At 41.5% G+C, this 56,861-nt stretch carries 61 protein-coding genes and 6 tRNA genes (2 of these 67 cut by a window edge); 32 read left to right on the plus strand and 35 right to left on the minus strand.

The window, feature by feature from the left end:
• The 15 genes from ftsH to nuoL all read right to left on the minus strand — a co-directional run.
• Positions 1–417, minus strand: partial view of an ATP-dependent zinc metalloprotease FtsH gene (ftsH, locus tag L6773_RS06860; RefSeq protein ID WP_237853129.1) — the 5' portion only. The gene continues 1,683 nt to the left of window position 1, outside the view; only the first 417 of its 2,100 coding nucleotides appear in the window; its start codon is at positions 415–417; its stop codon lies beyond the left edge, outside the window.
• A gap of 127 nt (positions 418–544) precedes the next feature.
• On the minus strand, positions 545–1,570 hold the full coding sequence (gene thiL, locus L6773_RS06865) for a thiamine-phosphate kinase (RefSeq protein WP_237853130.1): 1,026 nt from the start codon (positions 1,568–1,570) through the stop codon (positions 545–547).
• Between the two features lie 79 nt (positions 1,571–1,649).
• Positions 1,650–2,096, minus strand: a complete 447-nt coding sequence (locus L6773_RS06870) for an ExbD/TolR family protein (RefSeq protein WP_237853131.1) — start codon at positions 2,094–2,096, stop codon at positions 1,650–1,652.
• 5 nt (positions 2,097–2,101) lie between these two features.
• On the minus strand, positions 2,102–2,647 hold the full coding sequence (locus L6773_RS06875) for an ExbD/TolR family protein (RefSeq protein ID WP_237853132.1): 546 nt from the start codon (positions 2,645–2,647) through the stop codon (positions 2,102–2,104).
• A gap of 14 nt (positions 2,648–2,661) precedes the next feature.
• Entirely contained in the window at positions 2,662–2,931 is a 270-nt protein-coding gene (locus L6773_RS06880) for a hypothetical protein (RefSeq protein WP_237853133.1), read from the minus strand.
• Positions 2,932–2,974: 43 nt separating this feature from the next.
• A complete protein-coding gene (locus L6773_RS06885) occupies positions 2,975–3,685 on the minus strand; it encodes a MotA/TolQ/ExbB proton channel family protein (RefSeq protein ID WP_237853134.1) in 711 nt (236 codons plus the stop codon).
• A 355-nt stretch (positions 3,686–4,040) separates the two neighbouring features.
• Positions 4,041–4,580: an OmpA family protein gene (locus tag L6773_RS06890; RefSeq protein WP_237853135.1), complete on the minus strand. Its 540-nt coding sequence runs from the start codon at positions 4,578–4,580 to the stop codon at positions 4,041–4,043.
• Between the two features lie 195 nt (positions 4,581–4,775).
• Positions 4,776–5,417 (minus strand): protein-disulfide reductase DsbD domain-containing protein, encoded by a 642-nt coding sequence (locus L6773_RS06895; protein WP_237853136.1) that lies wholly within the window; start codon positions 5,415–5,417, stop codon positions 4,776–4,778.
• 24 nt (positions 5,418–5,441) lie between these two features.
• A complete protein-coding gene (gene rplI, locus L6773_RS06900; protein WP_237853137.1) occupies positions 5,442–5,891 on the minus strand; it encodes a 50S ribosomal protein L9 in 450 nt (149 codons plus the stop codon).
• An 11-nt stretch (positions 5,892–5,902) separates the two neighbouring features.
• Positions 5,903–6,154 carry a 30S ribosomal protein S18 gene (gene rpsR, locus L6773_RS06905; RefSeq protein WP_237853138.1) on the minus strand — a complete coding sequence of 84 codons (252 nt, stop codon included), beginning with the start codon at positions 6,152–6,154 and terminating at the stop codon, positions 5,903–5,905.
• Between the two features lie 16 nt (positions 6,155–6,170).
• Positions 6,171–6,551, minus strand: a complete 381-nt coding sequence (rpsF, locus tag L6773_RS06910) for a 30S ribosomal protein S6 (RefSeq protein ID WP_237853139.1) — start codon at positions 6,549–6,551, stop codon at positions 6,171–6,173.
• Between the two features lie 135 nt (positions 6,552–6,686).
• Complete coding sequence (locus L6773_RS06915; RefSeq protein WP_237853140.1) at positions 6,687–8,126, minus strand: NADH-quinone oxidoreductase subunit N; 1,440 nt, start codon at positions 8,124–8,126, stop codon at positions 6,687–6,689.
• A 70-nt stretch (positions 8,127–8,196) separates the two neighbouring features.
• A complete protein-coding gene (locus L6773_RS06920; RefSeq protein WP_237853141.1) occupies positions 8,197–8,481 on the minus strand; it encodes a 4a-hydroxytetrahydrobiopterin dehydratase in 285 nt (94 codons plus the stop codon).
• Between the two features lie 4 nt (positions 8,482–8,485).
• The gene (locus L6773_RS06925; RefSeq protein ID WP_237853142.1) at positions 8,486–10,096 is read right to left on the minus strand and encodes a complex I subunit 4 family protein; all 1,611 of its coding nucleotides are present in this window, start codon (positions 10,094–10,096) and stop codon (positions 8,486–8,488) included.
• A gap of 17 nt (positions 10,097–10,113) precedes the next feature.
• On the minus strand, positions 10,114–12,132 hold the full coding sequence (gene nuoL, locus L6773_RS06930; protein ID WP_237853143.1) for an NADH-quinone oxidoreductase subunit L: 2,019 nt from the start codon (positions 12,130–12,132) through the stop codon (positions 10,114–10,116).
• A 312-nt stretch (positions 12,133–12,444) separates the two neighbouring features.
• On the opposite strand from nuoL, the gene L6773_RS06935 reads away from it, so the two are divergent.
• The 12 genes from L6773_RS06935 (at position 12,445) to L6773_RS06990 (ending at position 21,078) form a co-directional block, all read left to right on the plus strand.
• On the plus strand, positions 12,445–13,002 hold the full coding sequence (locus L6773_RS06935) for a Na+/H+ antiporter subunit E (RefSeq protein WP_237853144.1): 558 nt from the start codon (positions 12,445–12,447) through the stop codon (positions 13,000–13,002).
• A complete protein-coding gene (locus L6773_RS06940) occupies positions 13,002–13,274 on the plus strand; it encodes an MrpF/PhaF family protein (protein ID WP_237853145.1) in 273 nt (90 codons plus the stop codon). Before L6773_RS06935 ends, L6773_RS06940 begins: the two co-directional genes overlap by 1 nt.
• 1 nt (position 13,275) lies before the next feature.
• Positions 13,276–13,602, plus strand: coding sequence for a monovalent cation/H(+) antiporter subunit G (gene mnhG, locus L6773_RS06945; RefSeq protein WP_237853146.1), 327 nt, complete (start codon positions 13,276–13,278; stop codon positions 13,600–13,602).
• The gene (locus L6773_RS06950) at positions 13,599–13,844 is read left to right on the plus strand and encodes a Na(+)/H(+) antiporter subunit B (protein WP_237853147.1); all 246 of its coding nucleotides are present in this window, start codon (positions 13,599–13,601) and stop codon (positions 13,842–13,844) included. Before mnhG ends, L6773_RS06950 begins: the two co-directional genes overlap by 4 nt.
• Positions 13,841–14,146 (plus strand): hydrogen gas-evolving membrane-bound hydrogenase subunit E, encoded by a 306-nt coding sequence (gene mbhE, locus L6773_RS06955; protein WP_237853148.1) that lies wholly within the window; start codon positions 13,841–13,843, stop codon positions 14,144–14,146. The genes L6773_RS06950 and mbhE overlap by 4 nt, the downstream gene beginning before the upstream one ends.
• A complete protein-coding gene (locus tag L6773_RS06960) occupies positions 14,143–14,583 on the plus strand; it encodes an MnhB domain-containing protein (protein ID WP_237853149.1) in 441 nt (146 codons plus the stop codon). The genes mbhE and L6773_RS06960 overlap by 4 nt, the downstream gene beginning before the upstream one ends.
• Entirely contained in the window at positions 14,576–14,947 is a 372-nt protein-coding gene (locus L6773_RS06965; protein ID WP_237853150.1) for a cation:proton antiporter subunit C, read from the plus strand. Before L6773_RS06960 ends, L6773_RS06965 begins: the two co-directional genes overlap by 8 nt.
• Positions 14,940–16,430 (plus strand): complex I subunit 5 family protein, encoded by a 1,491-nt coding sequence (locus L6773_RS06970; protein WP_237853151.1) that lies wholly within the window; start codon positions 14,940–14,942, stop codon positions 16,428–16,430. The genes L6773_RS06965 and L6773_RS06970 overlap by 8 nt, the downstream gene beginning before the upstream one ends.
• A gap of 24 nt (positions 16,431–16,454) precedes the next feature.
• Entirely contained in the window at positions 16,455–17,936 is a 1,482-nt protein-coding gene (locus tag L6773_RS06975) for a monovalent cation/H+ antiporter subunit D family protein (RefSeq protein ID WP_237853152.1), read from the plus strand.
• A 27-nt stretch (positions 17,937–17,963) separates the two neighbouring features.
• On the plus strand, positions 17,964–18,179 hold the full coding sequence (locus L6773_RS06980; protein ID WP_237853153.1) for a hypothetical protein: 216 nt from the start codon (positions 17,964–17,966) through the stop codon (positions 18,177–18,179).
• Positions 18,169–19,887: a Na(+)/H(+) antiporter subunit D gene (locus L6773_RS06985; RefSeq protein ID WP_237853154.1), complete on the plus strand. Its 1,719-nt coding sequence runs from the start codon at positions 18,169–18,171 to the stop codon at positions 19,885–19,887. The genes L6773_RS06980 and L6773_RS06985 overlap by 11 nt, the downstream gene beginning before the upstream one ends.
• A gap of 111 nt (positions 19,888–19,998) precedes the next feature.
• The gene (locus L6773_RS06990; protein WP_237853155.1) at positions 19,999–21,078 is read left to right on the plus strand and encodes a CNNM domain-containing protein; all 1,080 of its coding nucleotides are present in this window, start codon (positions 19,999–20,001) and stop codon (positions 21,076–21,078) included.
• Here L6773_RS06990 and L6773_RS06995 read toward each other — a convergent pair.
• Positions 21,070–21,723, minus strand: a complete 654-nt coding sequence (locus tag L6773_RS06995) for an NAD(P)H-binding protein (RefSeq protein ID WP_237853156.1) — start codon at positions 21,721–21,723, stop codon at positions 21,070–21,072. The genes L6773_RS06990 and L6773_RS06995 overlap by 9 nt on opposite strands.
• Positions 21,720–22,109, minus strand: a complete 390-nt coding sequence (locus L6773_RS07000) for a hypothetical protein (RefSeq protein ID WP_237853157.1) — start codon at positions 22,107–22,109, stop codon at positions 21,720–21,722. The genes L6773_RS06995 and L6773_RS07000 overlap by 4 nt, the downstream gene beginning before the upstream one ends.
• A 170-nt stretch (positions 22,110–22,279) precedes the next feature.
• Between L6773_RS07000 and L6773_RS07005 the strand changes: the two genes are divergently transcribed.
• The 3 genes from L6773_RS07005 to L6773_RS07015 are packed head-to-tail and all read left to right on the plus strand — an operon-like array spanning position 22,280 to position 25,619.
• Positions 22,280–22,798 (plus strand): gluconokinase, encoded by a 519-nt coding sequence (locus tag L6773_RS07005; RefSeq protein ID WP_237853158.1) that lies wholly within the window; start codon positions 22,280–22,282, stop codon positions 22,796–22,798.
• A gap of 16 nt (positions 22,799–22,814) precedes the next feature.
• On the plus strand, positions 22,815–24,242 hold the full coding sequence (gene gnd / locus L6773_RS07010) for a decarboxylating NADP(+)-dependent phosphogluconate dehydrogenase (RefSeq protein ID WP_237853159.1): 1,428 nt from the start codon (positions 22,815–22,817) through the stop codon (positions 24,240–24,242).
• Positions 24,243–24,260: 18 nt separating this feature from the next.
• The gene (locus tag L6773_RS07015; RefSeq protein ID WP_237853160.1) at positions 24,261–25,619 is read left to right on the plus strand and encodes a GntP family permease; all 1,359 of its coding nucleotides are present in this window, start codon (positions 24,261–24,263) and stop codon (positions 25,617–25,619) included.
• 147 nt (positions 25,620–25,766) lie between these two features.
• Here L6773_RS07015 and nuoK read toward each other — a convergent pair whose 3' ends face one another.
• The 3 genes from nuoK to L6773_RS07030 all read right to left on the minus strand — a co-directional run bounded on the left by nuoK (position 25,767) and on the right by L6773_RS07030 (position 27,480).
• The gene (gene nuoK / locus L6773_RS07020; RefSeq protein WP_237853161.1) at positions 25,767–26,069 is read right to left on the minus strand and encodes an NADH-quinone oxidoreductase subunit NuoK; all 303 of its coding nucleotides are present in this window, start codon (positions 26,067–26,069) and stop codon (positions 25,767–25,769) included.
• Complete coding sequence (locus L6773_RS07025; protein ID WP_237853162.1) at positions 26,066–26,587, minus strand: NADH-quinone oxidoreductase subunit J family protein; 522 nt, start codon at positions 26,585–26,587, stop codon at positions 26,066–26,068. Before L6773_RS07025 ends, nuoK begins: the two co-directional genes overlap by 4 nt.
• Before the next feature lie 77 nt (positions 26,588–26,664).
• Positions 26,665–27,480, minus strand: a complete 816-nt coding sequence (locus L6773_RS07030) for an undecaprenyl-diphosphate phosphatase (protein WP_237853163.1) — start codon at positions 27,478–27,480, stop codon at positions 26,665–26,667.
• Positions 27,481–27,649: 169 nt separating this feature from the next.
• Here L6773_RS07030 and L6773_RS07035 point away from each other — a divergent pair, with 169 nt between their 5' ends.
• Both L6773_RS07035 and L6773_RS07040 read left to right on the plus strand, forming a co-directional pair.
• On the plus strand, positions 27,650–28,648 hold the full coding sequence (locus tag L6773_RS07035; protein ID WP_237853164.1) for an AAA family ATPase: 999 nt from the start codon (positions 27,650–27,652) through the stop codon (positions 28,646–28,648).
• A gap of 361 nt (positions 28,649–29,009) precedes the next feature.
• A complete protein-coding gene (locus L6773_RS07040) occupies positions 29,010–29,264 on the plus strand; it encodes a hypothetical protein (RefSeq protein WP_237853165.1) in 255 nt (84 codons plus the stop codon).
• Between the two features lie 83 nt (positions 29,265–29,347).
• On the opposite strand, the gene rpsA is transcribed toward L6773_RS07040, so the two are convergent.
• Entirely contained in the window at positions 29,348–31,321 is a 1,974-nt protein-coding gene (gene rpsA, locus L6773_RS07045) for a 30S ribosomal protein S1 (protein ID WP_237853166.1), read from the minus strand.
• Positions 31,322–31,374: 53 nt separating this feature from the next.
• Complete coding sequence (gene cmk / locus L6773_RS07050) at positions 31,375–32,040, minus strand: (d)CMP kinase (protein ID WP_237853167.1); 666 nt, start codon at positions 32,038–32,040, stop codon at positions 31,375–31,377.
• A 127-nt stretch (positions 32,041–32,167) separates the two neighbouring features.
• On the opposite strand from cmk, the gene rpsT reads away from it, so the two are divergent.
• From rpsT to L6773_RS07065, 3 genes are all read left to right on the plus strand, one after another.
• Positions 32,168–32,422, plus strand: coding sequence for a 30S ribosomal protein S20 (gene rpsT / locus L6773_RS07055; RefSeq protein ID WP_255727718.1), 255 nt, complete (start codon positions 32,168–32,170; stop codon positions 32,420–32,422).
• A 2-nt stretch (positions 32,423–32,424) separates the two neighbouring features.
• Positions 32,425–33,930, plus strand: a complete 1,506-nt coding sequence (gpmI, locus tag L6773_RS07060; protein WP_237853169.1) for a 2,3-bisphosphoglycerate-independent phosphoglycerate mutase — start codon at positions 32,425–32,427, stop codon at positions 33,928–33,930.
• 153 nt (positions 33,931–34,083) lie between these two features.
• Positions 34,084–36,684 carry an ATP-dependent Clp protease ATP-binding subunit gene (locus L6773_RS07065; protein WP_237853170.1) on the plus strand — a complete coding sequence of 867 codons (2,601 nt, stop codon included), beginning with the start codon at positions 34,084–34,086 and terminating at the stop codon, positions 36,682–36,684.
• A gap of 185 nt (positions 36,685–36,869) precedes the next feature.
• Here L6773_RS07065 and L6773_RS07070 read toward each other — a convergent pair whose 3' ends face one another.
• Complete coding sequence (locus L6773_RS07070) at positions 36,870–37,973, minus strand: hypothetical protein (RefSeq protein ID WP_237853171.1); 1,104 nt, start codon at positions 37,971–37,973, stop codon at positions 36,870–36,872.
• Between the two features lie 70 nt (positions 37,974–38,043).
• Between L6773_RS07070 and L6773_RS07075 the strand changes: the two genes are divergently transcribed.
• The 7 genes from L6773_RS07075 to L6773_RS07105 all read left to right on the plus strand — a co-directional run bounded on the left by L6773_RS07075 (position 38,044) and on the right by L6773_RS07105 (position 39,961).
• Positions 38,044–39,015 carry a glycosyltransferase family 2 protein gene (locus tag L6773_RS07075; RefSeq protein WP_237853172.1) on the plus strand — a complete coding sequence of 324 codons (972 nt, stop codon included), beginning with the start codon at positions 38,044–38,046 and terminating at the stop codon, positions 39,013–39,015.
• 100 nt (positions 39,016–39,115) lie between these two features.
• Positions 39,116–39,189, plus strand: a tRNA-Pro gene (locus L6773_RS07080).
• Positions 39,190–39,400: 211 nt separating this feature from the next.
• Positions 39,401–39,474: transfer RNA gene (locus tag L6773_RS07085), tRNA-Arg, on the plus strand.
• Positions 39,475–39,549: 75 nt separating this feature from the next.
• Positions 39,550–39,620, plus strand: a tRNA-Cys gene (locus L6773_RS07090).
• Positions 39,621–39,642: 22 nt separating this feature from the next.
• Positions 39,643–39,715, plus strand: a tRNA-Glu gene (locus L6773_RS07095).
• A gap of 7 nt (positions 39,716–39,722) precedes the next feature.
• A tRNA-His gene (locus L6773_RS07100) sits at positions 39,723–39,799 on the plus strand.
• An 89-nt stretch (positions 39,800–39,888) separates the two neighbouring features.
• A tRNA-Glu gene (locus L6773_RS07105) sits at positions 39,889–39,961 on the plus strand.
• A 94-nt stretch (positions 39,962–40,055) separates the two neighbouring features.
• Here L6773_RS07105 and L6773_RS07110 read toward each other — a convergent pair.
• From L6773_RS07110 to sqr, 3 genes are read right to left on the minus strand one after another with little or no spacing between them, the layout of a single operon-like run.
• A complete protein-coding gene (locus L6773_RS07110; RefSeq protein WP_237853173.1) occupies positions 40,056–40,577 on the minus strand; it encodes a DsrE/DsrF/DrsH-like family protein in 522 nt (173 codons plus the stop codon).
• 15 nt (positions 40,578–40,592) lie between these two features.
• Complete coding sequence (locus tag L6773_RS07115) at positions 40,593–40,910, minus strand: TusE/DsrC/DsvC family sulfur relay protein (RefSeq protein WP_237853174.1); 318 nt, start codon at positions 40,908–40,910, stop codon at positions 40,593–40,595.
• A gap of 20 nt (positions 40,911–40,930) precedes the next feature.
• A complete protein-coding gene (gene sqr, locus L6773_RS07120) occupies positions 40,931–42,199 on the minus strand; it encodes a type III sulfide quinone reductase, selenoprotein subtype (protein WP_237853175.1) in 1,269 nt (422 codons plus the stop codon).
• Between the two features lie 600 nt (positions 42,200–42,799).
• Here sqr and L6773_RS07125 point away from each other — a divergent pair.
• Positions 42,800–44,206: a Gfo/Idh/MocA family protein gene (locus L6773_RS07125; protein WP_237853176.1), complete on the plus strand. Its 1,407-nt coding sequence runs from the start codon at positions 42,800–42,802 to the stop codon at positions 44,204–44,206.
• Positions 44,207–44,278: 72 nt separating this feature from the next.
• Here L6773_RS07125 and L6773_RS07130 read toward each other — a convergent pair whose 3' ends face one another.
• Positions 44,279–44,737 carry a Dabb family protein gene (locus L6773_RS07130; RefSeq protein WP_237853177.1) on the minus strand — a complete coding sequence of 153 codons (459 nt, stop codon included), beginning with the start codon at positions 44,735–44,737 and terminating at the stop codon, positions 44,279–44,281.
• A gap of 143 nt (positions 44,738–44,880) precedes the next feature.
• On the opposite strand from L6773_RS07130, the gene L6773_RS07135 reads away from it, so the two are divergent.
• Complete coding sequence (locus L6773_RS07135) at positions 44,881–45,309, plus strand: VOC family protein (RefSeq protein ID WP_237853178.1); 429 nt, start codon at positions 44,881–44,883, stop codon at positions 45,307–45,309.
• Between the two features lie 194 nt (positions 45,310–45,503).
• On the opposite strand, the gene L6773_RS07140 is transcribed toward L6773_RS07135, so the two are convergent.
• Entirely contained in the window at positions 45,504–47,732 is a 2,229-nt protein-coding gene (locus L6773_RS07140) for a glycoside hydrolase family 3 N-terminal domain-containing protein (protein WP_237853179.1), read from the minus strand.
• Positions 47,733–47,899: 167 nt separating this feature from the next.
• Here L6773_RS07140 and L6773_RS07145 point away from each other — a divergent pair, with 167 nt between their 5' ends.
• Positions 47,900–48,757, plus strand: coding sequence for an esterase/lipase family protein (locus L6773_RS07145; protein WP_237853180.1), 858 nt, complete (start codon positions 47,900–47,902; stop codon positions 48,755–48,757).
• 35 nt (positions 48,758–48,792) lie between these two features.
• Here L6773_RS07145 and surE read toward each other — a convergent pair whose 3' ends face one another.
• The 7 genes from surE to L6773_RS07180 form a co-directional block, all read right to left on the minus strand.
• A complete protein-coding gene (gene surE, locus L6773_RS07150; RefSeq protein ID WP_237853181.1) occupies positions 48,793–49,557 on the minus strand; it encodes a 5'/3'-nucleotidase SurE in 765 nt (254 codons plus the stop codon).
• 232 nt (positions 49,558–49,789) lie between these two features.
• Positions 49,790–50,617 (minus strand): 3-methyl-2-oxobutanoate hydroxymethyltransferase, encoded by an 828-nt coding sequence (panB, locus tag L6773_RS07155; RefSeq protein WP_237853182.1) that lies wholly within the window; start codon positions 50,615–50,617, stop codon positions 49,790–49,792.
• A complete protein-coding gene (gene fabZ / locus L6773_RS07160) occupies positions 50,614–51,051 on the minus strand; it encodes a 3-hydroxyacyl-ACP dehydratase FabZ (protein WP_237853183.1) in 438 nt (145 codons plus the stop codon). The genes panB and fabZ overlap by 4 nt, the downstream gene beginning before the upstream one ends.
• A 146-nt stretch (positions 51,052–51,197) precedes the next feature.
• Entirely contained in the window at positions 51,198–51,893 is a 696-nt protein-coding gene (gene ubiE, locus L6773_RS07165) for a bifunctional demethylmenaquinone methyltransferase/2-methoxy-6-polyprenyl-1,4-benzoquinol methylase UbiE (RefSeq protein WP_237853184.1), read from the minus strand.
• Positions 51,894–51,898: 5 nt separating this feature from the next.
• Complete coding sequence (locus L6773_RS07170) at positions 51,899–52,528, minus strand: histidine phosphatase family protein (RefSeq protein WP_237853185.1); 630 nt, start codon at positions 52,526–52,528, stop codon at positions 51,899–51,901.
• Complete coding sequence (locus L6773_RS07175) at positions 52,528–53,160, minus strand: hypothetical protein (protein ID WP_237853186.1); 633 nt, start codon at positions 53,158–53,160, stop codon at positions 52,528–52,530. The genes L6773_RS07170 and L6773_RS07175 overlap by 1 nt, the downstream gene beginning before the upstream one ends.
• Positions 53,161–53,339: 179 nt before the next feature.
• Entirely contained in the window at positions 53,340–53,897 is a 558-nt protein-coding gene (locus tag L6773_RS07180) for a ComF family protein (protein WP_237853187.1), read from the minus strand.
• Between the two features lie 264 nt (positions 53,898–54,161).
• Here L6773_RS07180 and L6773_RS07185 point away from each other — a divergent pair, with 264 nt between their 5' ends.
• The gene (locus L6773_RS07185) at positions 54,162–55,373 is read left to right on the plus strand and encodes a helix-turn-helix domain-containing protein (protein ID WP_237853188.1); all 1,212 of its coding nucleotides are present in this window, start codon (positions 54,162–54,164) and stop codon (positions 55,371–55,373) included.
• Positions 55,374–55,385: 12 nt separating this feature from the next.
• Positions 55,386–56,861 carry the 5' portion of an NAD-dependent DNA ligase LigA gene (gene ligA, locus L6773_RS07190; RefSeq protein WP_237853189.1) on the plus strand. Its footprint extends 525 nt past the window's final position, so 1,476 of the gene's 2,001 nt are visible here — the first part of the coding sequence; it begins with the start codon at positions 55,386–55,388; its stop codon lies beyond the right edge, outside the window.

Below are 56,861 nucleotides of genomic sequence, written 5' to 3' on the forward strand. Positions count from 1 at the left end.
TTCAATCCGAACATCGTAGACTACGTTATTTTCATCAAGGAGAGATCGAATCTCATCACCTTCAAGCATAGTCGTAGCAAAACTACCGCTTGATCCTTCAGAAGTATTCGTCCAGCTATTATCATCAGGAGTTGGACGTTCTACCAATCCCTCTTCAAAAGCTTTTTCAGAGTAATCTCCCTGGATTTCTACTTGATTCGTGATCGTAATTTCTTTTACATATCCTTCTTCTACATACTCGAGGAATTCGCTGTATTTAATTCTTTCGGAACTATTACCCGGTACGAAATAGAGATTGAATGCTATAAGTACAAGAAATAAAACAACATAAATCCAGATTGGAAAACGCGGGGTTTTCTTATCGTTTTTTTTGTCTTTGTTGGATGATTTTTTTTGCGGAAAATTTGATTTCGCCATTTCTACAATTTAAATATCAAAAGAGCCTTAAATATAACTCTTTTTTAAAACAATTCTTTATTTGAGGAGCAGATTCACTTTTAAAGTCGTTTTATTTAACGAACAATAACAGTATTTATGCGGATTTTTAAAGATCGAATTGAATTGTTCGATCTTCTCCAGTATTAATTCTAAGCTCATTATATTCGTTCGACATCTTTCCAATTACTGAAAAATCTTCAAAATCTGCTTTTAATTTTTCTACTTGCGGTTCTCTGAGCGTAAATAACATTTCATAATCTTCGCCACCGTAAAAAGCATACTTATCCACATCTTCTTTCATTTCATCTGCTACATTACGAGTTTCAAGCGCTATGGGTACAGCCGGAGAATAAATTTCTGCACCCAAACCAGAACTTTTTGCAATTTCTTTTAAATCTGCGATCAATCCCTGAGTAAGGTCGATCAAGCTGGAAGGCTTCACATCCGTTTTCGATAACACATCAGCAAAGTCATTACGGGCTTTAGGCACGAGTTGTCGTTGCACCACAAATTCATAGGGTTCCAGTTCTGGTTGAAATTGTTCGGACTCCTGTTGTTGCCACTCTTTCTTTTCTCGCATCAATATTCTGAGCCCGGCAATAGCTGATCCCAAATCACCGGTCACACAAATGACATCTTCATGATGGGCGCCATTTCTTAAAATAATATTCTCTTTGGGAGATGTACCCAGTACAGTAACAGAAATAGCTAAAATTTGATGAGAAGCTGTTGTGTCTCCGCCCGAGAGTTGAATTTGATAATCAGTACAAGCGCGGTCGATTCCTTTGTATAACTGTTCGATCATTTGAACAGAATATTTGTTTGGAATAGCAAGGCTAACAAGTATCTGAACCGGCTTGCTGTTCATTGCATAAACATCACTTACTGCAGCTGTTACAAGTTTGTAGCCTAAATGGTGAAGAGGCGTATATGTAACATCAAAATGAATCCCTTCCAAGAATATTTCTGAAGAAGCAGCAGTCAAATTACCTTCTTTTTCTTTATAAAGGGACGCATCATCTCCAATTCCTTGTTCAATCTCTTCTCTTTTTTCTCCTGTATAATTTTTGAACTTTTCAATGAGAGAAGAAAAACCCAAATCTTTAATCTGTTGAAAATCGTTTGTATCCATAAAAAAATAAAAAAGGCATGTATCCCTATTCAGGGATAGATGCCTTTAAATGATAAAATTAAATTTAACTATCTGTAATCTAAATCTCGCGCCTTGTTGAGTAGTTGATTCGAAGTGTTCCGGCATGCCTGAGTTCTTGTTGAACATCGGTTACAACCCCAAACTCCGACTCATTATCTACACGTAAAGATACGATTAACCTTGGTTGTTCAACCAGCTTATCATACATGATGTTACGAATTGCCCCCATTTCATCAACAAGAGCATCATCAATTTGAACAGCAGTTTCGCCAACCTGGTTACCGCCCAAACGTTCCGGCCCAATGTAGACGTAACTCACGAGTCGTTTCTGCTCAATCTTTTCAATGTTTTCTGCAGATGCATAATCAACTTGTACCTGCAGTTCCACTTCGCGGAGTACTGTGGTTACCATAAAGAAGATCAAGAGCATAAACACTACGTCGGGCATAGCCGATGTAGGAACAGCTTGACTGGTTTTCGCTTGTTTCTTTTCAAAATGTGCCATAAAGATTAACCCTCGTCAGGTTCTGCAATTGAAATTTTCTTTGGGTACAATTCCTGTATCTCCTCCTGTTCAACTGAATTGTCTTCAAACGATTCGAATGGAACTCCGAAACGCTCCATCGATGCCTGGTTTCTCAATTCGGCATAAGCTCCCATCACCTCATCAAGCATATCAATATATACATTGTAAGGTGTTTGCCGTGTTGTCTTAATTGAGACAATCGCATCATCGGGTGATTCTGATAGATCCGGATCAGCACCATTATTATCGACGAACTCCTTAATTCTGTCTTTAACAATGTTCAATGATGCCGGTTCTTCATCAATAAGCACCATTCCCTGAGCATTCACCAGAATATTAAGAAGGTTTCGTTCTTTCACCGGTGGTGGTTCTGTATTCTCATCGGGAATGGGCGGGAGGATAAGCCCAATGCCTGTATCAACGTCAATCGTTGTTACAACCAGAAAGAAAATCAGAAGCAGAAAGGCAATATCAGCCAGAGAAGACATTGGTATCTCGGCGTCTTCTCTACCTCGCTTTTTCTTTAACATATTGGCCCTACTTTTTAAAAGTTAAGTGTTCCTCGTGTTCCTGTTACTAATATAGATAGCAACATCAGAGATATCATAAATATCATCGTTGCTACACCCGCTTGTACAAATGTTCCCATAATTGCAAAGGAAGCAGCAAAGATAATAACTGGTACTACCATAACGGCAATTCGCTTAAAATCAGAATTGCCGTTTATAATGTTTTTTATTCCGGATATGAATATTGCAATGACTCCTATCACAATAAGACCCATCGCTAAACCTATCGCTATATTGTTAATCATAGAGTTCTCCTCTTAGGTATTCGATTATTTATTGATTGAGGCGTTATTCTTCAGTTTCTTCCCCTTCAGGAACAATCTGTTTGCCTTCTTTAAGGAGTACAATAGAGTCAATAAGAGTGATTGAACTTTCTTCCATATCAGAGATCAGTCGATCAATTTTAGACACACAATAATTGTAACCGATCTGGAGAATAATACCAGCAAGAAGTCCACCGGCTGTCGTTAAAAGTGCCACTTTAATACCACCGGCTACAAGGCTTGGTGAGATATCGGCAGCAGCTTCAATAGCATCAAATGCCTCAATCATACCAACTACCGTTCCAAGGAACCCAAGCAGAGGTGCAATTGCAATAAACAATGATAGCCAAACAAGTCCTCTCTCAAGAAAACTCATTTCAATGGAACCATAAGTTGTAATCGCTTTTTCAGCAGCATCGATACCTTCATCGGCACGCATCAAACCTGCTTGAAAAACAGATGCAACTGGTCCGCGAGTTTTTGCGCACAGCTCTTGTGCAGCCGGGATACCCCCCTCTTGCAGTGCTTGCTGTACTTCGAGTACAAATTTCCTGGTATTTATGTCAGCTAAATTCAATGTAATAATTCGCTCCAGAAAAATAGCCAGTCCGAGTATCAGGGCAATTAATACAGGCCACATGAACTCACCGCCTTCATTAAATTTTTCGACGATTACATTAAAAAAGCCAGCATCAGCCCCAGCTTGTAGAAAAAAGAGAGCTAAAGATGAAGTCATACGTTTACTCCGCGTTATGTTTTGGTTTGAGCTTAATTAGAAGCAAAATGATAGATCATTTGTCACATAAAGTCAAAATATCAAATTCAAGATGACATTTTGTTATTATGGACAGATCTATCATTCAGCAATTTAAATTGTATACTATTGGAATATATTAGTTGAGAGCACTAAGTGCCAAACAGATTATCCAATTTCTAAAGAAAAAATTCTTTATTTACCTATAAAGCAGATTTTTAGACGTTTTCTGTTTTATTTGCAAACGTCTGAAAGAGTTTCAATTCCATAAACACCAAAAACACCCCCTTGCTGAAACAAAAAACGCATCCGTTTGGGATGCGTTTTGAAAGGTTTGTTAACTTGTTGGGTTTATTGGATGCGATTCTGCCCGTCGATTTTTCTCACATCCGGGTGTGTCTGTATCCATCTCCATCTGCGAGCATGGTACAGGAGCTTTTCCTAAACCGCGAGATTCAATTCTGTCTTCCCCGATACCGTTCTGTCGATAAAAATCTACAACGGCAGCAGCCCTTCTTAAGCTAAGTCTCAGGTTATACTGATCTCCACCTACATGATCTGTATAGGCATCTATCCGAACACGTGTAGCAGGATTTTCCCGCAATAACGTGACATTATCTGCAAGTTGCCTTGCAGCCTGATCTGTAATGCTGTAAAGATCAAAGCCAAAATTAATTGTATTTAATTCTTCAACGATTTGTACTTCTTCTTCTTCTTCCGGCTCGTCTGCCATCCAATCGTTGTCATCATCAGTAGATTCTTCAGTTACCGTTGGCTCTGGTTCCGGCTCGGTAACCTCTTCTGCTGTCCGACAAGACATAAGCACAGTCCCAATTGCAAAAAAGAGAAGGAATAGGGTAATTTTATTGATTTTCATAAAGGTTTCGTTTGAATGTTAGCAAGTAAAATTTAAAATCATAAAAGGTGAGATTATTTGCAATAAGAAATCTTAATCCAAAGCAATTATTTTATAAATGGTATCTAAACCGGATATTCTTAAGAAAACTCTCTCGAAATAAATCATCCACGAATACCTTTAAATAACAACTCCGGGCAATTTGTTATCTCTGAATTACTTTTTTGAAGAATCTCTTCTTGCTGCTCGTATCATAAGCCATAAAAGGGATATACTTAGTAGCAGGAATATTATTGAGCCAATAATCAAAATTCTGCTTGCACCCTGCTGACTCGTACTAGTTTCTGTCTGTGCGTCTTGATAAGGTGAGTCTGCCACTCCATCCAGATACAGACTCGTGGTCATCTTCTTCGTTTTTGGGGGCAGGCATGAACGATCGTCACATACCTGGTAATAGACCTCGAGGGTTAATGCCTGATTCCCACGCAGATCTTCCTGAAATGCAATGGGTATGTTAAACTCTGCACTTTCTGAATGCCAACCTAATTCTGTTTCAAAGTTTGGATCATATTCTATTTCAGCCTCAGACTCTGTAACCGTACCAGCAATAACGAAATTTGATGAGCCTGCTGTAAATTGAGTCGGGTAGGGACCGAGATCAGGATGGTTTAAGGTGGAATACAGGTGCCAATTCTCATCAATGGAAGCCTGAACAGTGACTTCGAACACCTCACCTGCCTGCACAGTATCCGGCCGTTCAGACACTGAATATGAAACTGGATCTAAGAGTTGTGCTTGAACAAAAAATGGGGATAACGCAAATAGCGCAATCCCCATAAAAAATATTTGTTTTTTCATTCGGCCAGATTAATTAAACAGTTCTTAAGAATCTGCTTTAACAACCCAGACTTTAACTTGCGGATTCAGGTCTCCCATCAAATCGATTGTAGCTGTGTACTCACCGAGTGTCTTAATATCCTGATCGATAGAGATTTTTTTCCTGTCAATCAAAATATCTCTCTCTTCGAGAGCTTCAGCTATCTGTATATTTGTTACGGTACCGTGAATCCTGTCGTCCTCTCCCACAGTAACTGGGATTGTAACAGATGTATTCTCAAGCTGCTGAGCCAACTCTTTCGCTTTCTCCACGGTAAGTTCTGCTCTTAATTCAGCTTCTCGTTTCATCTGTTCAAAATGCTTTATGGCTCCCTCAGTAGCCATTACTGCTTTAGCTTGAGGAATCAGGTAATTTCGGCCATATCCGGGCTTTACATCTACAAGGTCGCCGGCTGAACCAAGTTTTTCAACGTCTTCTTTTAATATCAGTTTCATGTGTATACCTCTTATCTCATGTTTTCACTTACGTACGGAATCAGCGCTAAAAACCTGGCTCGTTTTACAGCCGTAGAAAGTTGTCGCTGATGTTTTGCACTTGTACCTGTCACACGACGAGGTAAAATTTTACCCTGATCGTTAATAAACCGTTCCAGGATATCGGTTTGCTTGTAATCGATGTACTCAATTCCTGCTTTGGTAAACTTGCAGTCTTTACTTTTTAAATGTCCTTTCTTCGGATGCGATGGATTGTTAATCATTGTCTAATCTCTTTATTTATTCGTCTTCGTCTGATTCTTCTTCTGTCTCTTCGTAGAGAGCGGGTAGCTCACCTTTTTGTGCGAGAGTGTAATGACGCATCATTTTGGCATCATACTTAAGAGTGAGATATCTCATGATATCATCATGAATTCTCATATTTCTCTCAACCACATCAATGGTTTCACCGGGGGCCTTAAAGTACATGTTCACATAGAAACCGGTACTTTTTTTATCTATATCGTAGGCAAGCTTCTTTACTCCCCATTCGTCAACGTCAACGATTTCTCCATCGTTGTCTTCAATCAATTTATTTACATGACTTACTACCTCTGAAAACTTATCCTCATCGAGGACAGGATTCAGGATATACGTCATCTCATAAAAATGCTTTTTCATATATCTTTTTTGTCTTTGGTTGTTTTCCATTATTGGAAACAGTCGCCGTGCGTGCTGCCGACAACAGAGCCTGTAAAGATACGGATTGATCTTTAGTTAAACAATCATACCGAAGCAGAATAATCTTTCGGTCGATCAGACTGTATAATAGGAAGAGATTAGCTCCATCAGGCTTGAGGTAGGAAGAACCGGCTCAACACCGTAGTAAACAGTTAGAACGGCTAATAAAATGAGAGTCCATTTAAAGAGAAATCCGGGTGTTTTGAGGGAATACTCTTTATGAGCTTCTTTGAAATAGAGGTATACCATCACTCTCAAATAGTAGTAGACACTCGCAGCGCTTGCCAGAACACCAATAATGGCAAGTGGTATTAAACCAGCCTGAACTGCGGCTGCAAACACATAATATTTTCCGATAAATCCAACCATCGGTGGGATTCCCGCAAGTGAGAAGAGAAATACCGATAGCATTACACCCATCACAGGAACTTTAAAACCAAGTCCTGCATAACTGTCAATTTCTGTAAAATCCAAACCGTGATTTCGCTCATAGTATGCAATTACTCCAAAAGCACCTGCATTCATAATAGTGTATGCAAAGAGGTAGTACAGTACTCCGGCATATCCCGCCTCATTACCAGCTGCGAGACCAACCATTAAATAACCTGCATGCGCAATGCTTGAGTAAGCGAGCATTCGTTTCACATTATCCTGGGCAAGTGCGATCAGGTTACCCACAATCATTGTGAGAATTGCGACAACCTGGAGAACACTTTGCCAGTCTCCAATTTCTGAGCTTGGCAGCATTCTCGTTAGCACCAATACAAACGCTACAAACGTGGCAGACTTCGCCGCAGTAGCCATAAATGCCGTGATGGTGGTTGGTGTTCCCTGGTATACATCCGGAGTCCACATATGGAAAGGAACAGCTGCAACCTTAAAGAAAAGCCCAACAAACAGTAATCCTGTACCACAGAGGAATAAAAATGTGGGCTGGGCTGCCGCGGCGATCTCAGTCAGGTTTGTTGCTGCAGTGGCTCCGTAAATAAGAGCAATTCCATAAAGAAGAAAGCCGGTTGAGAAAGCTCCGAGCAAGAAATATTTCAGGGCCGATTCAGCTCCAATCTTTTCATTTTTCATCAGACCGGCAAGAACATAGAGACAGATCGACATTGTTTCCAGGCTGATAAACAGTGTGATCAAGTCATTGGAAACGGCAAGTCCTAACATTCCTGTAGTAGAGAATAAGATCATTCCATAGACTTCACCATTATGGAGATCAAGATCACGCAGGTATTCTCTCGAAATGGTTACACAAAAAAGTGCTCCCAATAGAACGACTACTGAGCCAAAAGCCCCAACCCCACCGTAAACAATCATACCGGAAAATGCCGTGCCAGCCTCGCCATAAAGCGATTGAATTGCAAATAACAATGCAACGGCAATACCACCAATGGTAACACTAAACGAAGTGTTTGCTGACTTTTTAAATGCTTCGAGCATGATTGCCGCCAATCCGGCAACTGCTACGATTATGCCCGGTAAAAAGGATTGTAAATCTAAAAGATAATTCATCAACTGTTATTGTTTAATCTAATCGATATAGATCGCCCTCCATCATTTTGGGCGTCTTAAATAAAATTATTTACTGGTAAACCTCTTCGATGGCTTTTGCCAATTTGATGTCTTTTTCGGTCACCTTGCCCCCCGCATCGTGAGTGCTTAAAGTAATTGAAACACTATTATATACGTTTGACCAGTCGGGATGGTGAACGAGTGCTTCAGCTTCAAAACCAACTCTCACCATAAAAGAGATGGCTTCCTTGAAATCAGGAAATGAAAAATCTTTGGTGATCGTATCATCCTCAAAACTCCAACCATCAAGTTGTTCTAATTCTTCTTCAATTTGTTTTTTGCTTAGTGTATCCATCACTTTACTTGTTTGAAGTGAACGATTCTACTTTAGATTCTTCAACATCGTAAATTCTGTTTGTCCAGTTTGGTAAATCACTGGAATCTGCTGTTTCAAGTACGGCAGTACTTTTTTCCTGGGATATCGTAATGTAACTCTCAACCCAGTTTTCGGAATATTTCGTAAAATCGACTGGACGTATTCCAATCCATACCATAAAAATGACAAGAGGAATCAGGAGTCCAATTTCTCTCCCATTCAAGTCTAACAATTTCTTATTCTCTTCATTGGTAATTGGCCCGAACATCACTCGCTGGTACATCCACAACATATATGCAGCCGCAAGAATTACACCGATTGCTGCAAGTACTGCATATACTTTATTGGCATATAACTCTGAGAAAAATGAGCCATTCAAAATCAGGAATTCACCTACAAAACCATTTAAGCCCGGAAGGCCGATGGATGCGAGCGTCGCTATCATGAAAAAAGTTGCGAAAACAGGCATCTGTTTTGCAATCCCGCCAAAATCTGAGATTTGCCGTGTATGAGCCCTGTCGTATATCATTCCTACTATCAGGAAGAGAGCGCCGGTAGACAGTCCGTGGTTAATCATCTGTATAACCGCACCTTGAACAGCTACCGTGTTAAATGCAAAAATTCCAAGTACAACAAAACCAAGGTGACTGACCGATGAGTAGGCAACCAATTTCTTCACATCTTTCTGTACCATTGCCACAAGAGCCCCATAAATAATTCCGATAACTGCAAGTATGGCCATCATCGGAGCGAATTCTGCAAACGCATTCGGAAATACAGGGAGACACACTCTAACCAATCCATAGGTACCCAACTTCAACATGATGGCAGCCAACACCACAGACCCAGCGGTTGGCGCTTCGGTGTGAGCGTAGGGCAACCATGTATGAAAAGGAAAAAGTGGTACTTTAATACAAAATGCCAACGCAAACGCCAGGAACAACCAGGTTTGCTCAACCAATCCTAAAGTAAACTCAGGACTTGAGATAAATCTCCAGTCGGCCGAAAATTCAAAAACTCCGGTTGCTGCACCTGCACTGTAGCCAAGGTAAATGAGTGCAACAAGCATAATAAGTGATCCAACAAGCGTATATATAAAGAACTTGATTGTTGCACGAACTTTATCACTCCCGCCCCAAATTCCAATAAGGAAGTACATTGGAATCAAAGACAGTTCAAAGAAAACGTAAAAGACTACGAGATCAAGAGAAGCAAATACACCGAGTGAGGCTGTCTGTAATATCAACAGCATGGAATAATATCCCATCAAACTCTTTTTGATGGAGTTCCATGATGAGAGAATCACAATAGGCCCCATCAATGTGGTAAGCATAAACAGGAGGAGGCTTAAACCATCCAGGCCTACGAGATATTTCACATCCATTCCCGAAAAAACCGGAGAGCCTTCTGTTACATATTGGGGAATTGCAGAGTTCGCAACATCAAACTGGAATAAAAGCGGCAGCGACAATAAGAACGTGATGCTTGTCACAACAAGGCTGGTCCATTTTACAGCTTCATCATTCCGAAATACCAAGAATGCAAGAATCCCAATCAGCGGGAAATAGATGGTAAGATTTAATAAAAACTCCATAGAATATTGTCAGATGCTTAAAACAGTAATATGGTTAAAACAAGAATCACTCCGAGAATAAGGAACAGCGCATAATTGCTGGCAACGCCGGTTTGGATATATCGCAGTAAACTTCCGGAAATTCGCACAGTTCCGGCGATCGCATTTACAAATCCGTCTACAATTTTCATATCGAAAACAGCTAATACCTTATCCGAAAAATTCACGGTCGGGTGCACAATGGCGCCTTCGTACAGCTCATCGAGGCTGTACTTGTCTTTCCAGACTCGATAAAATGGACCGAATTTAGAAGCAATCCACGCATCGGATTCTTCCTGCTGATCGTTTCCGTACATTTTATAGGCAATATACACTGAAACAGCGGCAACGATAATGGCAAATGTCATTAGCGCCCATTCAGCTGTGCCGGATAACGTTAAAGGAATATCTGCTGCGATGGTATGAAGCCATTCATGCAGCCAGTTTATATGACCATCGCCGCCAAATGTTTTAGAAACAAAATTCGGTAATCCGATAAATCCACCAACTATCGAGAGGCCTGCAAGCGACCACAGGGCAGTCGTCATAGTAGCAGGACTTTCATGGAGATATTCTTCTGAGCCTTCAGTGCCGTTAATCAATTTTGGAAGTTTAAAACTGCCGTGGAAGGTGGTAAATGTGAGCCGGAACATATAGAAAGCAGTCAGAAATGCTGTAATTGTAGCCACGCCCCAAAGAATGAAATACATCGCACCGGCATACTCTCCAAAGCCCATGTTAAACGCATGCATTACAATTTCATCTTTCGAAAAGAACCCGGCAAGTGGTGGTATACCTGCAATTGCAATTGTAGCGATCAAAAACGTTTTATACGTTGATGGCATATATTTTCTAAGCCCGCCCATATTTCGAATATCCTGCGGATCGAAATGCACATCTTTGCCTTTATCATGCAATTTATGCTCTACATGTTCCATTGTATGAATCACTGAACCAGAACCGAGGAAGAGACAAGCTTTGAAAAAGGCGTGTGTTACAACATGAAAGATAGCTGCCGTAAACGCACCAGACCCCAAAGCTAAAAACATGAATCCAAGCTGAGAGACGGTTGAGTAAGCGAGAACTCCTTTAATATCATACTGGGTAATTGCTATTGTGGCAGCTACAATTGCCGTAAGTGCCCCTATAACCGCAACAATCATCATTACTTCAGGACTCATCACAAACATTGGGGACATCCGCGTAATCAAATAAATTCCGGAGGTTACCATTGTTGCAGCGTGAATCAGGGCAGAAACGGGTGTCGGGCCTGCCATTGCATCGGGTAGCCAGACAAAAAGCGGAATCTGCGCACTCTTTCCGGTAGCCCCAATCAGTATCAACAAACCAATCCAAAAAATATCATTCCCGGAGAAAGCCTCAAGGCTGGTAAGTATAACCTCAAAATTAAGGCTTCCAATGGTTTCAAAAATCATAAAGATGGCAATCAGAAAAGCAAAGTCCCCCACCCTATTGTACAGAAAGGCTTTTTTCGCTGCGTCAGACTTACTCATGTCTGTATACCAAAAACCGATCAAAAGGTAAGAACAAAGTCCTACACCCTCCCAACCAAGGAATAACAGAAGTAGATTATCTGCCAAAACCAGGTTAAGCATCGCGAAGATAAAAAGATTCAGGTAGGCAAAGAATTTCCAAAATCCTTCGTCATGCGCCATATACCCAATTGAGTATAGGTGAATCAACGAACCGACACCCGTTACGACCAATGTCATGATCAGGGAAAGCTGATCGACCTGGTAAGCGATATCAACGCTGAAGCTGCCGGTTTCCATCCAGGTAAAAAGATGCGCAAAGGCAGCGGCGGATTCAGAATCGAAATTTAAAAAGAGTGTGAGTGCACAAAGGAATGGAATAAAAACCGCAAGATTGGCAAGTATCCCAATTAAGGTTTTTTTACTGCGGTATGCAGTCGAGGATAGCCCTAAAATTCCATTAATTAAAAAACCGAGTAGCGGTAAACCTATAATTAGACTTACGAGCGCTGTAGGTGATTCCATTTAACAGGTTACTTAGTTTTGGCGCTTATAACAGTAACTGAAATATTTCAGCCACATTTTCAGGTGGCAAAGATACAAAAATCTACTCCAAGTTAAACTCAAAAGAGAGGAAATATCAGCAAATTTTAATTTTTTTTGATGTCTCAGTCTTTCAGTTAATATTGAGAAAATTTTAGCCTCATTTATTAAGCCAAAAAAAATGGGAAATCGGAAAACCAATAAAAGTTGCAAAAATTAATTGCAGGTAATTCTACTTTTTTAATAAGTTAAATCTGTTTCAAAATGACGGGGCCACCTGCTACAAATAAACTGATGTCCAAGTTTTCATTTTTTAGTATCACATTGTCGTTCATCTCGCTAATGCTCTTCTGGATTGCCATGAGCGGTTTTCTCGATGCTATACACCTTACGTTCGGTGTCCTCTCAGTTGGTGGTGTGTTGATGTTAAACTATCAGCTTAAAAAGCACCGTTTCTACACCGATGACATGGATAATCTTGATGAGCTTCGCCTTTTTCGCGCAGCTTATTACTTCTTTTGGCTCATTTATCAAATTATAATTGCCGGTTTTCATGTACTCGGAATTATACTGCGGCCGTCAATGCCCATTGAACCCAGTATCATAAAATTCAGAGTGGATCTTCCGAGCTCACACGCAAAAATGATCCTTGGAAACTCAATCACTCTCACGCCGGGAACTCTCACGATTGACATAGAAGGAGATCTGTTCATCGTACATTCACTCGATGATGCATCTTTCGAAAGTTTAAAAAACGATGAAATGCCTCGACAGGTGTTACAACTTTTTGATAAAGAAGACCGCTCCGTAATCCGTGATTTTGAAATCATTAAAAGTGCGGAGGAAATCTGATGCATACATTTTTTCTTCTGAGCGCTATTGTATTAACCATAATTATTGCTGTACCGCTGGTTCGGGTGTTGAAAGGCCCAACTGTTTTCGACCGGCTCCTTGCAACAAATGCCATCGCAACAAAGACTATTGTACTGATCTGTATTATTGGTTACCTGTACGGTCGCATCGACATGTTTATTGATATCACTCTGGCTTATGCCATTCTTGGCTTTGTGGGGTCATTGGTAATTGCAAAATATGTTATCTCATCAAAAGTAGTTCGAGACTGATATGGCCATTCAAAACATCATTTGCATTATACTGGTTGTGATTGGCATCGTCTTTATGCTGATGGGAAGCATTGGAATATTGCGTCTTCCCGATTTTTACTCCCGCTCTCATGCCACCAGTAAAAGTGATACACTTGGAATTCTTTTTGTGATATCCGGTCTAGTGGTTTATGAAGGCTTTACACTTAGCGGGATCAAACTGATTTTGATTATTCTTTTTATTGCACTGGCAAACCCAATTGGTACCCATGCACTTGCGCGATCTGCCTTGCAACGTGGCCTTAAACCATTTTTTAATGATAGCGCTAAAAAGGGAGGTAAATCATGATTTGGGAGTTAGAACTTATCCTTTACCTCTTTTTAGTAATATCGGGTTTAGTGGCACTTAAAGTCAGAGATCTGTTAGTGGCTGTAGTGATGATGTCTGTATATAGTTTTATCATGGCATTGCTTTTTGTTTCTATGGGTGCCGTTGATGTCGGATTTACCGAAGCCGTCATTGGTGCCGGAGTTACCGGTATCTTATTTGTTGTCGTTGTCTATCAAACCACAAGAAAATCTAAAGATTGAAATACCTTAAAGCTCTCATATTGGTCACTTTTGCTGTGCTATTGATTTATGCAGCTGCAGATCTCCCATTCCGGGGTGATCCCGACAATCGTATGCACGACGAACGAAGTATGACCAATACACCGGTTGCAGGAAATTACTATATCCAGGAAGCTTATCACGATGCACACACACCCAATATTGTTACCGTTGTTTTGGGCGATTACAGAAGCATTGATACGTTTGGTGAACAGGTGGTTATTTATACGGCCGGAATAATTACGCTTCTTGTTCTCAGGAGAACTCGTAGGAGGTCCTCATGAGAAGTCAATTTGATAGCCCCATTATTGTTCTTGGAGCGCGTTTACTTACTCCATACATCATGGTATTTGGGCTCTATGTAATATTCCACGGGCACTACAGTCCCGGAGGAGGTTTCCAGGGGGGTACACTCCTGGCCGCAGCTGTATTGCTGATTCGAGTGGCAACCGGCCGCAGAGTATCTCGCCTTCAGATTCAGGAGTTTGCTACTACTCCACTGGCAGTGATTGGAGTAATCATATACTTTGCAACAGGTTTTGCGGTAATGATTACCGGGGGGTATTTTCTTGATTATGGCCAACTTCCCATTCCCGGAATGGACCCTGTATGGCTTCGATATACAGGCATACTAATCATTGAAGTTGGAATTGGATTGGCAGTTATGGCTATTCTCGTCATGATATTTGACAATATGGTGAAAGGGGAGGATTATGCTTGATTTCTTTTTTGGACATTATGCGTATTGGTTTTCCATCATACTGTTTAGTATAGGTATGTATGGAATGCTCTTTAAAAAAACACTCATCAAAAAGATTATCGGGCTGTCCATATTGCAGTCATCAGTCATCCTGTTTTTTGTTTCTGTGGCTTCAAAAGTGGATGCAACTGTTCCCGTATACGATTATAATATTCCCGTTGAAAATGTGGCGAATTATATGAACCCTCTGCCACACACACTTATGCTTACGGCTATTGTTGTAGGTGTAGCTACATTAGGAGTAGCCTTCACACTTTTAATTGCCATCTACAATCGGTATCAAACATTGGATGAACAGGAACTGATAGAAAGAATCCATGATTGAGACACAAATTCCTGCTCTTATTGCTTTAGCGTTTGTATTGTTTGCTATACTTATACCTGTATTCAGTCTTTGGCGAAGTGAGCTTGCACAGCCGTTAGCAGTGGTTGGATCAGGTTTAGCTGCCACACTATCGCTTTTTGGATTTATTAATTATTTGAACAACGGTGCCATTCGTTACTTTTTTGGGGGGTGGGAACCACCAATTGGCATTGAATTTGTTTACGATGGCTTATCGGCCTTCATGGTTTTGGTGATTAACACCATTGCCCTGCTCGTTCTGATACATTCCAAGCATATCTCGAAAAGAGAGTTCCCGGGCAAAGAGATGCCATACTTTACAATGGCCATGCTGATGATGCTCGGATTCAATGGAATGGTTCTTACGGGAGACCTTTTTAACTTCTATGTATTTCTTGAGATTTCATCTCTTGCCAGTTATGCCCTGATTGCGATTGGTGAAAAACAAGCACCCTTTTCAGCTTTTAGGTATTTGATTATCGGAACTACCGGCGGGACACTATACCTGCTTGGAATAGGATTCTTGTACACCGTTACAGGTACACTCAATTTAATCGATATGTCTGCGATGCTGCCGATGGTCGCCGATAATACCGCAGTTATTGCAGCATTGATTTTAATGATCGTGGGAATTGGCGTGAAAGCCGCCCTTTTCCCAATGCATGGCTGGCTGCCCGATGCTTACACTTACGCCTCTTCCAGCTCTACGGCTCTCATCGCACCTATTGGTACGAAAGTTGCCGCGTACATGCTGTTCCGCATTGTTCTCTATCTCTTTGGGGTTGAACTGATTGATGCCGTTGCGCCACTCACAACCGTTATTGGTGTATTGGCATGTATTGGAATTCTGTATGGTTCAATAATGGCTATTGCCCAAACCGAACTGAAGCGGATGTTGGCTTTTAGTAGTATTTCGCAGATCGGTTATATCATTATGGGACTGAGCCTTGCAAACCCATTTGGATTTGCTGGAGCTTTGCTACACGTTGTTAATCACGCGGCAATGAAAGCCTGTTTATTTTTGGTTTCAGGAAATTTGAGGCTGAAAGAGGGCCATACGAATATCACCCGGTTCGATGATTCATTCAGAAAAAAATACCCCTGGACAATGGCCTCTTTTACAGTTGCAGCTATTTCCATGGTTGGACTGCCACCGCTTGCAGGATTTTTTAGCAAGTGGTACCTGGCACTCGGAACTATTGATAATGAAAACTGGCTCTTTTTAGCCGTTATTCTTGTAAGTTCGCTGCTCAATGCAGTGTACTTCTTCAGAATCCTGGAAAAAGTATACATGAAAAATCCCGATGCAGCTGACAAAGAAACGATTGCCGCTGATGTTAAAAGAAATGAGGTATCAACCAGTATGTTAACACCAACAATTATTTTGGCACTCAGCCTTTTTGTGATCGGTTTTGCTAATGCAGTGATCGTTGGATTTTTGATGAATATTTTTCCAATGCAATAATTTTTAAATGTTAATTAACGATTGATGGACATCTCTATCGTCCCTTTACTGGCAATTTTGGTATCACTGGTGGCTGTGCCATTGATTCTTTTCAGTTCGTCGAAGCCTAATCTTCGTGAGGGTTGGACTATCCTTGCCGGTGTTATAAAATTTGGGCTCGTTCTATCGCTACTCCCAGGTGCCATAGATGGGCAAACGGTAAGTCTGCACTTGTTCGATCTGGCACCCGGTATGCCATTTGAATTGGCTGCCGATCCTATTGGTGTCTTCTTTGCCGTCATCGCATCCGGATTATGGATATTTACTTCCTTCTACTCTATCGGTTATATGCGCGGAGCGGGTGAAAAGAAACAAACCAGGTATTTTGCAAGTTTTGCCATCTGCCTGTCGGCCACGATCGGGATCGCCTTTTCAGCTAATCTGTTGACATTTATCGTATTCTACGAAATGCTCACGCTGGCCACCTATCCTCTTGTTATTCACAAGGAAACCAAAAAAGCGATCAACGCCGGCCGAAAGTACTTGGCATATACTCTTACCGCCGGACTTTTGTTGATTGCAGCCGCCGGACTTACGTACTACTACACCGGTTCTATTGAATTTAATCCCGGCGGAATTTTTGCCGATGCCAATGTACCTCACACTGCAATGTTGATTATATTCATCCTCTTTTTAGGTGGAGTTGGTGTAAAAGCGGGCATCATGCCACTTCATAGCTGGCTTCCTTCTGCTATGGCCGCGCCAACCCCGGTTAGTGCACTTTTGCACGCTGTGGCTGTTGTAAAATCAGGTGTGTTTGCTGTAATTCGTGTTGTTGGATATGTTTTTGGAACCGATGTAATGGCTTCCTATGGATTAAATGATATTCTGATCGTACTTGCAGGCGCAACTATTATTTTGGCTTCGCTACTGGCATTTGCCCAAGACAATTTGAAACGTCGGCTGGCATATTCTACGGTCGGTCATTTATCATACATTGTTTTAGGTGTAGCACTTTTAACACCTCTCGGAATGCAGGGCGGTATTATGCATATCGCTGCACATGCTACCATGAAAATTACTTTATTCTTTTGCGCTGGAGCAATTTATGTGAACCTTCATCGCGAGAATATCAGTAACCTGAACGGCATCGCAAAAGTAATGCCCTGGACAATGGCAGCCTTCACCATCGGCTCGATGGGATTGGCCGGAGTGCCGCCACTCAACGGATTTGTGAGCAAGTGGTTTCTGGCATTGGGGTCTCTTGAAGGTGAAATGGTTTTACCACTTATAATCCTGATTATCAGTGGAATTTTAAATGTGGGTTATTTCTTCCCCATCATTCAAAGAGCTTATTTTAGAAAAGGGGAAGGCTTGGAGAATTATGGTGAGGCTTCACCATTTATGGTGATACCACTATTTGCTACGGCCGTTCTCTCCATATTTTTTGGCATGTTCCCGAACCTCTTTTTTAACTTTTTTGATTTGGCAACATCGATTGCAGGCACGTTATTTACCGGAGGATAAAATGATCAATATTAACTCTATAGCACTATGAAAACCTGGCACTGGGTCGCTCTCGGAATATTGACCGTTATTAGTCTTATTCTGGAGTTTACATTTTTGGCAGATTATGATTCTCACTGGTGGAATAGTATCCCCGGATTCTACATCATTTGGGGCTTTTTAGGCTGTGTAGCTATTATCTATGTATCAAAATGGCTGGGTAAACTTTTCATCTTCAGACCTGAGCAGTACTATGATCGTTGATTTACTCTTCATACCGGCGGTAATTGTTATACTGGGAGCTTTTCTGCTTCCGTTGTTGCCTCAAAAATTACGGGCTACTGCTTTCTTGGTATTCCCGTTAATTGCTTTAGGGATGTTGTGGCAATTGCCGAACGGATATACCCTAACTCTTCCTTTCGGAAACTACGAACTGGTTCCTGTCTACGTTGATTCCCTGAGTAAAATTTTCGGCAGTATCTTTGCAATGATTGCCGTAATCGGCGGGATTTATGCATTTCATATCAAAGATCTAGGACAACAAAGCTCTGCCCTGGTGTATGGCGGTGGAGCTCTTGGCGTTACCTTGGCCGGTGATTTCTTTACATTGATTATTTTTTGGGAACTGATGGCCATCAGCTCAACATATCTTATCTGGGCACGAAAAACAGACGAAACAGACCGTGCAGGAATGCGCTACCTACTCGTGCATATTTTTGGCGGAGGCCTTCTGTTAAGTGGAATTATTTGGCACGTCTCTGAAACTGGTTCAATCTTAATTGAAAATCTCCCGGATGTTTATACTTTTTCATCAGTCTTAATACTACTCGGTGTAGCCCTTAACACGGCCATTCCACCCCTTCATGCCTGGCTGGCGGATGCCTATCCTAAAGCCACTGTAACCGGCGCTGTTTTCATGAGCGCATTTACAACAAAATCTGCCGTATATGTACTGGTACGTGTATTTCCGGGATGGGAAATTTTAATTTGGTTTGGCGTGATAATGGCCCTTTACGGCGTTGTATATGCTGTACTGGCAAACGACATTCGTCAAATCCTAGCATATCACATCATCAGCCAGGTTGGTTATATGGTAACGGGTGTAGGTATCGGAACTGAAATGGCATTGAATGGAACAACAGCGCACGCATTCAGCCACATTCTTTATAAATCTCTCTTGTTCATGGGAGCCGGAGCCGTCCTCTATTCAACAGGAAAAAGCAAACTCACGGAGCTTGGCGGTTTTGCCAGCAAGATGAAAGCCGTAGTATTTCTGTATATGATCGGTGCATTTTCAATTTCAGGATTTCCACTATTCAATGGATTCATCAGTAAATCTATGGTGGTAAGTGCTGCCGGTTACGCACATTTCGAAACCGTTATGCTGCTTTTGATCCTCGCTTCAGTCGGTACATTTTTACATACCGGTCTGAAACTGCCCTATTTTACATGGTTTGGTGAGTCTAAAAGTGAAATTACCGTTGGGCCTGTCCCCTTCAATATGCTTATTGCGATGGGAATAGGAGCCTTTTTCTGTACACTTTTCGGAATCTTTCCGGGACTTCTTTACCAGTATCTCCCCTATCCGGTGGATTACGAACCATACACGATCTATCACCTGGTAGAGATGATACAAATTCTTGTCTTTACTTATATCGGCTTCTGGATTCTCAGAAAAAAACTGGAGGGGGATCCAAAAATTGCATTGGATACAGACTGGTTCTATCGAAAAGCCCGCCCTGTAACTGAGAAAGTTTTCGTTACATATGTTGACAAACTCTACGGTTATGCCGAAAACGCAACTCTTTGGATGGCCGGATTTTTAACAAAACAGTTCAAAAATCCGCTGGTTTGGCTCAACCCTTTTACGGACACTGAACAGGAAGCCGCAAAATACAGCCATGCCGTAGAAGTTGTGATGAGTTTTATTCTGCTTAGTTTTGTGATATTTGCGATCATTTATTTCATTTGAGGATATGCAATCTAACTGAATGGATAACTATATAAAGCTGTTAGATACCAGTCCGGCTTTTAAAAATATCCAATTTTACACCTCACTGCTTTTTATTCTATTTTAGACGGCATGACTCTATTAATATTTTATTTAATTCTGGCGATTGGCGTCTCCTTTTTGTGCTCAATTCTGGAGGCAGTATTGTTGTCCATCACTCCATCATACATAGCCGTTTTGGAAAAGAATGGACATGAATCGGGTGTGATTTTACGTTCGCTAAAAAAAGATATCGACCGGCCACTTTCAGCAATCTTAAGTTTGAACACGATTGCTCACACCATTGGAGCTGCTGGTGTAGGCGCACAGGCACAAGTTGTGTTTGGGAATACCTATGTTACCATCACATCAATCGTATTAACATTGATGATTTTGATCTTTTCTGAAATAATTCCAAAAACCTTAGGCGCAACCTATTGGAAAAAACTTTCCGGGTTCGCTGCTCGAACTACAAAAGGTTTGATTATTGTAACCTATCCCCTTGTACTTCTATCAAAAGGAATTACAAACCTACTCTCAAGCGAGGAAAAACAACCCTCTGTGAGCCGGGAAGAATTTAGTGCTATGGCTGATTTGGGACATGAAGAGGGCATTTTTGAAGAAGAAGAGTCAAATATTTTTAAAAACCTCATTCGCTTTAACTCGCTGCGGGTAAAAGATATTATGACTCCGCGAATTGTGGTTGTAAAGTTTCCCGAAGTAAAAACTATCCAGGAAGTTATGGATTCCAAAGAGGAGCTTCGGGTTTCGCGTATCCCGGTGTATGGTAAAAACGAAGAAGATGTAACCGGCTACATTTTAAAGAACGATCTTTACCTGGCTTACTCCCAGGGCGGGGGCACAAAAACGCTCCAGGACATTAAACGTGAAGTGCTCATTATCCCTGAAAATATTTCCATCAAAACCCTGTTTGAGCGGCTCCTGGAGTCGCAGGAACATATTGCTGTTGTTGTTGATGAGTACGGTGGTTTTTCAGGAGTTGTAACGATGGAGGATGTTGTAGAAACACTACTTGGCATGGAAATCGTTGATGAGATTGACGCTATTGATGACATGCAGAAACTGGCACGCCAGAAATGGAGAGAACGCGCGAAGAGACTTGGTATACCCCTTCCCGGTTCTGTAGAAAGCGAAGAGAAAGACTCAGCCTGAAGTTATCATCGGTGTCCGATTCGAAAATGGCTCGGTTTGTTCAACTTTGTCGAGCATCCAGGTTGCCACGTCTGCTCTTTTTATCGTGTCCAGCAACCCATAGTGGTTTGTTTGCTTGGTTCTTCCCGTCGGTTCACCATTCAGAAGGGTAACCGGACGAACAGACATCCAGTCAAGATCGCTTCTTTCAAAAATGGATTCCATTTCTGCTAGTTCTTGATATGACTTTTTTATGTTGCTATTTGAAATCACCCATTTTATAACCGGATGTACCTGTCTAAAACTCTCCCTTACACCGCCCGCACTAATACCAATGAAGCGATTCACTCCAAACTTGGGCATAAGATCTATCAGAATCTCCGCTGCGCCAGTTGTAAGATCGTCAGGTGAAGTAAGTGAAGACCATGGATTCAATGAATTCTTTCTCTTGATTCCTAATACCGAGAGAACGGCATCAGTACCTTCAAAGCCTCTCTTGAGGATCTCCTCATCCAGCACTGATCCCCTTATCACTTCACAATTTTCGGAAAGTTTAAATGTAGTTTCTTTCCTCGCAATAGCCTTAACCTTATAGTTTCTCTCTTTTGCAAGCTGAACAATCCATTTTCCGCATCCGCCGGATGCACCTAATATCAACAGTTTCATTGATTCCTAATTTGTAGACGAACCCTGTAATCTTTTTTATCTATTTGTTCCGGGTGTTCTGGATAAGGTTTCAAACTGATTAGTTTAATCAAATGATTTGAAATTATGGTATCACGAGGTTCGAGGTATGTGTTTAAATTAATTTCACGATCATCAATTCGAATTTGAACCTTTCCATTCCCGGCCCAAACGCATGTTCCATTTATTGGACAGCGTGAATCCTCAGAAACATCCAAAAATTCAACCAAAGTTTTATCTGGCCCAACGTTTGTCATTTCCCCAAAATTTAGTTCAAACTCTTCCCCGTAATCTTGTACATTTTGAGTTACTGGACTTCGACATGCACTCAATAGTATCAGCAAAACAATTATTTTGAATCTTCTCATAAATAAGTTTCCTGAAGGTGCTAACTATTCATATATAAATACACCTTAGAAATGTGTACTACCTATCTGCTTGGCAGTTCTGATTTTATCGTCATAGTGCAAAGTTTTGTTTTTGGATTCTTACATCCTCAATACGATCTTCTTTATGGAATTTAAAAAACACGTATATAATGATAGTTATTGTTATGGGGGTATCGGGGTGTGGAAAAACAACCATCGGGCGGATGTTAGCGTCCAGGCTGGACCTTCCCTTCTTTGATGCCGATAACTTTCATCCCGAAACCAATGTTGAAAAAATGCGATCGGGCATTCCTCTTACAGATGAGGATCGCAAACCCTGGCTCCAAAATTTGAGTGATTTGATGAGGAAATGGAATAAGGACAATGGTGCCATCCTTGCTTGCTCTGCACTCAAAAAAGCTTACAGGGATCTCCTGACAGAAGGATTTAACGAAGAAGAGGTCATATTCATCTTCCTTAATGGTTCAAAGAAATTGATCTCTGAAAGACTGAATAAACGAGAAGGGCACTATATGCCGGCAGAACTGCTTGACTCACAATTTGAAGCACTGGAAAAGCCGCAAGAGGCTATCTGGATTTCTATTGAGCCTGAACCAGAGAATATCGCCGAAAAAATTATTTCAAAATTACCATTGGATTGTTATCAGCATTCAAAAGAAAAAACTTAAAAAATTAGACCAGTACATGAACAGCTCACAAATTGGCCTCTACGGATTAGGTGTTATGGGACAAAACCTGGCCTTGAACCTGGAGGATAATGGCTTCTCAGTAAGTGTTTTTAACAGAAAAGCACCCGGCGAAGAAACTATCGTTCAAGAATTTATTGAGAACGAGGGCAAGGGGAAGAATTTTTATGGCGCTGAATCCATTAAATCGTTTTTTGAATCACTTAAAACGCCGCGAAAAATCTTAATCATGGTTAAAGCCGGAAAACCGGTTGATCACGTTCTTTCTAATTTTCTCTCGTATCTCGAAAGGGGAGATATTATTATTGATGGTGGCAATTCTCACTACAAAGATACAATGCGCAGGAAGGAGGAACTAAAAAAGATTGGCGTACGATATGTTGGGATGGGCGTTTCGGGTGGAGAACAGGGAGCACGGTTTGGCCCCAGCCTTATGCCGGGCGGCACACCTGGTACATGGCCGGAAATTCAGCCATTTTTTGAAAAAATTGCGGCAAAAGCATTTGACGGATCTCCCTGTTGCAAATGGGTTGGCGAAGACGGAGCCGGTCATTTTGTAAAGATGGTCCACAACGGGATTGAGTACGCGGATATGCAACTAATTTCTGAAGCATACCATATTCTGAAAGAATCACTGGGATTGGAAGCAGTCGAGATCGGTAAGATTTTTGAATCCTGGAATGATAGATCTCTGAACAGCTACCTGATTGAAATCACTTCCAAAATTTTTATGGTCTCTGATGATGACGGACTCCCCCTCGTTGAAAAAATCCTGGATTGTGCGGCACAAAAAGGAACGGGACGATGGACAGCTATTGAAGCGTTTGAAAATAACGTTGCTTTACCCGGAATTTCCCAGGCTGTCATTGCAAGGTTTTTCTCAAATTTAATTGAGATTCGAGATGAGTTTTCTAAGACTCAACGACCCATTCTTAAAGCTTCAGCCAACAAAGAGAAATTGATTGGAAATCTTGAAAAAACTCTGCTGGCCTGCCGATTAGCCGCGTATGCGGAGGGTTTTTTTATGATTTCATCCGTAAGTGATGAATTTGAATGGAATATCAATTACTCTGCGATTGCAAAAATTTGGCAGGGTGGATGTATTATTCGATCCGCACTGCTTAAAGAAATTGAACAGGCATTTCAAAAAGAGCCCGACTTGAAACATCTCATTCTGTTTGATGAGTTTTCTGAACAGTTATCAGATCTTCAGGCATCCTGGAGATCGGTAGTTGGCCATGCTGTATACTCCGGGATTCCTGTTCCCTGCATGTCAGCCTATTTAAGCTTATATGATACACTACGATCCAAATCGCTGCCGGCGAATTTAATCCAGGCACAGCGGGACTTTTTTGGAGCGCACACTTACGAACGCATCGATAAACCCAGGGGACAGTTTTTCCACACCGACTGGGAAAATCAATAAATCAATCACAATAATTTCATGGAAAATTTTCAACTACTAGCTGCCACCATACTTGGGGTTGGACTCCTCTTAGTTTTAGTTACACGTTTTAAGATTAACGCCTTCATCTCTCTGCTTATCGCAAGTATATTTGTTGGCTTAGGAGCCGGAATGCCGGCAGCAGACGTCCTCAGTAGTATGCAGGAGGGAATGGGCGGTACGCTTGGGTTCGTAGCAACTGTGGTGGGGCTTGGTGCTATATTTGGACAGATCCTCGAGCATTCGGGAGGAGCAGAATCGGTGGCCCGAACACTTATTCGAAAATTTGGCCGTGATAAAGCATCCTGGTCGATGGTTATTACAGGTTTTGTTGTTGCGATCCCCGTTTTCCTTGATGTGGGTTTTATCATTTTAGTTCCACTCATCTATGCACTCTCACGTGATACCGGTAAATCATTGCTCTATTACGGCATTCCACTTCTTGCAGGACTTGCCGTCACACATGCGTTCATTCCTCCAACCCCGGGTCCCATCGCCGTAGCAGATATTTTGGGAGCAGATTTGGGATGGGTAATCTTATTCGGTTTTATAGTTGGAATTCCAACTGCCATCATTGCAGGACCCGTATTTGGAAAGTATATAGCGAATAGGATTCACGTTCCGGTTCCGGATTATGTTGAAATGGATGAACATCACGACGATGAAGATGCCGACCTACCCCCTTTCTCCCTTCTTATTCTGATAATATCCGTGCCCCTGATATTAATTTTGGGAAACACCATTACGGAAGCACTTCTGGATCAAGCGGTTATTGAGCCACAATTCTGGACAGAGACACTCATTTTTATCGGTCATCCATTTAGTGCATTAACGGCTGCCGTTCTGATTGCAATGTACTGGTTAGGGGTGCGTCGTGGAACTACTCGTGATACATTATCTGAATTGAGCATGGAGGCAATGAAACCCGCGGGTGTAATCATTTTAATTACTGGAGCCGGTGGAGTCTTCAAACAAGTCCTGATAAACAGCGGCGTAGGTGATATGCTTGCAGGCGGTATGGCCGACCTTGGATTGCCATTGATTGTTTTAGCATGGTTGATTGCAATGGCTGTTCGAGTAACTCAAGGATCGGCTACTGTTGCTATGATAACTGCTGCCGGAATTCTGTCACCAATCCTTGTTTCATTTGATGTAAGCGAACCACATAAAGCCTTAATCGTGTTAGCAATTGCTGCCGGGGCTACAACTTTATCTCATGTAAACGATAGCGGTTTTTGGTTGGTGAACCGATACTTTGGGATGAGTGAAAAAGACACTTTAAAATCCTGGACGGTTATGGAAACAATCATCTCTTTGGTGGGATTCTCTCTTGCTTTTGCACTCAGCTTTTTTGTTTGAAATCTATCTCTTACTCCAAAGCAAAGGCTTTATACTTCTTTTTTCGAAAAAAGCCACAAAAGCACAAAAAACACTAAAATAATTTTGTGCTTTTGTAATTTAGTGGCTTATTGATCTGCAATAACCCCCTTTTGGTAATGAAAATAATTACCAGCGAAGCAGATTCACTTTAGTAATATCTACAGAGAGGTTGTTTCTGAAGATGGCCAAAATAATTGCAAGCCCGATTACAGCTTCGGCTGCAGCCACCGCTAATGAAAAGAATACCAATATCTGTCCGGTTACATCTCCGTGATACGAACTGAATGAGATGAGTGTGAGATTCACTGCGTTGAGCATCAGCTCCACACACATAAAAATTACAATCGCATTTCTTCGAATGAGAACACCAACCAATCCTATTGTAAACAGAACTGCGCTTAGTGCTAAATACCAATCAATCTCAATCATTCTGATGCTCCGTTATTACTTTTTTTATATTGCGCAATCATGAGTGCACCGACAACTGCGGCTGTTAAGAGTATCGCCGTCATTTCAAATGCGAAAAGATAATCTGTGTAAAGTACATCACCTAATGCTTCAACGGTTCCCGCAGTTTCCATTTCCGGTGATATTTCCGGAAGAAGATCGGCAACACCCTCCAGGCTGTACAGTATCAAGCTGAGAGTTACCACTCCAAGAAAAAAAGCAGAAATGTATTTGGCGCGCACTTTACTAAAGAGTGATCTTTCATCGTCCAAATTCAATAGCATGATGACGAAGAGAAAAAGTACCATAATGGCACCTGCATAAACTAAAATCTGAATCAAGGCGAGAAATTGTGCCTGCAACAACAGGTAGATCCCGGCTATTGAAACCATATTGAGCACTAAAAAAAGTGCACTGTTTACAGTGTTTCTGTTGAGAACCATTCCCAGTCCCGACCCAATGGTCAGAACTGCAAGAAAAATAAATATAAATGTATCCATTCTGATCGTTTAATTACACGAGCGTTAAGGTACCCAAATTTAAAAATGCCATCAAGCGAATTGACGCTTTTTCGTAGTTAAAAAAAATAGATGATCCCTGCGATGCCTACAACCCAGCAGTAATATGAAAAATAGTAGAACTTTGCGTTCTTCAAGAGCTTCACTAGATAACTCAGGGCCAGGTAACCGGAAATAAATGAAGTAAAAAAACCAGCCACAAGTGTTATAACTGCTGCCGCTTCAATACCGGTTTCCATTAAGTCCATCATAGCGAGTAACATCGCTCCTGCGAGAACCGGTAAAACCATTAAAAAAGAGAAATTGGCAACCTCCTCACGCTTCATCCCTGTAAACAGTCCTATAGAAATAGTTGAACCCGAACGACTAATACCAGGTATGATGGCAAAAGCCTGAGCAATTCCCATGATTAAACTCCGAATACCATTGACCTTTTCTTCTGGAGACTTAACAAATTTTGTTGAAAACAGAAGTGTGCCGGTTACCAACAGCATGCAGGAGACAAAAAAGGGATTCAAAAAAAGTTCTTCAATTTTATCCTGTAATGTAAAACCTATAATCATTGCAGGGATCATACTGATGAGAATATAATAAGAGAACTTCACATTAGAATTTGTCTTATACATTCCAATTCTCAGTCCATTGGGCGTTAGACTTTTGAACAGATCCCCCAGGATTTCTGCAATCAGTTTTCGATAATAAAGTACGATACTACAAAACGAACCAAAGTGGACAACAATCTCGAAAGTGATGCCAGCCTCCAAGTCTCGTCCAAAGAGTGAACGGGCTAACACAAGATGACCGGAGCTGCTCACGGGAAGAAACTCAGTAATACCTTGTAGTATTCCAAGAAAAATTGCTTGTAATAAATCCATTTAAAAGTCTTTTATAATCGGGGAAACCATCTTTTAAAATTTTTGAAAATTGCGGGTTTGAGAGATCAAAATTTTGCAGCTAACCATTATTATTCGTTCATTATAACCCGCATTTAAGAGTTTGAAAAGATACCAAATTGAACATCAACATCTAACTGAAATTTGATATATGAGCACTTCTGTTGATATGCAGGCACTGGGTGAAAAAATTGAAAAACACAGTGCGTTTATAGATGATATTTATTCCGAGCTGAACAAAGTGATTGTAGGTCAGCGATACATGATTGACCGATTGTTAATTGGGCTTTTGGCTGATGGCCATGTGCTTCTTGAGGGTGTTCCGGGACTTGCAAAAACATTGACAGTCTCTTCCCTTGCTACTGTTATTAATACAAAGTTTCAGCGAATCCAGTTTACTCCAGATCTCTTGCCTGCCGATCTGATCGGTACTCTGATTTATAACCAAAAAGAGATGAAGTTTACGGTTAAAAAGGGTCCGATCTTCTCAAATATAGTTTTAGCTGATGAAATCAACCGTTCGCCCGCAAAAGTTCAAAGTGCTTTACTGGAAGCCATGCAAGAGCGGCAGGTAACTATTGGGGAGGAAACATTTAAGCTGGAAGTACCATTTCTTGTTTTGGCTACTCAGAATCCAGTAGAGCAAGAAGGGACCTACACCCTGCCTGAAGCCCAGGTGGATCGGTTTATGCTAAAACTAAAGATCGGTTACCCCTCCAAAAGCGAAGAACTTGAAATTATGCGAAGGATGGCAAAAACCGGGGAGAAAGAGGAACTTAAACACGTTGTTACACCTGAACATATCCTGAATGCCCGGGAGGTTATCAACGAAATTTATGTGGATGAAAAAGTAGAACGTTATATTGTGGATCTTATCTTCGCAACAAGAGATCCAGATGATTATAATATTACCGAGTTGGAAGATCTGATTTCATTCGGCGCCTCCCCCAGGGCATCTATAAACATGAATCTTGCAGCCAGGGCGCACGCTTTCATGCAACACCGTGCATACGTAACTCCTGAAGATGTTCGAACAGTTACTCTTGATATTTTACGACATAGGATCATACCAACATTTGAAGCTGAAGCAGAAAACATAACCACAGAGGATATCATTAAAAAGATCTTGTCGAACGTTCAGGTTCCTTAAAAAAGTAAAGCACCGGGAGTTATGTTCCCGGTGTAATTTTATTCCGCTTCTCTATCTTATTATTTATCTCTCTCCAGGTAAAAGTACTTCTTCTTCTATCCATTCTTACTCAGTGAATGTGAAGTATTACTATACATTTTTAAAAGCAAAATAAATCAAATTTTAATTTGACATTTGCATTAAATTTATATCAAGAATAGATATACTTTCTCATAAATAAGAGTATATCTTAATATTATTTAGAATTTATTTAGGGTATTAAATTATCTATTATAAATTTAAAGCTTGACTTATGTAGATTTTAAGTATTTATTAATGTTAGTTATAACATGATTAGATCATAACTCATAATTCAATAATTATGAAAATTAACTTTGTACCAAGATCTAAAATCAAAGTATCGAGAAAGAGCAGATCAAAATACCAAGAATTACGAGAAGCTATTGCAAAACTAAAGCCGGAAGGTGACGCTATTCGGGTTGAGTACTCAACTAAAAAAGAGTTAAACTCTATAAGAAATGTGGCCTATACGTACAACAGAGAGACGAATAGCAATGTTAAAAGTACGACGAATGCTTCTAAAGATGCCGTTTTTTTCTTTGTTGAAAAGCAATAAACTGATATTGGGTCTATAAAAAAAGGCCTCCTGTAAAAACAAGAGGCCTTTGAAACTTTGCTAATATTATGAATTAGCAAGAATTAATTTTCGCTGTTTTTCTCTTTCTCAGCAAGTTTATCTGCCAAACCGGAAACTTCACCCAGGGTTGGAGTGCCTGTTTCAATATCCTCTGATTTCTGAGGACTTTTCTTCGATTTTGGCTTTCTTTTCTTCACATCATCTTCGTCCTGAGATAGCTCAATAGTTTTACTAGACTCATCGAACTCAACAACGTAGCCTTCAATTTTATCTCCTTCACTGAAGTTCTCTTTCAAGTCCTCAACGGACTCTTTAAGTTTGCTTCCAGCGAGGAAAGCATCAACGCCAAGATCCATCTTAACAAACATTCCTTTGTCTGTAATTTTGGAAATTTCGCCTTCAACCTTCGAGCCAATTCCATACTCTTCCGCGTATTTCTCCCACGGATTTTCCTGAACTTGCTTGTGGCCAAGTGTGATTCTACGGTTGTCGAAATCGACGGCAAGAATTACCACTTCAATCTCCTGCCCTTTATCAACTACTTCATTCGGGTGCTCAACTTTTTCCGTCCAGCTTAAGTCAGAAACATGGATAAGTCCATCAATTCCGGGTTCAAGCTCAACAAACACACCAAAGTTGGTGAGGTTTCGGACTTCTCCTTTGTGGGAGGAACCGATAGGATACCGATCCAGAAGGTCTTCCCAAGGATCTTTCTCGAGTTGCTTGACGCCGAGAGAAATTTTCTTCTCATCTTCGTTGATATTCAGAACCACACATTCAATGATGTCATCTTTCTGAACCAGTTGAGATGGGTGTTTGATATGCTGTGTCCAACTCATTTCACTGATGTGAATCAAGCCTTCAACGCCTTTCTCAAGCTCAATAAAAGCACCGTAATCGGCAATAGAAACCACTCGTCCCTGAACTCGCATATTTTCAGGATATTTCTCATAGATCTCATCCCATGGATGCGGTTGAAGTTGCTTCAATCCAAGAGATACTCGTTTGGATTCTTCATCAAAGTCGATTACTGCAACGTTCATACGTTGATCGAGTTTCACGATCTCTTCCGGATGCTCAACACGGCCCCATGAAAGATCAGTAATGTGCAACAGTCCGTCCACACCACCAAGATCGATAAATACACCGAAGTCGGTAATATTCTTCACTATACCTTCGAGAACCTGACCGGCTTCAATCGTTTCGAGAATTTCTTGTCGCTGATCTTCAAGATCAGATTCAATCAATGCTCTGTGTGAAACAACTACGTTTTCAGCCTGCATGTTGAGTTTCACAACCTGGAATTCCATGGTTTTACCAACATAGGCGTCGAAGTCGCGAACAGGGCGAACATCAATTTGAGAACCGGGTAGGAAGGCGTCAATTCCAAACACATCCACGACCATACCACCTTTAATACGTCGCTGGATATAACCTTCGATAACTTCGCCGGTTTCATAAGAATTTTCGAGGTTTTCCCAGGCCTGAAGGATATCCGCTTTTTTACGGGAAAGAATCAATTGCCCTTCCCTGTCTTCTACTTTATCGAGGAAAACCTCAACTTCATCGCCGGGTGCCAGGTTTTCAAGTACTTTGTCAGAAAATTCATTAGCCTGTACAATACCCTCAGACTTAAATCCGATATCAACAATTACATACTTCTCATCAACGGATACAACAATTCCGGTTACAATCTCTTTTTCTTCAATTTCACTGAGAGTGTTCTCATACATTCCGGCCAACTCATGAAATTCTTCATCTGTGTAATCTTCTGAAGCAGCCTGGAGTTGATCAAATGTATAGGTCTTTCCATCTACTTCTCCGGTAAAAGTAGGAACTGATTCTTCTATACTCTCTTCTTCTTCCGTTGTCTCTTCTGTTTCTTCTACTTCTTCTGATGCTTCTTCCGTTTCAGCAACGGTTTCTTCAGTTTCTACTGTTTCCTCAACCTCAGCCCCTTCCGTTGAAGTTTCGGTTGCTACAGTAGTATCGACTTCTTCTTGTTGTTCTTTGTTTTTGTTTACGTCTTCTGTCATTTAGTTACCTGTTAAATACTGCTGCAATTCGACTTTCGAAATGCAGGGTTTAATTATTGTTTTAGTTTAATTTTGTCTCTGATGATACCGACCATTTCATCAATTTGTTCTTCAAATGTTTTACCGGTTGTATCAATTAAGATTGCATTTTCATCTTTTTTAAGCGGATCTGCAGCGCGGCTGCTGTCCTGATGATCCCTGTTTTTTAGATTATCCTTTACTTCTTCAAAAGAAATTGAAGGATCATCAGAAATCAACTCACGATAACGACGCTTTGCCCGTTCCTCCAATGATGCAATCATATAAAACTTAAGATCGGCATCCGGAAAAACCGCTGTTCCCAGATCACGTCCGTCCGCTATATAAGCATCACTCATAACAAGCTTTCTCATATATTGATTCACAAACTTCCGTGCCTCTGGTTGGGCTGCCATTTCACTTACATGATTAGCAACTTGCTGGGTTCGAATATCTTTCGTGATATCTTCACCATTCACATTTATAATGAATGTTTGATTTCGATATTCTGCATCCAGCTTTACGCCCGGCAATATTTTAAAGAACTCCGGCAGATCAGGTTTATCGTTCATCAACCAAAGATATGTAAGCGCTCTGTACAGCGCACCCGAATCGAGATATTGGATATCGAGCAATTCGGCTATTTTCTTTGCGGTAGAACTTTTGCCGGATCCGGCCGGCCCATCAATTACAATGATCATATCAGAGAACAGCTAAATTAAATTTTTTCTGCTTAACATTCAATCACTTCTTGTAAGTTGAATTCAGAAGCGTTAATTTTGTGGTTCTGTAAACTATAAAAGTATTATAAAATTTTATTGATTCGTTATGCCACAGCATCAATCAGCAATCAAAAGAATGCGCCAGAACAAAAAGCGCAGAACTCACAATAATGCACGACGTTCTAAAATGAGAACGCTCGTAAAAAAAGTATTAGACGCAAAAGATAAGGAACAAGCGGAAAAACATCTCAAAGAAGCCGTTAGTTTAATCGACAGGCTGGCTGTAAAAAATGTGATTCACCCGAATCGTGCAGCTCGAAAAAAATCGCAACTTACCACGCACGTAAATAACCTGTCGTAACATTGTCGAAAGCTCTGCTTGTTATATTAGATGGTTTCGGTATTGCCGAAAATCCTGAAGTCAGTGCCGTTGATAAGGCAAACAAACCTTATTTTGATTCTCTCATCAAGAAGTATCCGCACGCTCAGCTTTCAGCCAGCGGCGAAGATGTAGGATTACCGGACGGTCAGTTTGGAAATTCCGAAGTAGGACACCTTAATATTGGGGCCGGCCGAATTGTATGGCAGGAACTTTCCAGGATCAATAAATCGATCAGAGAGGGTGACTTTTTCGAAAATGAGATCCTTACTACTGCATTTGGTAAAGCCAAAGAGAGAGAAAAAATCCATTTTATGGGCCTTTTTTCTGATGGCGGTGTCCACAGTAATAACGAGCACCTGTATGCCCTGCTTGAGATGGCCAAGAAGTATGATCTTGAAAATGCCTATGTGCACGCGTTTACCGATGGACGAGACACCTCACCACATGGCGGTGCTGAATATTTAAAGCAGTTTGAGCAAAAGGCAGATGAGATCGGTGTCGGAACAATGGCTTCCGTAGTGGGAAGGTATTACGCTATGGATCGTGATAATCGCTGGGAACGAACTCAAAAAGCTTACGACCTTCTGATTCATGGAAAAGGTACAGAGGTAGATGAAGCTTCTGAAGTGTTTGAGCAGAGCTATGCAAAAGATGTGACCGACGAATTTTTAGAACCGTACCGAATCAATACCGCGAAGAACAGCCGAATTGAAAAAGGTGATGTGGTTGTATTCTTTAATATTCGCGGAGATCGTGCACGACAAATCACAAAAGCATTTTTCCAGGTTGGAGATATTCCTTTTAAAATGGAAAACCTGGATCTTCATTACGTAACTTTTACGGATTACGATGATACATTCAACTCATTTGCCCACGTAGCCTTCCCTCCCACTCGTCTCAAAAATACAATTGGAGAGTTTGTTAGCGCACAGGGATTAAAACAGCTGCGAATAGCAGAAACAGAAAAATATCCACATGTTACTTACTTTTTTAACGGTGGAGAAGAAACTCCTAGTGAGGGTGAAGACCGGGTTATGGTTCCGAGCCCCAAAGTTGCTACTTACGATCTTCAACCTGAAATGAGCGCGCCGGAAGTTGGAGATAAAGTGGTAGAAGGCCTTCAAAAAGATTACAATCTCGTAATTGTAAATTTTGCAAATCCCGATATGGTAGGCCATACCGGAGATATGGACGCAGCTATAAAAGCTGTGGAAACCGTTGACGAGCAACTTAAAAAAGTAACTGAAACTGCCACTAAGAATGGATATGAAGTTTTGGTCATTGCCGATCATGGGAATGCAGACTGTATGGTCCAGCCGGATGGGAGCCCGCACACGGCTCATACGGCTGTTCCTGTACCAGTTGTACTCGTATCCGAAAGAGATATATCACTTGAGAATGGCATATTGGCAGATGTTTCTCCAACACTTCTAAAAATGATGGATCTGGAACAGCCTGATGAGATGACCCGGTCATCTTTGTTTTAAAAAATTCATTTCACTTCTCAGTTTATTTCAAATTCCTTTTTAATTGTTTGCATTTGCATATTCACCATACTACTTTCGTAGGTGAATGAACTAAAAAACTACTTCAATCGTTAAGCTACAAAGTTAGCAACGACAAATCTTTTAGGTCCCGCTATGGAGGGTAATTTTTCAAGTAAAGTTCGTGATGTAATTCAATTCAGCCGAGAAGAAGCTCTGCGGTTAGGCCATGACTATATTGGCACTGAGCATCTTATCTTGGGAATCGTTCGATTGGGCGACGGAGTCGCTATTCGAATACTTAAGAATCTGAATTGCGATCTATTTAAGCTCAAAAAAACTATCGAAGACACAGTTCGAGGTACCGGAGGTACAGTTACTGTAGGGAATATCCCGCTTACCAAACAGGCTGAAAAGGTACTCCGTATTACTTATCTCGAAGCAAAACTTTATAAAAGTGACACAATAGGAACTGAACATCTTCTGTTATCTCTCCTAAGGGATGAAGAAAATATTGCTGCTCAGATATTGCAACAATTTAGTGTGTCGTACGACGCTGTGCGTGAAGAACTTGACATGATCATCTCCGGAAATACCCGAGATACAGATCAAAAAGATACCCGAACAGCAAGTTCTTCTACACCGCCGTCTTCATCTAAAGGTTCACAATCATCCGGCAGCTCCAGAGAAAAGAAAATGGAAAAGTCAAAAACACCAGTACTTGACAATTTTGGCAGAGATCTTACCCAACTCGCTGAGGATGGTAAACTCGATCCGATTATAGGAAGAGAAAAAGAAATCGAGCGTGTGGCGCAGGTTCTGAGCCGCCGCAAGAAGAATAACCCAGTTCTGATTGGAGAACCGGGAGTAGGAAAAACTGCAATAGCCGAAGGCTTGGCATCAAGAATTATTGAACGAAAAGTATCTCGCGTTCTCTACGATAAGCGCGTAATTGCATTGGATCTTGCTGCACTTGTAGCAGGCACGAAGTATCGTGGTCAGTTTGAAGAACGGATGAAAGCGGTAATGGGTGAACTCGAGAAGACCGATAATGTAATTCTATTTATCGATGAGCTGCATACCATTGTCGGAGCCGGCGGTGCAAGTGGTTCACTGGATGCATCGAACATGCTGAAACCGGCCCTCGCAAGAGGCGAAGTTCAGGCCATCGGTGCCACTACATTGAACGAATACCGACAGTTTATAGAAAAAGACGGTGCTCTCGAAAGGCGATTCCAGAAAATTATGGTCGATCCGACAACGATTGAGGAAACGCTTGAAATTCTTACACAAATTAAAGGGAAATACGAAAAACATCACAGTGTTCGGTATAGCGAAGACGCTATTGATGCATGTGTGAAACTTACAGACCGGTACGTAACCGATCACTTCCTTCCCGATAAGGCAATTGATGCGCTGGATGAAGCTGGCGCTCGTGTTCACTTATCAAACATTACCGTTCCGGATCATATTCTTGAACTCGAAGATGAGATCGAAAAAACAAGCCAGGAGAAAAATTCTATGGTCAAAAAGCAGCGGTTTGAAGAAGCTGCACGCCTCCGGGATACCGAGAAGCGATTGATTGAAGAATTAGACCAGGCTCAGAAGGAATGGGAGAAAGAATCAGAACACATTGTTTACGATGTATCCGATGAGGATGTAGCATCTGTTGTTGCCATGATGAGCGGAGTTCCCGTCAACAAGATCAGCCAGAAAGAAGGTCAGAAACTTCTTCACATGAAAGAGGAGCTTGGCAAGAATATTGTTGGTCAGGAGGAAGCGATCAATAAACTCACAAAAGCCATTCAAAGAACGCGAGCCGGATTAAAAGATCCTTCGCGTCCTATTGGGTCATTCATATTCCTCGGGCCTACCGGTGTAGGTAAAACTGAAATGGCGAAAGTACTTGCAAAATACCTGTTTGATAAGGAAGAAGCCCTGATTCGAATTGATATGAGTGAGTACATGGAAAAATTCAGTGTCTCGCGACTTGTTGGTGCGCCTCCGGGATACGTAGGCTATGAAGAAGGTGGAATTCTGACTGAAAAAGTTCGAAGAAAACCATACAGTGTTGTACTTCTCGATGAAATTGAGAAGGCTCACCCGGATGTGTTTAATATTCTCCTGCAGGTTCTGGATGACGGAATCCTGACGGATAGTCTCGGCAGAAAAGTTGATTTCAGGAATACAATTATTATCATGACATCAAATATTGGTGCTCGTGATATCAGAAATATGGGTAAAGGAATCGGTTTCTCAGCAGGTGACGGAGAGTTCGACTATGCTCAGATGAAGTCGACCATTCAAGATGCACTGAAGAAAGTTTTCAACCCCGAGTTTCTGAACAGAATAGATGATGTTCTGACATTCAGACCACTCGAAAGAGATGATATATTCAAGATAATTGATATTCTTTCTGATGAACTCTTCGTGAGAATTCGAAACCTCGGATATGAACTTGAGCTCACAAAAGGGGCCAAGGATTTCATCACCGACAAAGGATTCGATCAAAAATATGGAGCGCGTCCACTAAAACGTGCCATCCAGAAATATGTGGAAGATCCTCTCGCTGAAGAGCTCTTAGGGGTGGATCATCCCGAAGGATCGCTCATCAAAATTAAGATGAATAAATCCCGTGACGGACTCGAATTCGATTGGACTGAACCTGAATCATCAGCTGCTGAAGCAGAAAATGGAGATGACGGAGATCAGGACAATTCAACCTCCGAAGAATCAGAGCAGGAAGCGAAAGCCTGATAAAAGGTACATAAGAATTGATGCAAAGCACGTGGCCGGTGGTCACGTGCTTTTTTTATGGAATCAACTTTTCGAATCTCAGGAGTTAAAGTTCACAAAGTTGTTGAATAAAATAGCTGTTGTGAGAGCTCTGTTTTGTGCTTTATCCAATATTTGGCACGAACAGTATCTGCAAAATTACAATTCTAAAAAACCACATCCACCAGAAGGTTACGATTCAAACCTGATATTGAATAGGAGTTAGAACCCGTTACAGATAAAGCCACGCGATCAATATTCAGGGTGGAAATTGAAAATGGCACATCTTCCCTGGCAATTTCAAGTTCCGATATACTAACAGCCGTAATTTCCGGTTCTTCTATTGTCATACCACTTTGTGAGCCGCCGAGTGCAATAATTGTTTGAGCTTCAGGATCGTAACCGGCAAAAAGAATAGAGCTCCTTGATGAAGCACTTCCGAGTCTGTTGCCACTTAGAATTTCATAAACCTGAACTCTGCCGCTGGAATAGATTGTAAGATGTGTCGAATCTGTATTTAGCGTTGCACCGATCAGATCTTCATCACTTGTTTGTTGAAAAAGTTCATTCCCAAACCTGTCATACACGGTCGCAGTATGTCCACCGGCCCCTGCGGTGACCAGCGTAATAAACCCACCACTCTCACTGATCCGAACATCCCTGATTTCATCTTCTCTGCTATTGAAAAAAAGGTCTGTATCCTGCTCACCGTAAACAATTTGTGCCCTTGAACCAGTCTCTGGCCCATAAGCAATAACCGGGTTGTAAAGTACAATGGTACTTCCAAATGGATTTGATGCCAACTGCGATTCCTGCTCTCCATCCGTACTCCCCGAACTATTTGAAACCTGGTAACTTGTCTCCCCTTTTGCATTCAAAAAAGTAAAGTTAGCCACATTGTCACGAAGCACGATATCTCCATTATCGAATTGATATGTATTAATTGTGTTATCTGATGGGGTAAAAAATTGGAGGGCTCGTTCGATAAAAAGGTCACCTTCTGCATTGTAGCTCATCAGGTTAATCCCATTGCTTCTCTGTAAAAATGAAGCTCTGCGGTTTGATGATGAGAACGACCAAGCTTCAGGATTCGCTATTTGAGCAGATCCTAAAACAAACTGGTTGCCGGAGACAATCACAGTACCATCACCGGCTGAAAATGTATTGTCAGAAAAGGAGCTCTGAGCCGGGTCAGATTCTATCTCTATCGACTGAGAAAAAAGAGATGGTGAATAACTGATGAAAATAAGTACGGTAAAAAGAAACTTCATCGAATGATAGGTTAATGTTGTTATATTCAAATTCACTTAAAGAACGAGAATTTTGTAATGAAATGCATTGATGTTCTACTCCATTATCATACCGGTATACAACCGACCGGATGAAATCTATGAGTTGCTCGAGAGCCTGACCAAACAGACCTACACAAACTTTGAAGTGCTAATTGTAGAAGATGGTTCCGAAAAAACTTCTAAAGATGTTGTTGATGAATTCTCAAACCGGCTCAACATCAGTTACTATTACAAAGATAACAGCGGACAGGGATTCTCGAGAAACTACGGTTTTGAGCGTGCAAATGGTGAATATTATGTGATGTTTGATTCAGACTGTATCATACCGCAGCACTATTTTGAAACTGTAAATGCATTTCTATCACAAAATCCTGTTGATGCCTGGGGCGGTCCGGATCGCGCTCATCCCTCTTTCACTCAACTACAGAAAGCGATTAATTTTAGTATGACCTCCTTTTTTACGACCGGTGGCATCCGTGGATTAAAGAGAAAAATGGGTACATTTCATCCAAGGAGTTTCAATATGGGAATCAGCCGCGAGGTGTATGAAAAGATCGGTGGATATAAAATTACCCGGATGGGAGAAGATCTTGAGTTTAGCATGCGCATCATTAAAAGTGGATTTAAGTCAGCATTGATTGCAGATGCCTATGTATATCACAAACGTCGAACAAGTCTTCGTCAATTTTTTTGGCAGTTACACTTTTTTGGCCGGGCTCGTATAAATATCAGGCGATTTTATCCCGAAGAAGTAAAACTCGTTCACCTCTTCCCCACTTTCTTTTTTATCGGTTTAATTCTTTCGGTAGCGTTCTTAGTACTCAATATTGCAATGCTTAAACAGTTTTATCTCCTCTACATTCTATATGCCATATTACTTTTTGCAAGTGCGTTTATAAAAGAGAAAAGCTTCAAGATTGCATTACTTTCTATCGTAACCGCTTTTACTCAACTCTCTGCGTATTCCATTGGATTCCTTTCAGAATTATCAAAAGATTTATTGAAAAAAACGAAAATTTAACCCGGTTTGAAATTGCAATCAGATTCAAAAACTTTTATCTTATGATTCTTTTGACAATCTGATACAAACAAACCCATTCATTGATTTTTGAATGGAGTTACGGGGAGTGGCGCAGGCCGGTAGCGCATTCGCTTTGGGAGCGAAGGGTCGCAGGTTCAAATCCTGTCTCCCCGACATAATATTTAGTTTTGACATATTGCTTTGAATAGTTTGGGAAATGCCCCAGGCTGGCAACAAATCCCGACAGGCTTGTCGGGAGGGTCGCAGGTTTCCCGACTCCTCGGGATCTCCCCGACTTTTAGGAAGGTTGAATTGTGAATGTTGGATTCATTGCGGGCGCGATTGAAATTCGCCATTCAACACTCAACAATCTTCATTCCAATTAGCGCCCATAGCTCAACTGGATAGAGCAACGGCCTTCTAAGCCGTAGGTTACAGGTTCGACTCCTGTTGGGCGTACGAAGGTTTCTTGATTTGAATGATTGACAATCATTAATTTGTATTTATACGTCATTCAGAGGTGACTTTAACAAAGGCGACATGGCCGAGTGGTTAGGCAGAGGTCTGCAAAACCTCGTACGGCGGTTCGAATCCGCCTGTCGCCTCTTTTTTTATTGGATATATTTTGCCGCGTTCGTCTAGGGGTTTAGGACGCCGCCCTTTCACGGCGGTAACACGGGTTCGAATCCCGTACGCGGTACATTATGGAGCTTGTAGCTCAGTTGGTTAGAGCGCCAGGTTGTGGCCCTGGAGGCCGTGGGTTCAAATCCCATCAGGCTCCCCATTTCAGTGAACATTTCACAGTGATCAGTTATCAGAAGGAACAGTCTTTATCTCTGATAACTGATCACTGTTTTATTGTGAAGCTGTTCTGCCGCGTTCGTCTAGGGGTTTAGGACGCCGCCCTTTCACGGCGGTAACACGGGTTCAAATCCCGTACGCGGTACATAAGAAATCCCGGACCTCTCAAAAAGACCCGGGATTTCTTGTTTTAACAGGTTGATCTGATGAATTTCTGGCTTTTTATGCCATTTAAACTATTATGTGAATATAATTTCAGCACCGGCAGATTTCTCATAGAACTCTCCGACTGTGATTATGCCGTCTACTTGCTCACAGAAATCAGATTCATCTAAATGAAACATGTCTACTGTAGCTTTACATGCATAAATTTCGGCTCCAGTATCGTGTATCATCTCTATAAACTCCCTGACAGGAGGAATATCTAAATTTTCCATTTCCTCTTTCATCTTCTTAGTTGCAAAAGATGACATCCCCGGTAGGCCTCCCAGCATTGTTGGTATATGCATAGCTGGATTCCCAACGGTAGGTACTTTTAGATTATCCATCTTATCATTGATGATTGCTTCGAGGCCAAAAAATGTAAAGAATAGCGTTGCTTCTATTCCCTCCATCCGGGCTCCGTTTCCCATAATCAAACCCGGGTACACACCATCCAAAGATCCTTTTGAGATGATGAGCGATACTTTTTTAATTGGCTCTTTTGATGATTTTATCTCATCCAATCCTTTTGTTTTTTCTTTAGTTACAAATTGTGTCATAGTAATTCCCTCCTTTTAAATACAACCTTTTGGTTTTGGTAATCCGGCAATTTTTGCAGCTTTTTTAGCCGGCCCTTTTGGAAATAACTGGTAAAGTTCTTTCGTAGAAACACCGCTTTCTTTCGTCAATTTTCTGATAGACGGCGCATCCCCCTGCTCGTCAAATTCCTTTTGGATATATTTAATCACTTTCCAATGGCGGTCAGTCAATTCACCTACATCCTCAATATTTGCTAACTCCTGGGCTAGTTCTTCCGACCAATCCTCGCGATTCGCCAGGTGTCCGTCTTGATCAAGTAGAACTGTTTTTTCTTGTTTGGTTTCTGAAGTCATCTTTTTACCTCGATTTTATTTTATAGTTGTAAAGTCTTTGTCTCCTGTTCCTCTTTTTCCGGTACGATCTTTCCTGCCATCGACATTTGCGATTCTAACGGAAGGTCTCTCCCTTTGATTAACATGTTCCAATAAAGCCACTTGAATCCCATTTTCCCGATATGATTCATTTTGGTTTCTTTTAAGAGAGAAAATGGCCCAATGCCAGGTATTGGGAATTTTCCGGGGAGTGGTTCAGTATCGTAGTTAAAGTCTATAAGAAGCCCCTTGCCATCTCCCGATTCGATAAAGCAGTTCGCATGCCCGTCAAACGATGCAGTGAGCGGTTCACCATTAATATGGCTCAAAAGATTTTCGAAAAGCACATCTGATTCAAAATGGGCAACCGATCCCGCTTTTGATGAAGGAAGATTTGTTGCATCACCAATTACAAATATATTCTCCCAGTTTTCTGATTGCAGGGTATGATTATCAGTCGGAATAAAATTCAGTTCATCTCCCATTTCACTCTTCTCAATAGCCTCTATTCCCATATTTGTTGGAATCGTTACTAAAAGATCGAACTCAACTTCTCTTTCATCCCAGGAGATAATTTTCTTCTCTTCATTATCAACCCGCCCAATATTGAATTCTGTAACAAGATTAATATTCTTCTCTTCTAAAAAATTACCTAATTCTCTTGCGGCAATCGGTTTCGTAAATGCGGCATCGAGAGGGGTGACAAATATGATTTCCACCTTGTCTCGCATTCCTTTTTTCTTGAAATAATCATCTGCAAGAAATAGAAATTCTAAAGGAGCTACCGGGCATTTGATCGGCATTTCGGCAATATTCAAGACCAGCTTTCCACCTTCCCAATCATCCAAAAACTCTGCCAATGCCAAAGCTCCTTCAATGGTATAAAAATCAAATATTGATTTCTTCCAGAGCTCATCGGTCATCCCCTCGATTTCGTCAGGTCGTATCTCTGTGCCCGTTGCAATAATCAAATAATCGTAGGAAAGAACATCACCACTCGACAAGTGTACCTTGTTTTCCTCCGGTTTGATCAAATCTATCTCAGAAACGATAACATTCGTGTCCTTAGGAAAGAAATTTTTCTTGGGTTTGATAACATCTTCCTTTGAATAAATTCCGAATGGTATAAACAAAAACCCTGGTTGATAATAGTGTGTTTCGTCTTTATCGACTATGGTGAGTCTAAATTCGTCTGACTTCAGGGCTTTACTGAGCTTGTTGGCCATCATTGTTCCCGAAGTCCCTGCTCCTAATATGAGGATATCTTTCATGATTGTTCCCTCCTGTAGTTGTATAGTGAAGAATCTCTTTTTTCTTTAACCTAATTTAAATTTGATAAAAAATATTTGTTAAAATTTCTATCGTTAAATAGGTCAAATTAATTAATGAAGATGATTCATTTCATCCGTTTGATTGCGCCTAGAATGTTTTTTGTTTGTTTGTTAATGATGCGATAAATATGGTTATAATTGTAATTAAGAGGAAGGGTACTTAATCTGATTGGGTAATAAGGGCATTCCCTACAATAGTAGGGATTTCCCCTAAAAACAGTAGATACTGGTGAGATAATAAAGACGATTAAAAAATTTTGTTATTTATTGGATCCTCTGCCCGTTTGTAGGTGAAGAATTTGTACATAAACTTTTCCGCTTTCGAAAACTGCTCACCCTAAATTGAAATTTCTGAAATTATAATTTATCAAATCTACATATTCGAATAGTTTATTATTGATTTAGTGACTGGTTTTAAATAACCTGTTTTATATATGCTTTGCTCAAAGTCTATATCATAAAAAAATTCGGGAATCTAATTTCTGAGGTCAATTTATCCCGAGAACGAACTATCTATTGATTAATCTAAATGGAGTGAATATGTCTAATATTTCTCGTAAAAATTTTCTGCGAAACAGTGCCCTCGGTTTGGCCGGTTTTGCTATTGCCCCAAAAAGCGGAAAAGCCGCTGAACGATTTGAGGAACTGAAAGACCGTGACTGGAAGAAAAAATTTCAGGCAAATGATCAAATTCAAATTGCTACCATCGGCATGGGGATTATCGCCCATTTTGATACGCCAACTGCTTTAGAGGTGCCCGGTGTAAAAATGGTTGCTGCGGCAGACTGCTATGACTCAAGACTGGTTCGAACAAAAGAAGTGTTTGGCGATGATGTCTTTACCACAAAAGACTATAGAGAGATCCTTGAACGAGATGATGTTGATGCCGTGCTGCTCTGTACACCCGACCACTGGCATGCAAAACACTCCATCGACTTTTTAGGCGCCGGCAAGCATGTGTACTGCGAAAAACCGATGGTACAAAGAATTGATGAAGGACTCGACGTGATCAATGCCGATCAGAATAGTAATGCAGTTTTGCAGGTAGGAAGCCAGTTTACCAGCGACATGATTTTCCAAAAAGCTAAGGAACTTTATGAATCCGGTGCGATCGGGACTTTGAACCAGGTGGTTGCCGTTTACAATCGTAACTCTTCACTTGGGGCATGGCAATATTCTATGCCTGAGGATGCTACACCGGATACAGTTGACTGGGATACATTCCTCGGTGATGCACCTGACCGCCCCTGGGATCCTAAACGATTTTTCAGATGGAGATGCTACGACGATTACGGAACTGGTGTTCCCGGCGATCTTTTTGTACATCTCTTTACCGGTATTCATACGGTTCTCGGTGCCGTTGGCCCCACACATGTTTCCGGTACAGGCGGTCTACGATCCTGGTTTGACGGACGTGAAGCGCCGGATGTAATTAATGGCCAATACCACTACCCTGAAACTGACAATCATCCGGATTTTACGCTGACCCTTCAAAGTAACCTTGCCGATGGCGGAGGAACGGGTACACGATTCCAGTTTATCGGGGATGAAGGTGCTATGGAAATTGCACCCGGAAATTCTGTTAAACTGACTCGAATCCCAAGAAGAGAACCTTCTATGGATGATCTCCAGGGATATAACTCGCTTCTGACATTTTCAGAAGAAGTACAGGAAGAGTTCAAGCAGAACTACAGGGAACAACATGCTGATGAGGTTGAATACCAACCTGAAATGAATCAGACAGAAGAATTCCGAACTCCAGACGGATACGATTCAAGGCTGGACCACTTCGTCAATTTCTTTGATTCCATAAGGAACGGCACCCCTGTATTTGAAGATTCCACTTTTGGATTCAGAGCTGCAGCCCCTGCCCTTTTAACAAATACAAGTTTGAAGGAGCAACGCGTTGTTCGTTGGGATCCAGAGAATATGAGAGTTCCCTCTTAATTAAACCCTATAAACAAAAACCCTGCTCAGCATCAAACCGGGCAGGGTTTTTTTATGTGCAAATATATTGAATTAGTCCATCGCCTGTGTAACTTGCGTATCGTACACTTTTACATCCGCCCAAAGACTTTCGTATTGATCGATGAACTCCATATGGTCAGGGTGTTCGGCATAAACTTCATAATCATCCATCGTTTCAAACCAGGTAAAGATCGAATAGCCAAATGAGTGATCGGTTACCTCTCGATCCGGAGTACCGGCCGGGACTCCCATTTCAGATCTATAGATCTCTTCGATAGAAAGAAGCGCCTCAAGTCCCTCCTCAAATTGCTGTCGTTCTTCTTCTGTTACATCTTCATTCAGATAAAAATAAACCGTGTGTTGCAGCATACCGATAGTGTTTTCTGTGGTTGAGGTTGATATCTCGTTTGATGATTCGCTTTGCATCTCCATTGAATTATCCTGGCTCTGCTGGCATGCAGTTGCAAAAAATGCAAGAGCTAACGTAAGAACAAAAAGAGTCCGTTTCATATCCCTGAATTAGTTAAAGTTTGAGTTTTAGCCTTGGCAATATACATATTGATATCTGTTTTCTCTATTTAGTGATTTATTCCTTGAATTTTCCTACATCTATTTTTATCGATATAATTTCACATCAAAGTTAATGACCTTTTATGCCAACTATCAATCCATACCTCAATTTCCAGGGAAACACCGAAGAAGCATTCATATTCTATCAATCCATATTCGGCGGTGAGTTTATCGGGGGAATTACCCGGTTCAGTGATACCCCTGAAGGCAATAACTTGCCTGAAAATGAACGAGACAAAGTTATGCATATCGCCCTGCCAATCGGCGATCGGAATATGATTATGGGAACAGACGCTCTTGAATCAATGAACCAAACTGTCGAACAAGGAAGTAACTTTTATATTTCTATCCAGGCCGACAGCAAAGAGCAAGCCGATCAATATTTCAACGGCCTTTCTGACGAAGCCGAAATCGAGATGGAGATGCAGAATATGTTTTGGGGTGATTACTTCGGAATGCTAACGGATAAATTCGGTATTAAATGGATGGTTAGTTTTTCTGAAAATAGTTAGTACGAAACATCACCATAGAAACTACAGATATCTACGAATGTCCTGCCGGACAAACAATCATTACCCTTTCAAAACTCATCAGCTCGGGTTTTCTATGATTGGTTTTGCTAACCCCGGACTGTGGACTTTTCTGTCCTTGTCCGAGGCTATTCATATTTCGCCCTTTCACGGCACTTCTATCCTATGATTAATTTCTATTTTTGAAAGATTATATTCTGTTCAAGATCCTCAATCTGAATTTTAAACTCGCCTTCTTCGGTGATCCACTCATTGTCTCTTCCTACAAAAGCGAGATCATCTGCAGTGATTGAGAAACGAACGGTTTGAGTTTCGCCGGGTTCTAAATTAACCTTTTCAAATCCGCGGAGCCGTTTAACAGGTGGTGTGATGCTTGCCACGAGATCACTCACGTAGAGCTGAACCACATCTTTTCCAGCCATTTCACCCGAATTCGTGATATCCACGGAGATCTCCAGTTCATCATCAGCACCAAATGTGGCTTTACTCACTGTCAGATTGCTATAATCGTAACTTGTATAGCTTAAACCAGTACCAAATTCCCACTCAGGGTTAAATCCAAGTGGCCCCACTTCATCCGTGTAGTTATGATCATACGGCACGATATCATTCGAATCGCTTGGGTAGGTAAATGGCAGGTGTCCGCTTGGATTTTGGTCTCCAAACAGAATATCAGCAATGGCTCGCCCTCCTTCATGCGCCGGCAGGTATGCCATCACAATTCCATCCGCTTCAGGAACAATATCATTAATTATTCTCGGCCGTCCTTCAACCATCACCAACACAATAGGCGTTCCGGTTGCCGCTACCTGTTTTACAAGTTCACGCTGAGCTTCCGGTAGATGCATATCAGAAAGATCCCCCGGCATTTCTGTATATGTAGCCTCACCAATCGCTATGACGGCAACATCTGATTCCCGAGCCGCCTGAACTACAACGTCAATATCAATTTCTTCATCGATGGATGTTCCCTCCGCATAATTCACATTGTTTTCTCCGATCTCATCGCGAATAGCATCCAGGATTGTTTTCTTCCCGGGAGTATCATACTGCGGATCATCTCCCTGCCAGGTTCGGCTCCATCCCCCATTCAAATAGATCAATGAATGGGCGGTTGGGCCGGTAACTAACACATTGGCCTCTTTACTTAAAGGAAGAATTTCGGCCTCATTTTTCAAAAGTGTGATCGATTCAACTGCTGTTTGATAACTCGCCTGTTGATGTTCATTTGAAGCGAATTTCGAATAATCAATATCCGGATGATAGGCTTGATCAAACAATCCGAGCAGGAATTTCACTCTCAAAATTCTTTCGACGGATTCATTAATCCGGCTCATCGGTACTTCCCCTTCTTCAACCAGCTCTTTCAGCAATCGGGGAAACTCCAGGTCAAGCGGAACCATGCTCATGTCTACACCGGCATTGATCGCGACTTTGATCGATTCTTTGTAATCTTTTGTGATTTTATGTCGATCGTGCAAATAGATAATATCTGCCCAGTCGCTCACAGCAATTCCTTTAAAACCAAGTTCATCGCGTAATAAACCCGTCAAAATCTCTTCATTTGCGTGAACCGGAATTCCATTCACTTCACCCGAATTGATCATTACCGTATGTACTCCCGCATCAAATACAGCTTCAAATGGGGGTAGAATATGTTCGCGGAGCTGAATGTCAGGAATCCAAGCCACCGTCCGGTCATGCCCGGAAGCCGGAAGACTGTACCCAAGAAAATGTTTGGCCGTTGCGGCTACCCGATACGGACTGCTTACGTCATCTCCCTGGAAACCTTCTACCATGGCCTCTCCCATTTTTGATGCAAGGTGTACATCCTCACCAAATGTCTCCCAAAATCGCGGCCATTCAGGGTTCCTTCCTATATCAAGTACAGGTGAAAAATTCCATGGAATCCATGATGCACGGGTTTCATAAGCAGAAATTCGTGATCCCTCCCGGATCAAATCCGTATTCCAGGTTGCCGCCATCCCGATCTGTTGTGGAAAAAGTGTTGACCCCATTGTATAGTTCGCTCCATGAACGGAATCAATGCCATAAATGACAGGAATTCCGGTCGGTTTTTCGTCGATTGCCATATCTTGGATTTGACGGATCACACTATGCCATTCATCAAGGGTGTAGGCGTGACCTGCTACATTCAAAATGGAACCAACGCGGTAATTTAGCAACACATTTCGCAGGCTCTCTTCATTCAGCTCATCCGGTTCTGCACCCGGTGTTGAAACCATGTCGATAGCCAGTTGCGTCATCTCTCCCACTTTGTCCGTGAGGGTCATTGTTTGCATCACAGAATCAACTTTTTGGGAGATCTGTTCTTCCGTTAACTGGGCCAAACTATCTATAGCAGTCATTCCAATAATTAAAATGGTTAACAGTATTTTTTTCATTGTAAGAGATATTTGTTGATGAGTACTTTTATGATTTTCTTAAAAGCAATTTATTATCAATATAGAAATCAGATGAGAACCATTTAAAAAGAATTTTAACAGGTAAACCAATCTTAAGAGAAGTAGATGTTTCCTTCCAACTCTAAAACCTTTTATCTTAAAATGATATGAAGTGGATTGAGCCGAAGAAATATCTGAAAAAGTTGGAGCTCTCTGAGTTTCCCCAGGCAGATATCATCCAGTTAAAATACCCGGTGTTGTTATGCCATGGCTATGGGGGGTTTTCTACGTTACTCTCTCCCGCCCCAATGCATAAACCTTGCATGAGGCTCCGTAGCTTTGGTATTCATGCATTCGCACCAAACATTGTTCCTTATGGCACGATCTCAACTCGAGCTGAGCAGTGGGTACGAATTATGGGCATACTTCAAGATAAGTACGGATATGAGAAGCTGAATGTAGTTGCGCACAGTATGGGCGGGCTTGATATGCGGTTCGCCATTGCAAAACTTGGTGCAGATGAATCCGTTGCATCCCTGACCACAATTGCCACTCCACACAGGGGCACGAGCCTTGCAGAACTTGTACTCAACTCGCCGGACACCATCCGGGAAAAACTGGCAGAGTTTGTGGACTGGTTTGGCGAGAGTATTTATCCAACAACAAAAAGTGATGCCGTAGCCGCCGTTCAGCAGTTGACGCGGGAATATGTTACTGAGAAGTTTAACCCATCCATTCTTAATACTGATGGTGTTCAATACTTCTCTTACAGTGCTGCGGTTGGCAAAGGAACAGAGCAGCCACTCCATCCAATTTATCGTCTACAAAATCAGCTCATTTTTCAGAATGAAGGCATTAATGATTCATTTGTAACGGATGAGAGTGCAAAATGGGGCAAGCACCTTGGAACGCTTCCAATCAGTCATCTTGAACAGATCGAAATACAAGTTAATAAAGATCGTAAACCCCTGGTTGAAAATTTTTGGCTTGAACTGGCAAAGAATCTGAAGAAGAGTGGATTGTAGTATTTCTTTCAATCAGAACAATGACAAAACAATTCTTAAAACTCGATATCCCTTAAATCATCCAAAAGAGAGTAGGCAGTCAAATCATATTGGATGGGTGTGAGTGAAGCAAATCCCTTTTCGATGGCAGAGATGTCGTTGTTTTCGTCTTCATCGAGGAGCTGGAACTTGCCGGTCATCCAGTAGTAGGAACGGTTGTGAGGATCGATTCTGCCTTCGAACTCTTCCACGTAACGGCTATTGGCCTGCCGAACCCACTTAATGCCTTTCAGGGGTCCTGAGGGTGCATTTAAATTCAATGTCACACCTTTTGGAAGTCCGTGATTCAGAACATATCCAATTACTTTTCTGGCCGCGTCCTTGCAACCACTTAAATCAGCATCTTCATCAAAATCTGTACAGGAAACGGCAATAGATGGATATCCAAGAATAGTTCCCTCCGTGGCGGCACTAACGGTTCCCGAATACAGAATGTTAATCCCCGCATTACTCCCGTGATTGATACCACTCACCACCAAATCCGGTTTCCTCTTTAGAAGTTGGTTATGTGCCAGTTTTACTGAATCGGCCGGAGTTCCGGAAACCGCCTGGCCGTTAAATCGATTGTCAATTCGGAAAGCTCGAGCACGAAGTGGTGTTGAAATCGTAATGGAGTGCCCCACTGCACTTTGTTGACGGTCAGGCGCAATGATCTCTACATCACCAAACTCATCTGCAACATCCGCAAGTGCTTTAATACCGTTCGAAAAGATACCATCATCGTTGCAAACTAAAATCAACGGTTTTTGGTAATCACTCATAAAATCCTAACTGATTTGGGGTATATATCAAATAAAATAGAATGTAAAAGTATGGATTATTGAGACAGGGATACAGGAGAAATTTAGAATACCACACTCACTTAGACATTGTATGTCTTCTTTGTTAATCACGAAAGAATTCATAATTGAAAATTTCAACACATTCTGATTTAACAGCTTTCTCAGACATTCGAAGTCTCTACCGTTAAATCTACTACCCAACTACTCTTCTCTAACTATACTGCTCATCTACGTTCGGAAAATCGCCGCTTTTAACGTCTTTAATGTAGTGGGTTACGGCATCTGTCATCTTGCTGTGAAGATCTTCGTATCGGCGGAGGAAACGCGGTGAGAAATCCTTGTTGAGGCCCAACATGTCATGGATTACCAATACCTGGCCATCACACTGACGACCAGCGCCAATGCCAATTGTTGGAACAGAAACAGAATCAGTCACTTTTTTTGCAAGATCAGCAGGAATCTTTTCTAGAACGATGGAAAAAACGCCCGCTTCCTCAAGAGCTTTTGCATCCTCAAGAAGTTGATCTGCCTCCTGTTCCTCTTTTGCACGAACTTTATACGTGCCGAATTTATAAATACTTTGCGGGGTAAGTCCCAAATGTCCCATAACAGGAATTCCCGCATCTACGATTCTTTGTACGGTCGAACAGATCGACTTGCCACCCTCCAGTTTAACTGCATGTGCACCGGCTTCTTTCATCATTCTTCCGGCACTTATCAGCGCTTCTTTTGCCGTAACCTGGTAACTCATGAAAGGCAGATCAGCAATCACCAATGCCCGTTCCACCCCTCGTACAACGCAGGATGTGTGGTAGATCATGTGATCCATTGTCATTGGTATGGTAGTGTCATGTCCGGCCATCACGTTGCTGGCGGAATCACCTACTAAGATTACTTCAACACCTGCTCCATCGATAATTCCTGCCATTGTATAGTCATACGCGGTGAGCATACTGATCTTCTCCCCGTTCCGCTTCATTTCTACAACGGTCTGTGTCGTAATCTTTTCGGGCCGTTCTGATCTCTTTTGCGTACTCATACTTTATCCCGTGGTACAATCGCGGCGGATGCAACCAGTTCACAAACTTTATTTCCGTCAACGGTAGCCGTGCCCTCCATTGTTGCAAAATTTCTGCGCATGTTCGTCAGTATTACTTCCATTTTTAGCTGATCTCCGGGTACTACCTGTTTCCTGAATTTTGCGTTTTGAATTCCGGTAAATACAATCAGCGACTTATCCGGATCATCCACTTTGTTCTTCAACATAAGAATACAACCACTTTGAGCCATCGCTTCAACTTGCAATACAGCAGGCATGATTGGCCTGCCCGGAAAGTGGCCGTTAAAAAACTCTTCATTAGCAGTAACGTTCTTGATGGTGAGTATCCGTTCCTCTTCAAGTTCAAGGACTCTATCGACGAGTAAAAAGGGATATCGGTGGGGCAGGTAATTTCTTATTTCTTGAATGTCCATGAATTAGTACGTTTAGTGATTTTATACTCCTATCTTTCTTTTTTAGGGAGATAATCAGGTTTGATGTAAGATGTTGGTTTTCCAGGTAAGAAGAAACCTGAACATCATTTCAACTGATAATCTTTTTAAAGCAAGATCTGAATATACTAATTCTCTCCCACCGTACCCACATATATGTAAGATATTCCGCCTGTTAGTTTTACAGCTCTCTTTTCACTGAAAACATCTGCATCGTCCATCAGATTGATGAATTTCTCACCGGCGGGAAATTTAGCGCTTGTTTCGGGCAAGTAGGTATATGCTTCGCGATTTCCACTAATGAATCCGCCTATTGCCGGCATCACATGTTTGCTGTAGATTTCATAAGGAATTCGAACAGCGCCTTTGGGTTGACCAAATTCCAGTACAACAACTCGACCCCCCGGTCTTACAACACGCGCCATCTCCTTCAGGCAAACCAGTGGATCGTCCACATTTCGAATTCCAAACGCAATACTGGCGATGTCGAATGTGTTGTCTTCGTATGGCAGGTCCATTGCATCGGCCACTTCAAAAGTCACCACAAGATTTTCCATATCTGCTTTGGCCGGAGCATGCTCAATCATCTCCTGGCAAAAATCAGTGCCGGTCACCTCACCTTCATGGCCTACAGCTTTTTTGAATTCAATCGCGAGATCGCCTGTTCCCGTAGCGCAATCCAACACCTTATTGCCGGGCTTAGCCCCACTTTCCAGCACTGTTTTCTTTCGCCATGCATTATGCACGCCAAATGAAAGAATACTGTTGATGCGGTCGTAATCGTCCGCAATGTCGGCAAACATGTTTTTTACTTTTTCACTCATAATCGTCAGTCCGTTGTAAGCATTTCAAGATGATCGGTCTTATTCAGGTAAACAGGTTCAAACGAACCATTTTTAAAAATCAGGTGATTTACAGCACCGTTTCCATGTTCAACTTTATGCATATTTTTTAGTCCAATTCCCAGCCACTCCGAAAGTAAAATCCGTATTAAACGACCGTGGATGAATAACATGATTGTCTGAGAATCAGCACCATTGATATACGATCTGGCAGCCGTATCAGCCCTTTGAAATACCTCTTCGGGAGATTCTCCTCCCGGAATTTTGAGTGAAACATCTCCATTCTTCCATCCATTTTGCAAATCATTCAGCTCATCTGAGATCTCCTCCATATAAACTCCTTCAAAGTCCCCGAAGTCCATCTCGTCGAGATCTCTGTTTTTTTGGACAGTGAGGTCGGTCTTTTTTTCATAAGCAGATGCTGTTTGCCACGCTCGTGTTAAGCTGCTGCTTATTATCGATGTCGAATGATAATTTGTAAGATACTCGGCAAGATATTTTGCCTGAGTTCTTCCCAAACCATTCAGCGGCGCATCAATACCCCGCCCCTGTAACAATCCTTTTCGGTTAAATTCTGTCTCGCCATGGCGGGCTACAAATAAATGAATCAGACTCATTACTTCTTTTTGTTGAACTTTAATACTGCTTCCTGAACGTGCTGATCTAACTTTTCAACCTCTTTTGGAGGCATATTTTGGTAAATTGAGTACCTGACTAGAACCATTTTTAAGACTCTGTCATTCAAAGGCAGTTTATCATCTGATTTTTTATCCTGCAACTTGTCCCAACCCCTTCGCAGCAGGCCAACTTTAAACAGGAAAAAGAAAATTATACCAAGCACAACCGCTGTATACATTCCGCTCATGCCCATGTAACTCAGAACAAGCGCTGCCAACAAAAGTTGGAAAAAATCCAAATTAAAAAAGGACAGAAGCGGAGTCATCACAATATTAACAAATGCACTTTTCTTATGATACCAAAGAGCATGAAACCCAAGCGCAATACCTGCCGCTATCCAGGGATTGACAATAAAGGCTAAAACGAAATACAATATTAATGCCAGCGAATCGGCACTGTCAATCCAGGTGACTGCTTTTTTGATAAGGGTTTCAAAGTTATACTTATCAAGTAAACCCGGTACATATTCTTTAATCGTATCGCGGGTGGCATGGAACCAATGTCCTCCGGATGTAACCGTGGAAAAGGGGGTTTCAAGGATATTTTGGGAGTGAGATCGACGTGATTTCATAAGGTCAAAAGATAGGCTCTATTGGACTAAAATGATACTAATCGTATAACTCTCATTTATTAAAAATAATGAAGAGGTATTAAATTAAAATTTATTCACTAATCAACACACTGTGTAGTCATCTCTGAGATTCGTAATGACTCTAAGTTTCTCTGTTTCTTTTATGAGGAATTTATTAATTACGCCCGTGCTACAGTTAAAATTCCGGAAGAAACCTCGTTCACTTCATACAACGTTTTTGCCAACTCAAACGTGGTAGCACCGGTTGTGAAGACATCATCTACTACAACACACTTTCGATTTAGAACTAATTTCGGTTCTTTAACTTGAAAAGCACCTTTTAAATTTTTTGAGCGCTCTTCCAATGTTAAACCTGTTTGGGTTTTGGTCTTCCTGACACGCTTAATGGCTCCCTTCTTTATGATAGTCCACCCGGTGGACCTGCTCACTCCTTCTGCCAACGCTCTTGCCTGGTTGTATCCTCTCTTTCTTCTTTTCTTTACATGCAGTGGAACCGGAATGATGACTGGATTCAAATCGTCTATATATTTCAGCTCTTCTGTGGACTGTTGATGTAAAAAATCTTTTCCCAGCAAATAGCCAAGTTCAATCCCAACACCTCTCATAAAGTGATATTTGAGTTTGTGCAGCAGATCCTGCAGGTAACCGCCTTTGTCGAAAAACCACATTGTATAGATAAATGCCGCTGATTGAGGAAGAATTTCTTTTCTTGCCAAACCAGCACTTTCAAATCTTTTTCCGCGGCACAGGGAACAAATCGAGTTCTCATCACTATTTGTAGATGAACCGCAACACACACAAGTGGGCGGAAAAACAACTTCAGTGTATGTTTTATATATTTTTTTAAATATCTCCATATCTGTATGAACCGAAAACTTGAAAATCCTTACATTCTTTTAAATTTATTGTGTTTTGGTTCTTTATGAATGTGTTACAATTCGTTAGATTTATTAAAAACTATTTGATAAAAAATTGCTTGTATGCCGGCTATAGGTAAAGACCTCTCTAAAATTCGTTCTCATCTTGGCTTGTCGATCCAGGATATTCAGCATGAAACAAAAATTCCAGTCTCCACGCTCAGAAGCATAGAAAATGGCTCTATTTTCGATCATCCTGAAGAAAACCAAACCTACATCAGGAGTTTCGTACGCAGCTACGGGCGAGCCTTGAAGATTGATGACGAGGTGATGATCAATGCACTCGATCAACATGAAATCGGGAACTACAACAACTTACTGTTGGAGAACTACCCGGAGCTCGACCCGGAAATATCGGCAGGTCCGCAGCCTGAAGACGATAAGAAATCTGAGCAGGATCCAGACAAAAAAGAGTCTGACGATGAACCAGAAGAGCAACTTATCGATATACAGGGTTTCGAGAAAGACCATGATGAGGAAAAGACGGAAATAAAACAGATAGAGATTTCAGACGAACCGGTTGATGATTCTCCACAAAAAGAATCTACAACCGATAAGGAAACTCCTTCAACCCATAGTACAAAACCTAAGATCAACGATACGGAAAAATCGGTCAAAAGTGTTGACTGGGCCGACGTTGGCAGAAAATTCAACCAGGAAAAGAAACATACACCAATCTGGATTATTGGCCTGATTATTATCCTGCTTATTGCAGCTTTTGTCAGTTATTTTCTCTATCAAAATGGTTTTCTCAGTTTTGACAGACTGATGCAAAACGATCAGCAGGAACAGGTATCTTCCGGAAATGAAATGTCTCAAAGAAATTTATCACTTGATCTGTCTGATTCACTATCATCATCAGAAACCGGGTCAACGCCTCAACCTGAAACTACAAATGAACAGGAACCGTCTACCGAACTGGATGATGTTCTTGAACTGACTGTGTATGCCGCATACGACGTTTTAGGTCCGGTTCGGGTCTGGAGCGATCTGAAGCCAAGGATGGATCCATACTGGCTGGAACAGGGTACCGCCATGAATTTTGAGTTTGAAGATACTATTCGGGTTCGGGGTTCATACTCCAATCTTCTTTTGTTGAAAGACGGTCATCTTGTTGAGAATGCAGCCCAGGAGTTTTTCTCAGAGGAGGAAGATTATATTGAACTCACTCGAGATTTTTTCAATTCCGATCCAAAATGGTCAACTTCCATAGAGTACCAACTTCCAGAAGGAGTTTCACCACCTGATTCAATCGCTATCCGGCCCACCTTTTAAATCAACTTGAGCATGGACAAGGATTCTGCAAAAAAACGCGCAGAAGAACTTCGGGATCTTCTGCATCGCGCTAATCAAGCTTATTACGAAGAAGCCCGACCTTTTATCAGCGACCGTGAATTCGACGAGGCTTTGGAAGAACTCGATAAGCTTGAGAAAAAATTCGACCTCGTCACTGAAGATTCACCTACGCAACGGGTGGGTGGAGAGCCAACCAGCGATTTCCCAACGGTTGAGCACCCCACAAGAATGCTGAGTCTCGACAATACATACAATGAAGACGAATTGCGGGACTTCGACAGACGCGTACAAGATATCCTCGGACATGATGATTTTACCTATGCATGTGAGTTGAAATTTGACGGTGCATCAATTCGACTACGATATGAAAATGGAGACCTGGTGCTTGGGGCTACCCGAGGTGATGGTGAACGCGGAGATGATATTACTCAAAACATAAAAACCATCCGTGATATTCCTCTCACCGTTAATGGCGATACACCGGCTGTACTCGAAATTCGCGGTGAAGCGTATATGGAGAAGGAAGCATTCGTGCGAATGAATGAGAAGCGAGAAGATGAGGGGCTCCAGCCATTTGCAAACCCAAGAAACTCAACTGCCGGTTCGCTGAAAATGCAGGATTCCAGGGAAGTAGCCCGGCGTCCAATCAAATTTTTCGCATTTGACCTATTGATGGAATCTCCCGATTCGGAACGGACTCATCAAAAAAAGATGGACCTTCTTAAGAAATTTGGATTTGAAGTTTGTGATTATTTTGAGGTCCGAGAATCCATAGATGAGGTTTTTGAACTGATTGATTATTGGGGAGAACTTCGCCATAAACTGCCATACGAAACAGATGGCGTGGTTTTTAAAGTGAATGAAGAAAAATTTTATCAGGAACTTGGATCCACTTCAAAATTTCCGCGTTGGGCTATCGCTTATAAATTTGAGGCTGAACAAGCTACTACCGTTATTGACTCCATCACATTACAGGTTGGGCGTTTAGGCAAAATTACGCCTGTAGCCGAATTGCAGGCCGTTTTACTTGCCGGAACCACGGTTAAACGGGCCTCTCTTCATAATGAGGATGAGATTCAGAGAAAAGATATTCGACCGGGCGACACTGTAATTGTTGAAAAAGCCGGAGAGATTATTCCACAAGTAGTAAGCGTTGTGAACCCTGATGCAGAAGGCCGAAGTGAGCCGTTTAAAATGCCGGAAAACTGCCCTGCATGTGGCGAAGAGTTGGTAAAATTGGATGATGAAGTGGCCTGGAGATGTATCAATCCTCAGTGTCCGCCACAAGTACGCGAACGGGTCACACATTTTGCATCTCGTGATGCGATGGATATAGACGGGCTTGGTGAAGCGGTTGTAGAACTTCTGATTGAACATGATTTGATCAAAACCTATGCTGACCTTTACGATCTCAGCAAAGAACAGATAATTCCATTGGAGCGAATGGGTGAAAAAAGTGCTCAAAAC

The sequence above is a fragment of the Rhodohalobacter sulfatireducens genome (genome assembly GCF_022012475.1).
GTDB lineage: Bacteria > Bacteroidota > Rhodothermia > Balneolales > Balneolaceae > Rhodohalobacter > Rhodohalobacter sulfatireducens.

Coding starts and splice junctions, on each gene's coding strand:
- L6773_RS06880 (WP_237853133.1), bottom strand. CDS start 2,931: ATGATTAACAATATAGCGATAGGTTTAGCGATGGGTCTTATTGTGATA.
- L6773_RS07015 (WP_237853160.1), top strand. CDS start 24,261: ATGGAAAATTTTCAACTACTAGCTGCCACCATACTTGGGGTTGGACTC.
- L6773_RS06935 (WP_237853144.1), top strand. CDS start 12,445: ATGTCCAAGTTTTCATTTTTTAGTATCACATTGTCGTTCATCTCGCTA.
- L6773_RS07030 (WP_237853163.1), bottom strand. CDS start 27,480: ATGGATTTATTACAAGCAATTTTTCTTGGAATACTACAAGGTATTACT.
- L6773_RS07185 (WP_237853188.1), top strand. CDS start 54,162: ATGCCGGCTATAGGTAAAGACCTCTCTAAAATTCGTTCTCATCTTGGC.
- rplI (WP_237853137.1), bottom strand. CDS start 5,891: ATGAAACTGATATTAAAAGAAGACGTTGAAAAACTTGGTTCAGCCGGC.
- rpsR (WP_237853138.1), bottom strand. CDS start 6,154: ATGATTAACAATCCATCGCATCCGAAGAAAGGACATTTAAAAAGTAAA.
- L6773_RS06990 (WP_237853155.1), top strand. CDS start 19,999: ATGACTCTATTAATATTTTATTTAATTCTGGCGATTGGCGTCTCCTTT.
- L6773_RS06950 (WP_237853147.1), top strand. CDS start 13,599: ATGATTTGGGAGTTAGAACTTATCCTTTACCTCTTTTTAGTAATATCG.
- L6773_RS07070 (WP_237853171.1), bottom strand. CDS start 37,973: ATGAAGTTTCTTTTTACCGTACTTATTTTCATCAGTTATTCACCATCT.
- L6773_RS06940 (WP_237853145.1), top strand. CDS start 13,002: ATGCATACATTTTTTCTTCTGAGCGCTATTGTATTAACCATAATTATT.
- L6773_RS07035 (WP_237853164.1), top strand. CDS start 27,650: ATGAGCACTTCTGTTGATATGCAGGCACTGGGTGAAAAAATTGAAAAA.
- L6773_RS06870 (WP_237853131.1), bottom strand. CDS start 2,096: ATGGCACATTTTGAAAAGAAACAAGCGAAAACCAGTCAAGCTGTTCCT.
- rpsT (WP_255727718.1), top strand. CDS start 32,168: ATGCCACAGCATCAATCAGCAATCAAAAGAATGCGCCAGAACAAAAAG.
- L6773_RS06890 (WP_237853135.1), bottom strand. CDS start 4,580: ATGAAAATCAATAAAATTACCCTATTCCTTCTCTTTTTTGCAATTGGG.
- L6773_RS07065 (WP_237853170.1), top strand. CDS start 34,084: ATGGAGGGTAATTTTTCAAGTAAAGTTCGTGATGTAATTCAATTCAGC.
- L6773_RS07125 (WP_237853176.1), top strand. CDS start 42,800: ATGTCTAATATTTCTCGTAAAAATTTTCTGCGAAACAGTGCCCTCGGT.
- L6773_RS06960 (WP_237853149.1), top strand. CDS start 14,143: ATGAGAAGTCAATTTGATAGCCCCATTATTGTTCTTGGAGCGCGTTTA.
- L6773_RS06895 (WP_237853136.1), bottom strand. CDS start 5,417: ATGAAAAAACAAATATTTTTTATGGGGATTGCGCTATTTGCGTTATCC.
- nuoL (WP_237853143.1), bottom strand. CDS start 12,132: ATGGAATCACCTACAGCGCTCGTAAGTCTAATTATAGGTTTACCGCTA.
- nuoK (WP_237853161.1), bottom strand. CDS start 26,069: ATGATTGAGATTGATTGGTATTTAGCACTAAGCGCAGTTCTGTTTACA.
- mnhG (WP_237853146.1), top strand. CDS start 13,276: ATGGCCATTCAAAACATCATTTGCATTATACTGGTTGTGATTGGCATC.
- thiL (WP_237853130.1), bottom strand. CDS start 1,570: ATGGATACAAACGATTTTCAACAGATTAAAGATTTGGGTTTTTCTTCT.
- L6773_RS07000 (WP_237853157.1), bottom strand. CDS start 22,109: ATGAGAAGATTCAAAATAATTGTTTTGCTGATACTATTGAGTGCATGT.
- L6773_RS07135 (WP_237853178.1), top strand. CDS start 44,881: ATGCCAACTATCAATCCATACCTCAATTTCCAGGGAAACACCGAAGAA.
- L6773_RS06985 (WP_237853154.1), top strand. CDS start 18,169: ATGATCGTTGATTTACTCTTCATACCGGCGGTAATTGTTATACTGGGA.
- L6773_RS06875 (WP_237853132.1), bottom strand. CDS start 2,647: ATGTTAAAGAAAAAGCGAGGTAGAGAAGACGCCGAGATACCAATGTCT.
- cmk (WP_237853167.1), bottom strand. CDS start 32,040: ATGATCATTGTAATTGATGGGCCGGCCGGATCCGGCAAAAGTTCTACC.
- L6773_RS07110 (WP_237853173.1), bottom strand. CDS start 40,577: ATGACACAATTTGTAACTAAAGAAAAAACAAAAGGATTGGATGAGATA.
- L6773_RS06915 (WP_237853140.1), bottom strand. CDS start 8,126: ATGAATTATCTTTTAGATTTACAATCCTTTTTACCGGGCATAATCGTA.
- fabZ (WP_237853183.1), bottom strand. CDS start 51,051: ATGGACATTCAAGAAATAAGAAATTACCTGCCCCACCGATATCCCTTT.
- rpsF (WP_237853139.1), bottom strand. CDS start 6,551: ATGAAAAAGCATTTTTATGAGATGACGTATATCCTGAATCCTGTCCTC.
- L6773_RS07005 (WP_237853158.1), top strand. CDS start 22,280: ATGATAGTTATTGTTATGGGGGTATCGGGGTGTGGAAAAACAACCATC.
- L6773_RS06975 (WP_237853152.1), top strand. CDS start 16,455: ATGGACATCTCTATCGTCCCTTTACTGGCAATTTTGGTATCACTGGTG.
- L6773_RS07025 (WP_237853162.1), bottom strand. CDS start 26,587: ATGGATACATTTATATTTATTTTTCTTGCAGTTCTGACCATTGGGTCG.
- L6773_RS06920 (WP_237853141.1), bottom strand. CDS start 8,481: ATGGATACACTAAGCAAAAAACAAATTGAAGAAGAATTAGAACAACTT.
- L6773_RS07130 (WP_237853177.1), bottom strand. CDS start 44,737: ATGAAACGGACTCTTTTTGTTCTTACGTTAGCTCTTGCATTTTTTGCA.
- L6773_RS07140 (WP_237853179.1), bottom strand. CDS start 47,732: ATGAAAAAAATACTGTTAACCATTTTAATTATTGGAATGACTGCTATA.
- L6773_RS06970 (WP_237853151.1), top strand. CDS start 14,940: ATGATTGAGACACAAATTCCTGCTCTTATTGCTTTAGCGTTTGTATTG.
- L6773_RS07175 (WP_237853186.1), bottom strand. CDS start 53,160: ATGAAATCACGTCGATCTCACTCCCAAAATATCCTTGAAACCCCCTTT.
- L6773_RS06995 (WP_237853156.1), bottom strand. CDS start 21,723: ATGAAACTGTTGATATTAGGTGCATCCGGCGGATGCGGAAAATGGATT.
- L6773_RS06980 (WP_237853153.1), top strand. CDS start 17,964: ATGAAAACCTGGCACTGGGTCGCTCTCGGAATATTGACCGTTATTAGT.
- rpsA (WP_237853166.1), bottom strand. CDS start 31,321: ATGACAGAAGACGTAAACAAAAACAAAGAACAACAAGAAGAAGTCGAT.
- sqr (WP_237853175.1), bottom strand. CDS start 42,199: ATGAAAGATATCCTCATATTAGGAGCAGGGACTTCGGGAACAATGATG.
- L6773_RS07145 (WP_237853180.1), top strand. CDS start 47,900: ATGAAGTGGATTGAGCCGAAGAAATATCTGAAAAAGTTGGAGCTCTCT.
- L6773_RS06925 (WP_237853142.1), bottom strand. CDS start 10,096: ATGGAGTTTTTATTAAATCTTACCATCTATTTCCCGCTGATTGGGATT.
- L6773_RS06965 (WP_237853150.1), top strand. CDS start 14,576: ATGCTTGATTTCTTTTTTGGACATTATGCGTATTGGTTTTCCATCATA.
- L6773_RS07170 (WP_237853185.1), bottom strand. CDS start 52,528: ATGAGTCTGATTCATTTATTTGTAGCCCGCCATGGCGAGACAGAATTT.
- L6773_RS07075 (WP_237853172.1), top strand. CDS start 38,044: ATGTTCTACTCCATTATCATACCGGTATACAACCGACCGGATGAAATC.
- surE (WP_237853181.1), bottom strand. CDS start 49,557: ATGAGTGATTACCAAAAACCGTTGATTTTAGTTTGCAACGATGATGGT.
- L6773_RS07115 (WP_237853174.1), bottom strand. CDS start 40,910: ATGACTTCAGAAACCAAACAAGAAAAAACAGTTCTACTTGATCAAGAC.
- ubiE (WP_237853184.1), bottom strand. CDS start 51,893: ATGAGTGAAAAAGTAAAAAACATGTTTGCCGACATTGCGGACGATTAC.
- panB (WP_237853182.1), bottom strand. CDS start 50,617: ATGAGTACGCAAAAGAGATCAGAACGGCCCGAAAAGATTACGACACAG.
- L6773_RS07040 (WP_237853165.1), top strand. CDS start 29,010: ATGAAAATTAACTTTGTACCAAGATCTAAAATCAAAGTATCGAGAAAG.
- gnd (WP_237853159.1), top strand. CDS start 22,815: ATGAACAGCTCACAAATTGGCCTCTACGGATTAGGTGTTATGGGACAA.
- L6773_RS06885 (WP_237853134.1), bottom strand. CDS start 3,685: ATGACTTCATCTTTAGCTCTCTTTTTTCTACAAGCTGGGGCTGATGCT.